The organism is Prevotella merdae (assembly GCF_900290275.1).
GTDB classification, from domain to species: domain Bacteria; phylum Bacteroidota; class Bacteroidia; order Bacteroidales; family Bacteroidaceae; genus Prevotella; species Prevotella merdae.
Genome location: NZ_LT985324.1, coordinates 1,175,070 through 1,232,740, shown reverse-complemented (window position 1 = coordinate 1,232,740; position 57,671 = coordinate 1,175,070). Strand labels below are relative to the sequence as shown.

At 46.4% G+C, this 57,671-nt stretch carries 47 protein-coding genes and 6 tRNA genes (2 of these 53 cut by a window edge); 36 read left to right on the top strand and 17 right to left on the bottom strand.

What is annotated here, in order from left to right; genetic code table 11:
• A protein-coding gene (locus tag C9991_RS11725) for a glycoside hydrolase family 10-like protein (RefSeq protein ID WP_106812671.1) crosses the window boundary here: on the bottom strand, positions 1-1,465 show its 5' portion. 197 nt of this gene lie to the left of the window's left edge; the window shows 1,465 of its 1,662 coding nt (coding positions 1-1,465); the start codon lies at positions 1,463-1,465; its stop codon lies off the left edge, out of view.
• Between the two features lie 106 nt (positions 1,466-1,571).
• Between C9991_RS11725 and C9991_RS11720 the strand changes: the two genes are divergently transcribed.
• The 9 genes from C9991_RS11720 (at position 1,572) to C9991_RS11680 (ending at position 5,350) form a co-directional block, all read left to right on the top strand.
• Positions 1,572-2,069, top strand: coding sequence for an outer membrane beta-barrel protein (locus C9991_RS11720; RefSeq protein ID WP_106812670.1), 498 nt, complete (start codon positions 1,572-1,574; stop codon positions 2,067-2,069).
• A gap of 23 nt (positions 2,070-2,092) precedes the next feature.
• Positions 2,093-2,710 (top strand): recombination mediator RecR, encoded by a 618-nt coding sequence (gene recR / locus C9991_RS11715; protein WP_106812669.1) that lies wholly within the window; start codon positions 2,093-2,095, stop codon positions 2,708-2,710.
• The gene (locus tag C9991_RS11710; protein WP_106812668.1) at positions 2,707-3,132 is read left to right on the top strand and encodes a hypothetical protein; all 426 of its coding nucleotides are present in this window, start codon (positions 2,707-2,709) and stop codon (positions 3,130-3,132) included. Before recR ends, C9991_RS11710 begins: the two co-directional genes overlap by 4 nt.
• A gap of 13 nt (positions 3,133-3,145) precedes the next feature.
• The gene (locus tag C9991_RS11705) at positions 3,146-4,336 is read left to right on the top strand and encodes a glycosyltransferase family 2 protein (protein ID WP_106812667.1); all 1,191 of its coding nucleotides are present in this window, start codon (positions 3,146-3,148) and stop codon (positions 4,334-4,336) included.
• Positions 4,333-4,854 carry a GNAT family N-acetyltransferase gene (locus tag C9991_RS11700; protein WP_232823319.1) on the top strand — a complete coding sequence of 174 codons (522 nt, stop codon included), beginning with the start codon at positions 4,333-4,335 and terminating at the stop codon, positions 4,852-4,854. Before C9991_RS11705 ends, C9991_RS11700 begins: the two co-directional genes overlap by 4 nt.
• A 94-nt stretch (positions 4,855-4,948) precedes the next feature.
• A tRNA-Asp gene (locus C9991_RS11695) sits at positions 4,949-5,025 on the top strand.
• 31 nt (positions 5,026-5,056) lie between these two features.
• Positions 5,057-5,130 (top strand) — tRNA-Asp (locus C9991_RS11690).
• Positions 5,131-5,167: 37 nt separating this feature from the next.
• Positions 5,168-5,244, top strand: a tRNA-Asp gene (locus tag C9991_RS11685).
• 32 nt (positions 5,245-5,276) lie between these two features.
• Positions 5,277-5,350 (top strand) — tRNA-Asp (locus C9991_RS11680).
• 181 nt (positions 5,351-5,531) lie between these two features.
• On the opposite strand, the gene C9991_RS11675 is transcribed toward C9991_RS11680, so the two are convergent.
• The 4 genes from C9991_RS11675 to C9991_RS11660 all read right to left on the bottom strand — a co-directional run bounded on the left by C9991_RS11675 (position 5,532) and on the right by C9991_RS11660 (position 8,540).
• Positions 5,532-5,604, bottom strand: a tRNA-Gly gene (locus C9991_RS11675).
• A gap of 31 nt (positions 5,605-5,635) precedes the next feature.
• Positions 5,636-5,711: transfer RNA gene (locus C9991_RS11670), tRNA-Thr, on the bottom strand.
• Positions 5,712-5,816: 105 nt separating this feature from the next.
• On the bottom strand, positions 5,817-7,469 hold the full coding sequence (locus C9991_RS11665; RefSeq protein ID WP_106812665.1) for a hemin receptor: 1,653 nt from the start codon (positions 7,467-7,469) through the stop codon (positions 5,817-5,819).
• Between the two features lie 90 nt (positions 7,470-7,559).
• Positions 7,560-8,540, bottom strand: coding sequence for a hypothetical protein (locus C9991_RS11660; RefSeq protein WP_106812664.1), 981 nt, complete (start codon positions 8,538-8,540; stop codon positions 7,560-7,562).
• Positions 8,541-8,739: 199 nt separating this feature from the next.
• Here C9991_RS11660 and prmA point away from each other — a divergent pair, with 199 nt between their 5' ends.
• Together prmA and C9991_RS11650 are read left to right on the top strand one after the other, a co-directional pair.
• Complete coding sequence (gene prmA, locus C9991_RS11655; protein WP_106812663.1) at positions 8,740-9,612, top strand: 50S ribosomal protein L11 methyltransferase; 873 nt, start codon at positions 8,740-8,742, stop codon at positions 9,610-9,612.
• Positions 9,613-9,623: 11 nt separating this feature from the next.
• Positions 9,624-10,238 carry a phosphatase PAP2 family protein gene (locus C9991_RS11650; protein WP_232823318.1) on the top strand — a complete coding sequence of 205 codons (615 nt, stop codon included), beginning with the start codon at positions 9,624-9,626 and terminating at the stop codon, positions 10,236-10,238.
• 7 nt (positions 10,239-10,245) lie between these two features.
• Here the strand turns inward: C9991_RS11650 and C9991_RS11645 are convergent, their stop codons facing one another.
• Entirely contained in the window at positions 10,246-11,088 is an 843-nt protein-coding gene (locus C9991_RS11645; protein ID WP_106812662.1) for a glycoside hydrolase family 25 protein, read from the bottom strand.
• 113 nt (positions 11,089-11,201) lie between these two features.
• Positions 11,202-12,851, bottom strand: a complete 1,650-nt coding sequence (locus tag C9991_RS11640) for a diphosphate--fructose-6-phosphate 1-phosphotransferase (protein ID WP_106812661.1) — start codon at positions 12,849-12,851, stop codon at positions 11,202-11,204.
• A gap of 224 nt (positions 12,852-13,075) precedes the next feature.
• Between C9991_RS11640 and C9991_RS11635 the strand changes: the two genes are divergently transcribed.
• The 5 genes from C9991_RS11635 (at position 13,076) to C9991_RS11615 (ending at position 19,413) form a co-directional block, all read left to right on the top strand.
• Positions 13,076-13,345, top strand: coding sequence for a hypothetical protein (locus C9991_RS11635; RefSeq protein ID WP_106812660.1), 270 nt, complete (start codon positions 13,076-13,078; stop codon positions 13,343-13,345).
• A gap of 50 nt (positions 13,346-13,395) precedes the next feature.
• Positions 13,396-13,956, top strand: a complete 561-nt coding sequence (locus C9991_RS11630; protein WP_106812659.1) for a 1-acyl-sn-glycerol-3-phosphate acyltransferase — start codon at positions 13,396-13,398, stop codon at positions 13,954-13,956.
• 12 nt (positions 13,957-13,968) lie between these two features.
• Positions 13,969-16,878, top strand: coding sequence for a golvesin C-terminal-like domain-containing protein (locus C9991_RS11625; protein ID WP_106812658.1), 2,910 nt, complete (start codon positions 13,969-13,971; stop codon positions 16,876-16,878).
• A 24-nt stretch (positions 16,879-16,902) separates the two neighbouring features.
• Positions 16,903-17,220, top strand: coding sequence for a DUF8442 family protein (locus C9991_RS11620; protein ID WP_106812833.1), 318 nt, complete (start codon positions 16,903-16,905; stop codon positions 17,218-17,220).
• Positions 17,221-17,343: 123 nt separating this feature from the next.
• Positions 17,344-19,413, top strand: coding sequence for a YgiQ family radical SAM protein (locus C9991_RS11615; RefSeq protein WP_106812657.1), 2,070 nt, complete (start codon positions 17,344-17,346; stop codon positions 19,411-19,413).
• A gap of 321 nt (positions 19,414-19,734) precedes the next feature.
• Here the strand turns inward: C9991_RS11615 and aroC are convergent, their stop codons facing one another.
• Both aroC and C9991_RS11605 read right to left on the bottom strand, forming a co-directional pair.
• Positions 19,735-20,817 (bottom strand): chorismate synthase, encoded by a 1,083-nt coding sequence (gene aroC, locus C9991_RS11610; protein WP_106812656.1) that lies wholly within the window; start codon positions 20,815-20,817, stop codon positions 19,735-19,737.
• Between the two features lie 48 nt (positions 20,818-20,865).
• A complete protein-coding gene (locus C9991_RS11605; protein ID WP_106812655.1) occupies positions 20,866-21,498 on the bottom strand; it encodes an FKBP-type peptidyl-prolyl cis-trans isomerase in 633 nt (210 codons plus the stop codon).
• A 351-nt stretch (positions 21,499-21,849) separates the two neighbouring features.
• On the opposite strand from C9991_RS11605, the gene C9991_RS11600 reads away from it, so the two are divergent.
• The 9 genes from C9991_RS11600 to C9991_RS11560 all read left to right on the top strand — a co-directional run bounded on the left by C9991_RS11600 (position 21,850) and on the right by C9991_RS11560 (position 29,030).
• Positions 21,850-22,356: a DMP19 family protein gene (locus C9991_RS11600; protein WP_106812654.1), complete on the top strand. Its 507-nt coding sequence runs from the start codon at positions 21,850-21,852 to the stop codon at positions 22,354-22,356.
• 13 nt (positions 22,357-22,369) lie between these two features.
• Positions 22,370-22,849, top strand: coding sequence for an SsrA-binding protein SmpB (gene smpB / locus C9991_RS11595; protein WP_094879555.1), 480 nt, complete (start codon positions 22,370-22,372; stop codon positions 22,847-22,849).
• A 53-nt stretch (positions 22,850-22,902) separates the two neighbouring features.
• Entirely contained in the window at positions 22,903-25,668 is a 2,766-nt protein-coding gene (gene metH / locus C9991_RS11590; RefSeq protein WP_106812653.1) for a methionine synthase, read from the top strand.
• 15 nt (positions 25,669-25,683) lie between these two features.
• Positions 25,684-26,547 carry a type I methionyl aminopeptidase gene (gene map, locus C9991_RS11585; RefSeq protein WP_106812652.1) on the top strand — a complete coding sequence of 288 codons (864 nt, stop codon included), beginning with the start codon at positions 25,684-25,686 and terminating at the stop codon, positions 26,545-26,547.
• A gap of 13 nt (positions 26,548-26,560) precedes the next feature.
• The gene (gene tsaD / locus C9991_RS11580; protein WP_106812651.1) at positions 26,561-27,574 is read left to right on the top strand and encodes a tRNA (adenosine(37)-N6)-threonylcarbamoyltransferase complex transferase subunit TsaD; all 1,014 of its coding nucleotides are present in this window, start codon (positions 26,561-26,563) and stop codon (positions 27,572-27,574) included.
• A gap of 79 nt (positions 27,575-27,653) precedes the next feature.
• Complete coding sequence (locus C9991_RS11575; RefSeq protein WP_106812650.1) at positions 27,654-28,193, top strand: CinA family protein; 540 nt, start codon at positions 27,654-27,656, stop codon at positions 28,191-28,193.
• Positions 28,194-28,398: 205 nt separating this feature from the next.
• Positions 28,399-28,662 carry a 50S ribosomal protein L28 gene (gene rpmB, locus C9991_RS11570; RefSeq protein ID WP_106812649.1) on the top strand — a complete coding sequence of 88 codons (264 nt, stop codon included), beginning with the start codon at positions 28,399-28,401 and terminating at the stop codon, positions 28,660-28,662.
• 4 nt (positions 28,663-28,666) lie between these two features.
• A complete protein-coding gene (gene rpmG, locus C9991_RS11565) occupies positions 28,667-28,858 on the top strand; it encodes a 50S ribosomal protein L33 (RefSeq protein ID WP_106812648.1) in 192 nt (63 codons plus the stop codon).
• A 13-nt stretch (positions 28,859-28,871) separates the two neighbouring features.
• Entirely contained in the window at positions 28,872-29,030 is a 159-nt protein-coding gene (locus C9991_RS11560; protein ID WP_106812647.1) for a DUF4295 domain-containing protein, read from the top strand.
• 172 nt (positions 29,031-29,202) lie between these two features.
• On the opposite strand, the gene C9991_RS11555 is transcribed toward C9991_RS11560, so the two are convergent.
• The 3 genes from C9991_RS11555 to rfbC are packed head-to-tail and all read right to left on the bottom strand — an operon-like array spanning position 29,203 to position 31,843.
• A complete protein-coding gene (locus C9991_RS11555; RefSeq protein WP_106812646.1) occupies positions 29,203-30,333 on the bottom strand; it encodes a dTDP-glucose 4,6-dehydratase in 1,131 nt (376 codons plus the stop codon).
• A gap of 26 nt (positions 30,334-30,359) precedes the next feature.
• Positions 30,360-31,238 carry a dTDP-4-dehydrorhamnose reductase gene (gene rfbD / locus C9991_RS11550; RefSeq protein ID WP_106812645.1) on the bottom strand — a complete coding sequence of 293 codons (879 nt, stop codon included), beginning with the start codon at positions 31,236-31,238 and terminating at the stop codon, positions 30,360-30,362.
• A 35-nt stretch (positions 31,239-31,273) separates the two neighbouring features.
• Complete coding sequence (rfbC, locus tag C9991_RS11545; protein WP_106812644.1) at positions 31,274-31,843, bottom strand: dTDP-4-dehydrorhamnose 3,5-epimerase; 570 nt, start codon at positions 31,841-31,843, stop codon at positions 31,274-31,276.
• 137 nt (positions 31,844-31,980) lie between these two features.
• Here rfbC and C9991_RS11540 point away from each other — a divergent pair, with 137 nt between their 5' ends.
• From C9991_RS11540 to C9991_RS11520, 5 genes are all read left to right on the top strand, one after another.
• Entirely contained in the window at positions 31,981-32,742 is a 762-nt protein-coding gene (locus tag C9991_RS11540) for an SDR family NAD(P)-dependent oxidoreductase (protein ID WP_106812643.1), read from the top strand.
• 19 nt (positions 32,743-32,761) lie between these two features.
• Positions 32,762-33,160, top strand: coding sequence for a BamJ family beta-barrel-assembly machinery protein (bamJ, locus tag C9991_RS11535; protein ID WP_106812642.1), 399 nt, complete (start codon positions 32,762-32,764; stop codon positions 33,158-33,160).
• A 139-nt stretch (positions 33,161-33,299) separates the two neighbouring features.
• Complete coding sequence (locus C9991_RS11530) at positions 33,300-34,664, top strand: ATP-binding protein (protein WP_198643799.1); 1,365 nt, start codon at positions 33,300-33,302, stop codon at positions 34,662-34,664.
• 652 nt (positions 34,665-35,316) lie between these two features.
• Positions 35,317-36,615 (top strand): M18 family aminopeptidase, encoded by a 1,299-nt coding sequence (locus C9991_RS11525; RefSeq protein ID WP_106812641.1) that lies wholly within the window; start codon positions 35,317-35,319, stop codon positions 36,613-36,615.
• A 431-nt stretch (positions 36,616-37,046) separates the two neighbouring features.
• The gene (locus C9991_RS11520) at positions 37,047-38,072 is read left to right on the top strand and encodes an IS110 family RNA-guided transposase (protein ID WP_106810849.1); all 1,026 of its coding nucleotides are present in this window, start codon (positions 37,047-37,049) and stop codon (positions 38,070-38,072) included.
• Positions 38,073-38,386: 314 nt separating this feature from the next.
• Here C9991_RS11520 and C9991_RS11515 read toward each other — a convergent pair whose 3' ends face one another.
• A complete protein-coding gene (locus C9991_RS11515) occupies positions 38,387-39,835 on the bottom strand; it encodes an IS1182 family transposase (RefSeq protein WP_106810833.1) in 1,449 nt (482 codons plus the stop codon).
• Positions 39,836-40,314: 479 nt separating this feature from the next.
• On the opposite strand from C9991_RS11515, the gene C9991_RS11510 reads away from it, so the two are divergent.
• The 6 genes from C9991_RS11510 to C9991_RS11485 all read left to right on the top strand — a co-directional run bounded on the left by C9991_RS11510 (position 40,315) and on the right by C9991_RS11485 (position 51,085).
• Positions 40,315-40,884, top strand: a complete 570-nt coding sequence (locus C9991_RS11510) for a DUF3575 domain-containing protein (RefSeq protein ID WP_106812640.1) — start codon at positions 40,315-40,317, stop codon at positions 40,882-40,884.
• A 103-nt stretch (positions 40,885-40,987) separates the two neighbouring features.
• Positions 40,988-42,433, top strand: coding sequence for a DUF3868 domain-containing protein (locus C9991_RS11505; RefSeq protein ID WP_106812639.1), 1,446 nt, complete (start codon positions 40,988-40,990; stop codon positions 42,431-42,433).
• A 123-nt stretch (positions 42,434-42,556) separates the two neighbouring features.
• On the top strand, positions 42,557-44,248 hold the full coding sequence (locus tag C9991_RS11500; RefSeq protein ID WP_106812638.1) for an Mfa1 family fimbria major subunit: 1,692 nt from the start codon (positions 42,557-42,559) through the stop codon (positions 44,246-44,248).
• A gap of 309 nt (positions 44,249-44,557) precedes the next feature.
• A complete protein-coding gene (locus C9991_RS11495; protein ID WP_106812637.1) occupies positions 44,558-45,625 on the top strand; it encodes a FimB/Mfa2 family fimbrial subunit in 1,068 nt (355 codons plus the stop codon).
• A gap of 45 nt (positions 45,626-45,670) precedes the next feature.
• Positions 45,671-48,664, top strand: a complete 2,994-nt coding sequence (locus C9991_RS11490; protein ID WP_106812636.1) for a fimbrial protein — start codon at positions 45,671-45,673, stop codon at positions 48,662-48,664.
• Positions 48,665-48,682: 18 nt separating this feature from the next.
• Positions 48,683-51,085 (top strand): BACON domain-containing protein, encoded by a 2,403-nt coding sequence (locus tag C9991_RS11485; protein WP_106812635.1) that lies wholly within the window; start codon positions 48,683-48,685, stop codon positions 51,083-51,085.
• 1,042 nt (positions 51,086-52,127) lie between these two features.
• Here the strand turns inward: C9991_RS11485 and C9991_RS11480 are convergent.
• From C9991_RS11480 to C9991_RS11465, 4 genes are all read right to left on the bottom strand, one after another.
• Positions 52,128-55,751, bottom strand: coding sequence for an Eco57I restriction-modification methylase domain-containing protein (locus C9991_RS11480; RefSeq protein WP_106812634.1), 3,624 nt, complete (start codon positions 55,749-55,751; stop codon positions 52,128-52,130).
• Positions 55,752-55,770: 19 nt separating this feature from the next.
• Complete coding sequence (locus C9991_RS11475) at positions 55,771-56,688, bottom strand: restriction endonuclease subunit M (RefSeq protein WP_106812633.1); 918 nt, start codon at positions 56,686-56,688, stop codon at positions 55,771-55,773.
• 13 nt (positions 56,689-56,701) lie between these two features.
• Entirely contained in the window at positions 56,702-57,274 is a 573-nt protein-coding gene (gene xpt / locus C9991_RS11470) for a xanthine phosphoribosyltransferase (protein WP_106812632.1), read from the bottom strand.
• Positions 57,275-57,346: 72 nt separating this feature from the next.
• Positions 57,347-57,671, bottom strand: the final stretch of a protein-coding gene (locus C9991_RS11465; RefSeq protein WP_106812631.1) for a GNAT family N-acetyltransferase. 659 nt of this gene lie beyond the right edge of the window; 325 of the gene's 984 nt are visible here — the last part of the coding sequence; its start codon lies off the right edge, out of view; its stop codon occupies positions 57,347-57,349.

The window sequence follows — 57,671 nt, the reverse complement described above, 5'->3', positions numbered from 1 at the left end:
GCACCTTTACTTTCTTGCCATCACAGTTTAGCAGACGGGTGTTGCTGCATTGAGTCTCGGCATAATCATATGGTGCATCCTCCTGAAGAGGCTTACTCTCGTTGCCGTATCGGTCGGTTGCTGTTACGGCATAATGGGTGCAACCATCGTTGGGAACAAGCAACTGTCTGCCTTGACGGCGTATGGCGATAAGATTGCGGGCGTCGTCGGTATCGACAGGATACTTTTTGGAAGCGTAGATGTTGAACATCATCATTGTAGTATCCTTTTCGGTATGGCTCCAGCTTAGCAGTGACACACCATTGGCTATACTACTGAGAGATAGTTGGGACGGCATATCAGGCTTGCGGCGACTTGCCCATGTCATTGGCGGAACCAATGAGGGATAGCGACAGTAGCTGTTCTTGGCATAGGTGTATATGCCCTTGGTGTCGTCGGTGAAGAATTTAGAGCGGAAGTAAGCATGCCCCAGTCCTATGTGACGCAATACCTCAAGTTCGCGTGTTATATCGGTTAAAGGCCAGTCGCGCTCGCGTGGCGACATGAAGTAGATGCCGAGACCTGGCACAATGATACGTCCGTGACTTTGTTCTTTCCAATCGAGAGCGAAAGGAAAGAAATTGTTGTCGCGGAAATACATCATTGGGAACAGCTCGTCCATAAGACCATCGCGCAGCCATGCAACAGCATCCTGACATACAGTGGTATTGGCATTCCATCCATGACTCCAGTATCGGGCGGTGTCATCATACTTGCCTATAGGCGAGCAGCTCATCTTGACCCACGGTTTAAGACTCTTGACACGTCGGGATATTGCGGACACGATGCGCGTGATATTGGAACGTCCATGCTGTCGGTCGAGCGACTTAAGCTTAGGAAGGTCTTCTGGGTAGCGTATATAGTCGAGGTGAATGCCATCGATGTCGTATTGCCTGGTAACCTCAGCGCAAAGCGAGGCAAGATAGTCGGCAGTCTGCTGCGACTCTGGATTGAGATAGCCGTCGGCCTTAATTTTTATCAGGTTGTGCGGCATCTTCTTGCGTAGTTGGCGGCATCCAAGAGCATCCCATTTGCCAACGGGAATGGTGACCATCCAAGCATGGAGTTCCATGCCACGCTTATGACACTCGTCGATAGCAAACGCCAAAGCATCGTAGCCCGGACTTTTGCCGGGGAATCCAGACAAGCATCCATCCCATGGCTCGTAGGTGGAAGGGTAAATCATAGTGCCACGAACACGTGTCTGAAGCAATACGGTGTTGATGCCAACCTGCTGCAATTGGTCGAGGATATGGCGAAGCTCATCCTTCTGTTTATCTATGGAGCGGGCAGACTGGGCATAAGAGTGAGGCCAGTCGATACCGCCTATTGTTGTGAGCCATACGGCACGTACTTCGTGTTTGGGCTGTGATACCGCGCAGAGCGATATGAGCAGCATAATAAATAAGGTGTAAATATATCTCATTTAATGTTCCTATTTCTGTATTTCAAAACACAAAGGTAGCTATATTTTTCCATTTCTCAAATTTAATGTGTAAATTTGCAACTAACAATCAATCAGAAATACACATATGAAAAAGAAATTAATGGCAATGGCTGTGGCCTTGCTTGCGACAACAGCAGCAAGCGCTCAGTTTGAACAGGGCAAGACATATATCGGCGGTTCGCTGACAGGACTTAACGCCAGCTATTCGGGTAGCGACAAGTTCTGCCTTGGCATTCAGGCTCAGGGAGGATACTTTGTGGCAGACGACATTATGTTGTACGGACAGGTGGGTTACGACCATAACGGAAACAAGGAGATAAAGGACCGCTACTCAGTGGGTGTGGGCGGACGCTACTATATAGAGCAGAATGGCATATACCTTGGTGCCAACTGCAAGCTTGTGCACAAGGGTAAGAAATTTAACGATGTTATGCCTGGTGTGGAAGTGGGATACGCCTTCTTCGTGAACAACACGGTTACGGTAGAGCCAGCGATATACTACGAACAGTCGTTTAAGAACCATAAGGACTATTCGACAATCGGTCTGCGTATAGGCGTTGGCGTATATCTTTTCAAGGAATAGAGTAGGGGAGGCACCACACTTTGATGGACAATACTTATCCCTCGCAATTGCTGGAAAGGGCGGTTGCGGAATTTTCTAAATTGCCAGGTATTGGTCGCAAGACAGCCTTGCGACTTGTACTTGATGTGTTAAGACGGTCGGAAGATGATGTGGACAACTTCACTTCGGCAGTATCGCGTGTGCGCAAGGAGGTGAAATATTGCCGAGTATGCCATAATATAAGCGATACAGACGTGTGCCCGATATGCTCGGACACCCATCGTGACGCTACGACCATATGCGTTGTGGAGAATATACGCGACGTTATGGCGGTGGAGAACACGCAACAGTATCGCGGTCTGTACCATGTGCTTGGAGGCATAATATCGCCGATGGACGGTATAGGACCTAACGATATAGAGATAGACTCGCTTGTGGAGCGTGTGGCACATGGTGGTGTGAAGGAGGTGATATTGGCACTGAGCTCGACAATGGAAGGCGACACAACCAACTTCTATATATCGCGAAAGCTTGCACCATATGATGTGGCAGTGAGTGTGATAGCACGTGGCATAAGCGTGGGCGACGAACTGGAGTATACTGACGAGGTGACTTTGGGACGTGCAATACTTAACCGTACAACAATGACAACAAAACAATGAAACATACACAGAAACTGTTGATGACAACTTTTGCAGTCTTTGTAGCTGTATCGCTTGTTATGGCGGCGCTGTTTGAGACTGACATACTGCCAACGGGCATATTGAAAGATGATAATGGCAGCGATGAGTTCTGGGCGGCAACCGTTATGGAACTGCTAACATTATGTGTGATACCAGTGGCTTTGCGACTGTTCAAGTTTGGCGCATTGAAGAAACGACTGATATCGGCTGAGGCTCTGCTGAAGTTTGGCATGATTAGAATGCTGATGTTGTGTGTGCCAATGGTGGCAAACATCCTGCTTTATTATCTATACATGAATGTGGCTTTCGGCTATATGGCCATAATCATCTTCCTGTGCCTTGCGTTTGTGTTGCCAACAAAGGCACGATGCGAGCAGGAGGTGGCTACCAATAACAATTAAAACATACAAAGACTTGAAACTGACAGTTATAATTGTAAGTTATAAGGTGCGCTTCTATTTGGAGCAGTGCCTTATGGCTGTGCAAAAGGCTATAAAGGATATAGACGCCGAGATATATGTAGTGGACAACCATTCTGACGATGGTACGGTGGAGTATATCGGCAATAAGTTTCCTAATATTCATCTTATTTGCAGCAACCACAACCTTGGTTTCTCGCGTGCAAACAACATTGCCATACGACAAAGCAAAGGCGAGTATGTGCTGCTGCTAAATCCAGACACTATTGTAGGCGAGCATACGATAGCCGATGTGCTGGCTTTTATGGACGAGCATCCTAAGGCAGGCGGTGCCGGCATAAAGATGCTGAATGCCGATGGAACAAAGGCAAGAGAGTCGAGACGCGGTGTGCCTACAGTGGCAACATCGTTCTATAAGATGAGTGGATTGTGTGCCATGTATCCGCAGAATCGCCGCTTTGGTCGTTACTATATGGGTTATCTGCCTTGGGACAAACCATCGCGTATAGATATAATAAGCGGTGCATTCTGTATGCTGCGCCGTTCGGCATTAGACAAAGTGGGATTGCTTGACCAGGAGTACTTTATGTATGGCGAGGACATCGACCTATCGTATCGCCTGCTAAAGGGAGGTTACGAGAACTGGTTTGTGCCTGCAACCATGCTGCATTATAAAGGCGAGAGCGCACATAAGTCGTCGTTCCGTTATGTACACGTGTTCTACAACGCCATGCTGATATTCTTCCGCAAGCATTATGGCAATAAGGCGGCATTTGTAACACTGCCTATAAAGGCGGCTATTATATTTAAGGCCACCATAACCTTATTTAAGATGCAGATGTCATCTGTAAAGAAGAATCTGGGTTTTTTCCTACCCAATGCGGGAAGTTATGCAAGATATATATTTATAGGTACGTGCGCGAGCATAGAGAGATGTAAGGCTATTTGCAACAAGCGAGGCATAGAGGCGGAGTTTGTTGAGGGAACAGAACAGACCATGCCAGATGGACATGGCAATATCACAATAACTGATACGGAGCGTGTGAATGTGGTGTACGACACAGATGCCTTTTCGTATGACAGTATATTCAAGATTTTCCAGGAACATAGCAAGCCAAACGTATCTATCGGCACATATAGTCCAAAGACCAATATCATAATAACCGACAAGGAGATTATAGCATGATGGAACAGAAGGCAAGGCTGAGAGCCATGGAACCGGAAGATCTCGATTTTCTGTATGCAATGGAGAACGACCATGAGGTGTGGAACATTGGCAATGCCAGTGTGCCTTACTCGCGGTATGTATTGCATGACTATATAGCCAATTCGTCTAACGATATATATAATGACGGACAGGTTAGGATGATTGTGGAAGATTGCGAGAGAAGGACAGTGGGCATGATTGACGTGTTTGACTTTAATGCGCAGCATCGAAGAGCGGAGATAAGTATAGTAGTACATAGAGATTTTCGTAGAAAAGGTCTGGCAATGTCTGCCTTGGAGCAAATAATGCATTATGCACTGCATACACTTCATTTGCGTCAGTTGTATGCCATTGTTTCCCAGAAGAATGCGGCTTCGTTAGTGCTTTTTGACAAGATGGGCTTTGAGCGGTCGGCGGTGCTTAAAGATTGGCTTTACGATGGTGATAACTATCAAAATGCGATAGTAATGCAAAAAATATTGCAAAAAAACTGCTGAAAAGTTTGGCGGTTATAGGAAATTTTCATATCTTTGCACTCGCTAAAAAAATGATAGGGTTAGCCTCTCAAGCTAATTGAGGAGTATGCCTTATGGTGCGTTAGTTCAGTTGGTTAGAATACATGCCTGTCACGCATGGGGTCACGAGTTCGAGTCTCGTACGCACCGCCAACATTTTTTGAGCAAAGTTTTTGATAGCCTTGGTGCGTTAGTTCAGTTGGTTAGAATACATGCCTGTCACGCATGGGGTCACGAGTTCGAGTCTCGTACGCACCGCTGGTTGCTATCAATAACGACAAAGTGAAAATGCTTTGGTGCGTTAGTTCAGTTGGTTAGAATACATGCCTGTCACGCATGGGGTCACGAGTTCGAGTCTCGTACGCACCGCCAACGTTTTTTCAGACAAAGTTTTTGATAACTTTGGTGCGTTAGTTCAGTTGGTTAGAATACATGCCTGTCACGCATGGGGTCACGAGTTCGAGTCTCGTACGCACCGCCTACAAAGAGATGATTTCTTAGGGAATCATCTCTTTGTTGTTTATAAGCTAACTTCTATTTTGCCATCTCCAGGATCAAATAATCATTTCTTATTAGTATTATATAAACAAAAACGGTCCTCGAAATGAGAACCGTTGTATATAGTATATATGTATATAAATTAAATTAGTGGAGTAGTGAGCGGTAAACGGGGTTCGAACCCGCGACCCCCAGCTTGGGAAGCTAGTGCTCTACCAACTGAGCTATTACCGCAAAGTAGAGCGAATTAAGGAGAAAGCAATTATGGAGCCGATACCCGGACTCGAACCGGGGACCCACGCATTACGAATGCGTTGCTCTACCAACTGAGCCATATCGGCAACCCTATTGTTTCTTAATGCGGTGCAAAGGTAAGGCTTTTTTCTTAATGAGCCAAACTTTTGCACCACTTTTTGTCTGTTGCTTATCGCTCTGTCAGATTCGTGTTAGAACTTGTAACCAATGGTCATGAGCACTTGGTTGCGCTTGTTGCTAACCTTTGTAGAGTTGCATACATTGTCGAATGCAGGCACTCTTTCGGCATTGGTAGGCTGGTCTACGTAGCTCATGAAAGGATAGAAGTCACCATTGGTCTGACTGTACTGATAGGCAATGTCGAAATTCCAGTTTTTAAAGGCATAACCAAAACCTGCGGTTATGCGGTGAGTATCCTTCCAGTTGGTGTAATCGGTTGTAGAGCTGTAGTATGTGCCGTACGAATCGAGTGAACCATCCTTGTAGCCATCCTTGCTATACATTGCCGAGAGATAGTTGTAGCCAAGACGAACGGCAAAGTTCTTTTCTGGTTTGAACTCGACACCAAGCTTAAGAGTGTGCACACCTTTGAGCGAGTTCTTGATACTCTGCTTCATAACCTCATCGCTGTGACTTTCGTCGTAATAGTAGCCCCATTCGTCAACTGTGCCACCATCGTTGATACGGATGTCGCAGGTAGAATAGTCGGCATACTCGTATGTGGCACCGATAGCAAGGTAATTGCCAACGGTATGGCCAAGGCTAACGCCGAAGCGCCAAGGAGTGTAGAACTTGAAGTCGTACGACTCGTATGACTTGTCCTTGTTGATAGAGCCATAGCCTTGGTTGAGGTTGCTTATGTCGAGAGTTGTATAGTTCTTTGTAGTGAGGTCGTACCATGTAGGTGTGTGAACATATAGACCAACACGGAAAGGAGATTCCTCAACCGGACGGAAGATGATACCACCCTTAATGTCGAAACCTGTACCAGTAATCTTGCGGTCGTCACTCATAAGTATATTGCCTATAGGGTTGCTGCCGTCAACAAGATTTTCTGCATAATCGGACGAGCCATTATAGTGGACGTCGTATAGTCCGAATGTCAAGCCCCAGTAGAAACGGTCGTTTGAGTTGCCGCTGATGTTGAAGTTGTACTCGCCTATATATCCGGATGTGGCACGACCGAATTGATAGTCGGTGGCATTGAAATAAACAGGAGTTGTAGGGCTTGATTCCTTGACGATAACACCATTATTAAGAACGGCGTTGTTAGGGTCGCTTGCGTTGTCGGCATCGTAATGGTTGAACAGAACATTGCTGTAAAGATGGTCTACCTGGCTATATGTGGCATATTTGGCGTTTAGACCATTGCTGCCATCAAACTTGTAGATACCATTGAGATTCTTCATTGCCGACAATTTATTCTGTGATGCACCATTGAGTTTGTCGGTAGCAGAGAGAATCTGAGCGAAGTTCTTGCTCTTTGTATAGCTGAATCCGAAGTTGATGAAAGAGCTACGGCTTGTGCGCATAGAGTATACAAAGCCGGCTTGATCAAAACTCATATTGGTCTTGTCGGCACCATTAAACGATTCGGCTTCCGACTGACTGTTGAATCCAAATGAACCATTGACAACACTGCGACGGAACATACCGATGCCCGCAGGGTTAGTTCCCATTGTCGAAACATCAGCTCCAAGTGCCTCCATTGCGCCACCCATACCTACGTAGCGTGCGGTTCCGTTAAGATCCTTCTGTGCTAAAGGAGCGTTGTCGTAGGTTTCCTGAGCAGACGCCACAGTGCCAAGCATTGCGGCTGTCATTATTGAAAATATCTTTTTCATAGCGTTTGCTGTACTTTATTTTTTTAGGATTGTTGTTTGTATACAGTATTCTGACTACGGTATAGACCATAGTCAGAAACAGATAGTGTGTTATCGGCGACTACCAAAGCCTCCTCCACCGCCACGGCTTCCGCCTCCTCCGAAGCCTCCACCGCCACCAAAGCTACCGCGGTTGCTGCCAAAACCAGATCCTCCACCAAATGATCCGCGACTTGAACCAAAGTTGCTGTTAGGATTGGTATAGGTAGGCTGTTGATATTGCTGCTGACGATAGGTATTGTTAGAGCGGTTGTTGCGGCTACCAAATGAGTTGCGGTCGTTGCGGCTGTCGTTTGACCAACGGTTGTTGGCGTTAGATGTGTTGCGGCTGCCAAAGGCGCTGCGGCTTGTAGACGAGCCACGACTGCCGAAGGAACCTTTACGGTTGGAGTGGTTTAATGTGCCAGTTGGTCCGTTATAGGCATAATGCCAAGATGGATACCAAGCACTGCCCCATCCCCAATATGGATGTCCCCATCCATAACCATAGTACCACGGATTGTACCATCCGCTATACCAACCAGTGTAATAAGGTCCGTACCATGGATCATACCATGGGTCGTACCAGCTATAATAGCCACGCCAGTAGGGAGAACCCCAATACGAACCGTAGAACATAGGGTCCCAATAGCCGTAAAAACCGTCGAATCGACCCATGCGACGAGAATAAGTATAGTCGTTATCTTCGTCGTAATAGCGCTCGGAGCCAGGATAGATGACTATGGTAGAGTCGAGATCGGCTTTGCCATAAGTGCCATCGCCCTCGCGAAACTCAAGAATGTCGTTGCCAAGAGAGTCGGTACCTATCTTTTGATAGTAACTCTTGAGCTTGCCACGACGGTTATACTCGTCAACGTTACGGTTGCTGCCACAGTAATAGGCAGGTCTGTCGTATATGTTTTTATCGAAATGTGTGGACATTTCAGTCTTCGATCTCTTCTTCGGCTTGAAGTAGAGGTCGTCGTCCTGGGCAGCCATTGACATTGGCAATGCCGTTATAAGGACTGAGAGAAATAATAACCGTGTCTTCATAATGGTTTACTATTGTTACATTATTTATGTATGCAAAATTAATGCTTATTTGGTTGCAAAATTAGGGAAAAACCCTAAAACGGCATAGGTTTTCCCCTAATTTTATGTTTTTTATATATTTGAGTTTGTCATGCTATTATGATGTTAGGTTTTTTATGCTTAATTTTGCGTAGTAAAAACAAAAAATCACAATATAAACATGAAATACTACGTAGCAAACTTTGATATAGAATGTGCTGAAGAGCTGCTTCAGCCAGCACGAGAGTTGTTATCGGCTGCCGCATGTGAGGCAGGATTCGAGGCTTTTGAGGATACTGATAATGGTATTGCAGGATATGTACAACGTCCGCTTTACGACAAAGAAGCCCTTGATGCAGCCATAGTCGACTATATGCCAGAGGGCACACAAGTTACATATAATATAGAAGAAGTGCCTGACCAAGACTGGAATCAAGGTTGGGAAGACCAGGGATTTGAGCCAATAGGTGTGTCTGACCATCTTGTAATATATGATGCCAAGCATACAGATATGTCGATGTTTGCTGGTGATGACGGTGTAATGCGCATCTTTATAGAGGCTCGCAACGCCTTTGGTACAGGCACACACCAGACTACAAGGATGATATTGCGTCGTTTGCTTGGAATGGATTTGACGGGCAAGTCGGTGCTTGATTGTGGTTGTGGAACTGGAATATTGGGTATAGTAGCATTGCGATTGGGAGCCAACCGTGTGTTGGGATATGACATAGACGAATGGAGCTCGGAGAATGCCAAGCACAATGCCGCTCTAAACGGTGTTGACAATTTAGATGTATTGCTTGGCGACGCTTCGGTTCTTGACGGTGTGAAGGAAGAGTTTGATGTTGTGATAGCCAATATCAACCGCAACATCCTACTAAACGATATGACAGCATTCAGGAGTCATCTTAAGACAGGAGGAAGATTGATACTCAGCGGATTCTACGAAACGGATGTGCCAATGTTGGAACAAGCAGCCCAGAGTAATGGTTTGACTATTATAGACGTGGTGACAGACGGAGAATGGGCCTGCGCTATGTTTGAATGTAAATAATAATTGGCAGGATGACTATAATATTAAGACAATGTGCAGTGGCAGTGGCTGTGATGTTGTCGGGTGCTGTTTATGGACAGACGGCAATAGATGCCACAGCGGTCAATAACTATAAGCGCTATCATGGCGACGGAATAGACAATGTATTGCAATATGTGCCAACAGTAGCTGTGTTCGGACTGAAGATGTGTGGCGTAAAGACAGAGACATCGTGGAAGAAAAGACTGACGGTGTCGGTGGCATCGTTTGCGGTAAACGCAGGCGTGACATATGTTCTGAAGCGTAGTATACACGAAAAACGTCCAGACGGAACAGACAATCGATCGTTCCCATCAGGACATACATCAATAGCCTTTTGCGGAGCCACATCGCTTATGCATGAATATTATAAGGTGTCACCTTGGATAGGTGTGGCTGGTTATGCGGTGGCAACAACTGTAGCAGTAGACCGTGTGCGCCGCAACAGACATCGTTGGGGCGATGTTGTAGCAGGTGCGGCTATAGGTTGCCTATCTGCCGAGGCTGGATATCTTATAGGCAACACGATTCTTGGTGAGGACAAGAAAAATGACGACTTAAGTTTGGCGGTGTCGCCAGTTGGTTTTGAGCTAACGCTAAAACTTTAGAGAAGATTTAGTTGCCTATTGTCAGCTTCTTCATGTCGTAGAACGACCCATTGTAGATGTTGAAGTCGACATAACCCTTAATGCCTGGCAGTCTGCCAACATCGGTATGCTGCCAGAACTTCCATGGGCCTTTATATTCCACCTTGTCAACATAGTAGTGGGCTATCCAGTAGGGATAGTCGTCAAATACTGGAGCATTGAGATACTTCTCCTTAAATTTATAATATGTGTATATAATAGGCTTGACATGGTAGCGATCCTCTACAATGTGAAGCCAAGTAAGGATATCGCGTTGAAAATCCTCGACAGAAGTGTCGGCAGGCTTGTGCTCAACATCCAAAACAGGCGGAAGGTCGCCCTCCTCAAGATGTACATTCTTAAGAAAGTGATAAGCCTGAGCACGTGCAGACGACTTGTTGCTCCAAAAATGATATGCGCCACGTATGTAGCCATATTCGCGAGCCTGTTGAAAGTTATCGGCAAATCGGTCGTCAAGACGTGTGGAACCTTCGGTCGACTTAATCATGATAAATCGTAGTGGACAGCCTTCAATCATGCCGCTGCGTAATAGGTCCCAGTCGATTTCGCCTTGATAGTGAGAGATGTCTATACCATGTATCTCGTATCCGGCAGGATAATTAGGGTCGCCAAACAATGCACGCCATCTGAAACCCGTGGGGCTGACAAAGAACGAATAGAACAGCCATACGTACAGACATATTACAGCAATGCCTCCCATCCACCATGCGGTGCGCGGGTTGCGGGCGAGTATGGCAGAAAAGCCAGAGCGCTTCTTCTGTGTCTTGCGTCTTGTTGTTGTGCGTCTTTTAGTTTGGTTGTTCACGTTCATTGGTTTGGTTTGTTTGTTTTTGATTAACGCAAAAGAGAGCAGAATGACGTAAGCCACTCTGCTCTCAGTGTTATCTGTAACTCTGTTCGAAAGCTATAGATTGCAAGTGTTGATTACTTGCCCTGCTCAAGCTGCAGAGTCTTTGTAGTCTGGTCGCATACCTCTGTTGGACCCCAATACTGGATAGGACCTGGGTAAACGTAGCATGTATTCTTAGCCCACTCCTCACGATGAGCAGCGAAGAACTTGAAAGGAGCGCCATCAAGCTCAACAAGAGCCTTGCGGATAACAGGCTTGTTGGCACCGTTACGACGCTCGATGTTCATCATCATAGTGATAGGCACACCACCTGCGATCCATTCGGCAGCAGGAGCAGTTGTGTTCTTGATTACTGACATATAGCCAGTCTTGCCGTTAGCGATGAGGCATGAAGCGTTGAAGCCGAGAGAGTAGCAGTAGTCAGCATCATAGTTAGAAGGAGCAGCGCAACGTCCCTCATAACCGAAGAAGTGGTGCTGTGCAGCGAACTTGCCATTGTACTTGCCCTCTTCCTTCCAAGCGTCGAGCTTCTTCTCAACCATACGAGAGAGTAGCTTCTCAGTCTCGATAAGAGAAACCTGAACGTTTCCGTGTGGGTCGCGGTCGAGGCAGAGCTGACGAGCAACATCCTCAGGAAGTGACTCAAGAACAGCAAGGTTCTCCTTAGCGATATTGTTCTTAACGAAAGCAATCTGCTCCTCAGCGTTAGCAAACTCACGAGACTCGCCTGTTGAAGGGTCGGTAAGAACCTCATTAAGTTCAGAGATAAGCTTCTTGATAGCAGGGATGAACTCGATAAGACCCTCAGGAATGAGTACAGTACCGAAGTTGTTGCCATCGGCAGCACGATCGGCTACTACCTTAGCGATATATGTTACAACATCGTCAAGTGACATCTCCTTAGTCTCAACCTCCTCTGAAACGAGGCAAACGTTAGGCTGGGTCTGAAGAGCGCACTCAAGAGCGATGTGCGAAGCCGAACGGCCCATGAGCTTGATGAAGTGCCAGTACTTGCGTGCTGAGTTGCAGTCGCGCTGGATGTTACCGATAAGCTCGGCGTATGTCTTACAAGCTGTATCAAAACCGAATGAAGTCTCAATCTGCTCATTCTTCAAGTCGCCATCGATAGTCTTAGGACAACCGATAACCTGAACACCATACTTCTTAGCAGCATAGTACTCTGCAAGAACGCAAGCGTTTGTGTTAGAGTCGTCACCACCGATGATTACGAGAGCCTTAATGCCAAGTTCGCGGAGAATCTCGATACCCTTCTCAAATTGCTCTTCCTTCTCGAGCTTGGTACGTCCAGAACCGATGATGTCGAAACCACCAGTGTTGCGGTACTGGTCCATAATCTCAGAAGTAATCTCAATATAGTTGTGGTCTACCAAACCGCCAGGGCCAAGGATAAAGCCGTAGAGTTTGTTCTCTGGGTTAAGAGCCTTAACACCATCGAAGAGACCAGAGATAACGTTGTGACCGCCAGGAGCCTGACCACCTGAAAGGATTACACCAACGTTGAATGAAGGTAGTTCTTTCTTCTCACCTGCTTCGAAGGTGATTACAGGCATGCCGTAAGTGTTTGGGAACAAAGCCTTAATTTCATCCTGGTTTCCAACCGACTGAGTAGCCTCGCCTTCAACTGCCTTTACTGGACCCTGAAGTGCCTTAGGCAATTTAGGCTGGTAAGCAGCTCTTGCAATCTGCAATGCACTAATTTCCATGTGTTTTAAAAAAATTAAAAAATGTATGATGTTAAAATAGAATCGCGATTGATGCTTCTTTTGCAAGTGCAAAAATACTGCTTTTCTATGAATTGATGAAAAAAAATACAGGAAATCGTAGCATTAAATTATTTTTTATTGATATTGCTTGCCACATATCAATTTTTTTTCTATCTTTGGCATGTAAAACACTATTGTTTAATCATATTAATACATATTATATTATGGCAAACAAACGAAGTTTGAAACGCAATATCAATTACGTGTGCAGTGAGCTATTCTCAGAGGTTGTGGCTATCTCTTACACAACAGACGCAAGCGATGAAGACATTAAGGCATTGCTTACATCCATACTTGTGATACACAACGATTATGTGCGCCGCGTGTCGCATGTGGAGCCAGGACTTGCTCCAAGATTGTTCTTTAAGAGCCTTATCACAAACTTCAATAAGCAGGCATCCGAGATTGTAGACCAGATATCAAACCTCGGATAACCCGATTGTAGGACTGATGACAGACAATAGATAAAAAATCAAAAAACGGAATGACATTTTTGCAACGCATTTGCAAGACAATACTTTACAAGCGCATGGGGTGGACCACTCGTATTGAAGTGGAACACCCCGCTAAGTATATACTGTGTCTTGCTCCACATACAAGTAACTGGGATTTTATTATAGGATTGCTTTATTCGAGAGCCGAGAACAAGAAGATAAATTTCCTTATGAAAAAGGAGTGGTTCTTCTGGCCTCTTGGTGTATGGTTCCGCCATCTTGGCGGTATACCGGTAAATCGTGGCAAGCATACAAGCATGACAGACGCAATGGCAGAAGCGGCACGCAAGGCACCCGACTTCAGATTGTGTGTGACACCAGAGGGAACACGCTCGCTTAATCCTAACTGGAAAAAGGGTTTTTACTTTATAGCCCTGAAAGCAGGAATTCCTATCTTGCTGTATGGACTCGATTTTGAGCGCAAGCTCATAGAGTGCAAACATATCATTACACCTACTGGTGACGTAGAGGCCGACATGAAGACTATAAAGACCTACTTCAAGGACTTTAAGGGCAAGAATCCAGAGAAATTCACTGTCGGAGAGATTTAAAAAACGAATAAAATGAGAAAAAGGGTTCTATCTTTCTTTTTGTGTACAACATCTTTGATGGTGCTCCAGGCTAATGCGGGCACTACGAAGACGCTACCTAAAGAGAAAATAGGTGTGCTGCTGAAGAATTATGTCTTGCAGAACAAGGCTAAGAACGTGTCTTATCCTACTCAACCGTATATGGAGTCGTTTGATGTAGACGACTCGAAAAAACAACTTCGACTTGTTGTTAGTCCAGCTTTTGCCACGCAGAACTTTACAGCAAAGTCGGTTAAGTTCTACTATAAGAAGCTTGCCAGTTCGCTGCCAAAGCCATACAGCCGTTACAATCTTACAATAGAGAGTGCCGGACTGCCTATCGAACAGCTTGTAGCTGGCGCAAAGACCGATGATAACGGGATTGCGGCAATATGGGGAAACATTGACTATAGTGGACAACCTTGGGTAATGAACGAGTCGAAACCCTTCTTTGTGTCGCACGGACTCTTTGACAGACATATTTCTGTATGGGCCTCGCACGGCATTTATTACGACCAAAAGAAGTCGAGATGGAAGTGGCAACGCCCTAATCTTTTTTGTACTACCGAAGACCTCTTCACGCAGACTATAGTTGTGCCATATCTTATACCGATGCTTGAGAACGCAGGTGCCGTTGTTTATACGCCACGCGAGCGCGACTGGCAGAAGAACGAGGTGATAGTGGACAACGACAACAAGCGTGGATATGTTGAGGATAATGGTAAGGAGAAGTGGCTTGACACAGAAGGCAAGGGATTCGCTTTTCATACCGGTACTTATCGTGACGGAGAAAATCCATTTGTAAGCGGTACAGCACGTAAGGTGAAGGCTGTGAAGAAAGGTGCCGAATCGTGGGCTTCTTATCAGCCAACAATACCACAGGCTGGCAGATATGCTGTATACGTGAGCTATCAGACCCTGGACAACAGCATTGACGATGCCACGTACATTGTTTTTCATAAAGGCGAGCGCACCATCTTCAAGGTGAACCAGAAGATGGGAGGTGGCACGTGGGTGTATCTCGGAACATTTGATTTTGACAAGGGTAATAGTGATGACAACCGTGTTGTCGTTACCAATTTGTCGGAGAAACGTGGAATAGTTACAACCGATGCTGTTCGTTTTGGTGGCGGTATGGGCAATATACAGCGTGGCGGTGCCATGAGTGGAATGCCACGCTGTATTGAGGGAGCACGTTATTCGGCACAATGGGCTGGCGCTCCATATAGTGTTTATGGAGGACGAGGAGGTTCTGACGATTATGCAGATGATATAAACACCCGCTCGAATATGACCAACTGGCTTGCAGGTGGTTCTGTTTATGTGCCGACACTTGACGGACTGAAGGTGCCTATTGAGTTATCGCTTGCTGTGCACAGCGATGCTGGCTATGCTAACCGTACTGATTCGATAATAGGTTCGTTGGCTATATGCACCACCAACTTTAATGACGGACGTCTTAACAGTGGAGTGTCGCGTATGGTATCACATGATTTTGCCGAGGCTTTGCTCTCAGGATTGCAGCATGACATTACGGCAAAGTATGGCAAGTGGTCGCGTCGATATCTATGGGATCGCAATTATAGTGAGACCCGAAAACCTGAGATGCCATCGGCTATTATAGAGACCATGTCGCACCAGAACTTTGGTGATATGCGTTATGGTCTTGATCCTAACTTCAGGTTTACCATGGCGAGGTCGTTGTACAAAACCATTCTGCGTTATGTAAGCAAAGGACACGAACGCCCGTTTGTTGTACAACCATTGCCGGTGAACAACCTACGTGTTGAGCGAACAGACAACCACATGTTGCGTTTGACGTGGCTCCCAGTTAAAGACGAACAAGAGCCTACAGCCGTACCGACAGCATACAATATATATATATCCGAGAATGGAGGCGGATTTGACAACGGTCGTATAGTACAAGGCACGTCGTTTGTTTTTGAGGCACGTCGAGGAGTTGTGTATAAGTTTCGTGTGACAGCCGTGAACCGTGGTGGCGAGAGTTTTCCTTCCGAGACACTTGCAGCATATCTTTCGCCTGATGCCGATGCTAAGGACATACTTGTAGTAGATGGATTCAAGCGTCTTTCGGGTCCGGCTATTGTTGATGATAATACACGTCTTGGTTTTGATCTTGACGCCGATATGGGTGTAACACTTGGATTGGCAGCTGGATGGAACGGACGTCAGCAGTGTTTTAACCGTTCGCGAGGAGGTAGCGAAGGTCCTAATGCATTAGGATATAGTGGCGATGAGCTCGCCGGAACATTTGTAATGGGCAATCAGCAGAACGCATCGGTGTGTCATGTTGAGAACATTGCACGTTCGGGTTCGTATAATGTGTTGAGCAGTTCGCTTGAGGCATTTGAGAACGACTTTGTCAAGCCTTCGCATTATAGTGTTATAGATATGGCATTTGGTATGCAGAAGGACGATGGACACTCGCTTGTGCACTACAAGACATTCTCCTCTACCTTGCAAAAGCAGGTAATGGCCTTTATACGAGGTGGCGGACGTATGTTTGTGAGCGGTGCCTATATCGGCAGCGATATGCAGAGAGGTGATGAACGTGACTTCCTTTCAGAAGTATTTAAGACATCGTATGGCGGTTCGGACTGCAATCAGACCAACAATACAGTAAACGGTCTCGGCATAAGTTTCGACCTGATACGTCATCCCAATGCCGTACATTATGCTGCGACAAATGTTAATGTTATGCGTCCGGCAAACGCTTCGTCGTTCTGTGCAATGCAATATGCCGACGGAACTGATGCTGCTGTGGCTTATGATGGAGCCGACTACAAATGCTTCGTAATGGGATTCCCGTTTGAGTGCATTAACAGTATTAAGGCACGTCAGCAGGTAATGAAGGCTGTGATGAATTTCCTAACAAAAAAATAATTGATAACTAAAACTTATATGGCTATGTACAAAATTCAAGCAAATGCCTCAGGCACAAGAAGTATAGAAGTAAGTGATGAGCACCTTAAGACACTGGCAAAGTATTCGCTACTCGATGCCCTTGTCGACAGTAATGGTATTGTAGACGAGCCGGTGCTTGACAAACTTAAACTAAATGTACGCTCGCTGCTCGAATCGTCGGGCATTAGCGACAAGAATTTGCTCGACCTCTGTCTTGACGTTATATACAATAATAATATGAAGGCTCTGGGTCTGTCTAATCTCGTGGCTCTGTACAAGGAGTGGGAAACTAAGCAACCGAGTGAGACAGAAGATCAATAAAAACTCATTAACTCTGGGGTAAAATAGGAGTTAAAGGAAGTTTAGGTTTCGTCCGTTGAATTCCGATAACTCCTTTTTGACACACCCTTGTAAATTAATTTGTAATAAAAAAACAAACAGATAATGAAAGAATTGAGGCTCACCGACTGGTTGCCTACTACCAAGAAAGAAATCGAACTTAGAGGATGGGATAATGTAGATGTTATTCTTTTCTCTGCTGACGCATATGTTGACCATCCGTCATTCGGAGCTGCCGTGATAGGTCGTACACTCGAATATGCCGGCTATCGTGTGGCTATAGTGCCACAGCCCGACTGGCATGGAGACTTCCGCGACTTCAAGAAACTCGGTCGTCCTAATCTCTTCTTTGGTGTTGCGCCCGGTTGTATGGACTCAATGGTTAACAAATATACGGCAGGCAAGCGTCTTCGCTCAGAAGATGCTTATAGTCCGGATGGACGTCACGACTGTCGTCCTGAGTATCCCACCATTGTTTATACTAAGATTCTGAAGCAGCTGTTCCCTGATGTTCCCGTTATACTTGGAGGCATTGAGGCTTCGCTGCGTCGACTTACCCATTACGACTATTGGAAGGACGGATTGCAGAAGTGTATACTTTGCGATTCGGGAGCCGACATGATAATATATGGTATGGGCGAGAAACCTATACTCGAACTTTGCCGACAGTTTTCTGAAGGCAAGCGTGTGGAGGATATACGCGACATTCCGCAGACTGTATATCTTAGTAAGGAGAGTGATATTCCTGGAGGAATAACGTCGGACGACATTGTGTTGTACAGTCATGAAGAGTGTCTGCGCAACAAAAAGGCAGAGGCAGACAACTTTCGTCATATAGAGGAAGAGTCGAATAAGATGCATGCGCAACGTTTGTTGCAAGCTGTTGACGGCAAGTATGCTGTTGTAAATCCGCCTTATCCACCGATGACAACCGAGGAGCTTGATCATTCGTTTGATCTTCCTTATACGCGATTGCCTCATCCTAAGTACAAGGGCAAGCGCATTCCGGCCTACGACATGATAAAGTTCTCGGTCAATCTGCATCGTGGTTGCTTTGGAGGATGTGCTTTCTGTACAATCAGCGCACACCAAGGCAAGTTCATTGCTTGCCGCTCAAAGGAGAGTGTATTAAAAGAGGTGAAGAAGGTGATAGAAATGCCCGACTTCAAGGGTTATCTGTCCGACCTTGGCGGACCATCGGCTAATATGTATGGTATGCATGGACGCAATCCTAAGGCATGTGCTGTGTGCAAGCGTCCATCGTGTATCAACCCACAGGTGTGCCCAAACCTTATTACCGACCATACTTCGTTGCTTGATATCTATCATGCCGTAGATGCGTTGCCTGGCATAAAGAAGAGTTTTATAGGCAGTGGTGTGCGCTACGACTTGCTTTTGCATAAGAGCAAGGACGAAAAGTCGAATGCGGCAGCGCGCCAGTATACACGCGAGTTGATTTGCAATCATGTAAGTGGTAGACTGAAGGTGGCACCTGAGCATACATCAGATGCTGTGCTTAAGCTAATGCGCAAGCCATCGTTTGCCTTGTTCGAGGAGTTTAAGCGTATCTTTGACAAGATAAATACCGAGCAGAATCTGCGTCAGCAGATTATACCTTATTTTATAAGTTCGCATCCTGGATGTCGCGAGGAGGACATGGCAGAGCTTGCCGTGATAACCAAGCGCCTTGACTTTCATCTTGAGCAGGTGCAAGACTTTACGCCAACACCTATGACTGTAAGTACCGAGACGTGGTATACGGGCTACGATCCATATACATTAGAGCCAGTGTTCTCTGCCAAGACACCACGTGAGAAACTTGCACAGCGCCAGTTCTTCTTTTGGTATAAGCCTGAGGAACGTCGTGGCATAGAGCAGGAGTTGCGCCGCATTGGCCGTTCGGATCTTATACAGAAACTATATGCTGGCGTTCCTATGCCTAACTATGGACGCAACTTTGGTAATAACCGTCGTCCTGAGTTTGAGCGAAACGAATATGAGGAGAAGCGTGGCAATGCTGGAACAAAATATGGTAAGGGCCGTAAAGATAATCACAAGGCTAATGGCCGTGGCAACAACAGCCGTAGTGAATATGGCAATGGTCGTGGCAATAATAGCCGTAATGAATATGGCAATGGTCGTAATGACAATAGCAGAAAAAGCAAGCGTAGATAAATTTGCATTTCTGTAATATTATGATAGAAAAACAGAGGGTGTGTTCAAACAGCTTACAGCGCGTTTGAGCACACCCTTTATCTTGTTTGATACTTTTTTTTACTTGGTTACTCGTATTGTTGTAGTGTATACAAAAAAAATTGTGGGCAGCCAATTGACTGCCCACAACCAACACAAAAACTAAACTAGACTTAACTAAGCTAATTCGAGGCTCTCACGAGTCCCTAATTATCACTTGCAAAGTTAATGATAATTGTTTAAACTACCCAATATATAGATATAAATTTTACCTAATGAAATGGATAATTGTCATAATGTTCGTTAAAACCGTAAAGATGTGCCATTATTTATCATAATATAGTCCAATATAGTCATAGCCGTCATGGCTTCCACTATAGGAACGGCACGTGGCAACACACATGGGTCGTGTCGTCCTTGTGCACAGAACGTAGTGGCATTACCTTCCTTGTCTATAGTTTGTTGTTCTTGCAAGATGGTTGCCACTGGCTTGAAGGCGGTACGAAAGTAGATGTCCTCACCATTGCTTATGCCGCCTTGAATGCCTCCGCTGTGATTGGTGCGAGTGCATACTTTGCCATTCTCCGAATAGAATACATCGTTCTGTTTGCTGCCGCGTGAATTGACACAATCAAAACCTTCGCCATACTCAAAACCCTTTGCAGCATTAATGCCGAGCATAGAAGCTCCGAGCATAGCATGCAGTTTGCCAAACTCTGGCTCGCCAACACCTACTGGACAACCCTTAACAACGCAAGTTATGATTCCGCCAATAGTGTCGCCATCCTTTTTTACATCAGAAATAAGCTCTTCCATTAGTCGAGCTTTCTCAGGGTCGGGGCAGCGTACCGGATTACGCTCAATCTCTGCAAAGTCGAGAGTAGAGTAGTCGCGGCTAACCTCGATGTTGCCTACTTGCGATGTGTATGCAGTAATGCTTACGCCCAGTTGTCTAAGGACAAGCTTGGCAAGAGCGCCACCCACGCAGCGGCTAATTGTAATGCGAGCCGATGAGCGTCCGCCACCACGATGGTCGCGTATGCCGTATTTGCTTGTGTAAGTAAAGTCGGCATGCGATGGACGAAACAAGTCGCGCATATTGTTGTAGTCTTTGGAATGCTGGTTGGTGTTGTGCACAACAAACCCAATAGGGCATCCTGTAGACTTGCCCTCAAACACACCGCTAAGCAATTCAACCTTGTCGGCCTCGTTGCGTGATGTAGTAATCTTGCTTTGTCCTGGACGTCGTCTGTTGAGCTCGTTTTGTATAAACTCCATATCGATGTCAATGCCAGCAGGCATTCCGTCTACAACGCCACCCACTGCAGGCCCATGGCTTTCGCCAAACGTTGTCAGGGTGAAAAGGTTTCCGAAGGTATTTCTCATTATTAATTAGTTGACGAGTTAGAGTGTGGGCATTAATTCAAGTATATATTAGTGGCAGTGTCCGCCACAGCAACCTTTGTCGTCGCCATGTCCATGGTGGCCGCATCCACCTTCGTGGCTATGGTTGTCGCAACCGCCTTCGCATCCGCCGCAATCACCACCACAGTGGCCGCCACATCCGCCACCATTGAGATGGTTTAGCATGGTCTGTATCTCTTCTTTTGTAGCTTCGCGGTTCTCGATAATGTAGCCTTTGAAGTTTAGACGGTTTCCTGCAAGAGGATGATTGAGGTCGACCTTAACTTTTGAGTCGCCAATCTCGAGTACAGTAGCGATAAAGAAGTTGCCGTCTTCGTTCTTCAAAGGAATTTGAGCTCCCTTGAATATATTTTTGCTGTCAAAGTGTCCGTCTATACAGAACATCTCCTTGTTGAGATCGATAACTCTCTTTGGCTCGTGTTCGCCGAAAGCCTGGTCCTTATCAAGTTCAAAGTCGAATTTGGCGCCACGTTCCAAATCTTGAAGCTTATCTTCAAGTGCGTCGAGAGCGGCACCAAAGCCAGTGATGAACACAAATGGTTGCTCCTGAGAAGTTTCTTCTACAAGTTTACGCTCTCCGTTGTCGTTGATGGTGAAGAGCTGATAGTGAGCTGCTATGAGCTTGTTAGTTTTATTTTCCATTTCTTTTTAATATGTTTCGTGCAAAGGTACAACAAATAAATGAGAAAGGACATAATAAAATAAAAAAGGTTTATTCTTCGTTTTTAGTGATGCTACAGCCACATCTCTACATTCAATTATGGTTTTTACAGCAAGCATAGATGCGTTTTACAGCAAGCATAGATGCGTTTGATAGCAAGCATAGATACATTTGATAGCAAGCATAGATACATTTAGTCTTAGGTCGAAACCGCACGCATATATTATCTGCACCATGTAAAGTTAATTTGCAAAGATAGGCTTAGTATCAACAATAAAAATAAAAAGCATTTTATTTTGTATTGTCTTCGATTTGCACTAACTTTGCAGATTATGATACAGGTAAAGGTTAAAGACGCTGCACTACGTGAGGCAGCGATGCAAGATATGGATTCTTTTCTTCGGGTGTTTATAGACGCTACGAAGGAGGCTATTGGCGGCGAGCTTAATGCTGACAACATGCAGCAGTTGAGCGTGTCGCAAATAACGCTGCTTGCCTATGACATTCTGCATGAGGAGGTTATGGACGGCGGATTTGTCCAATTGATATACAACGGTTATGGAGGTTTTATCTTCGATAACCCGTTTGCAAAGGTGTTGCGCGACTGGGGTTTGCGCGATCTTGCCAAGATGCTCTTTTCTGTGCGCAAGCTCTACAAGGAGTATGGAGGCAAAATACAGCGCAACTGCTCGGACGAGGAGTTTATGGCGATGTTCGAGCAATATCCCGAGTTTGACGACTATGACGACGAGTTTGTCGAGAACGAAGAGGCTTGGACTGCCGAAGTGGCACACTATGTGGACGAGCATATCGACGATTTTGTTGTTATAGAAGATTAGGGAGAACAATAAGATGAACAAGGAACAGGAACTTAAAAGAAAGAAAAGTCCGGTAAGCATAAAAAACAAGAAGGCTTCGTTCGAGTACTTCTTTGTCGAGACCTACACGGCTGGCATTGTGCTTACGGGCACAGAGATCAAGTCGATACGTTTGGGCAAGGCAAGTCTTGTCGATACATTCTGTTATATCAACAACCATGAGGTGTGGGTTAAGGGTATGAATATCTCGCCCTACTTCTATGGTTCGTTCAGCAACCACGAGGCACGCCGCGACCGTAAGTTGCTGCTTACTAAACGTGAGATTTACAAACTCGAGAATGCAACCAAGCAGCCTGGCTACACCATTGTGCCTACGCTTGTGTTTATTGACGAGCATGGACGTGCCAAGGTGGACATTGCTCTGTGCCGAGGCAAGAAAGAGTATGACAAGCGACAGACGCTAAAAGAGAAAGAAGACCGTCGCGAAATGGATAGGGCTATGAAGCACTATTAAATTGAGATAGGTGCATAGGGAGAATATAGTCATTATTTGGTAAAAAGAATTAAATGGGAAAGACTTTAAGAGAAGCCGCAAAAGACAGGATACTAATACTCGACGGTGCCATGGGCACTATGATTCAGCAGTACAAGCTTGAGGAGGAAGACTTCCGTGGTTATCGTTACCGCAAGACACCTGGCATGATGAAGGGCAACAACGACATGCTCAACATCACACGTCCTGACGTTATAACCGATATTCACCGCAAATACTTGCGTGCTGGTGCGGATATTATTTCAACCAACACCTTTAGTTCGCAACGTATAAGTCAGGCTGATTATCATCTTGAAGAGTCTGCCCGCGAGATGGCTCTTCTTGGTGTGCAACTTGCACGCAAGGCTGCCGATGAATTCTCTACAGAGGAAAAACCACGTTTTGTAGCTGCTTCTGTCGGTCCTACCAATAAGACGTGCTCGATGAGTCCGGATGTAAGCAATCCTGCAACTCGTGACATTACCTATGCACAATTGTATGATGCCTATCTTGAGCAGATTGCCGCATTTGAGGAGGGCGGAGCCGACGCAATACTTATAGAGACTGTATTCGACACTCTTAATGCAAAGGCTGCCATCGATGCCACTATGGAGGTGGAACGACGTTCGGGTAGACAGATGCCTATAATGCTAAGCATTACCGTGAGCGACCTTGCCGGACGCACACTCAGCGGACAGACTCTCGATGCTGTGCTGGCAAGCGTAAGCAGTTATCCGTTGTTCTCTATAGGACTCAACTGCTCGTTTGGTGCCGACCAGATGAAACCTTTCCTTGAAGAGCTTGCCCGACGTGCACCTTATTATATTAGTGCCTATCCCAATGCCGGACTTCCAAACAGTCTTGGACAATACGACCAGACTGCCGAGACAATGGCTCCGCTGATTAAGGATTTTGTGGACGAGGGTCTTGTCAATATCATTGGCGGATGTTGCGGAACTACCGACGAGTTTATTGCCAAGTATGTGCCTATTGTCGAAAACGCCAAACCGCATGTGCCTCAGCCTAAGCCACAGACTATGTGGCTTAGCGGACTCGAATTGCTTGACGTTACGCCCGATGTGCGATTCGTTAATGTTGGCGAGCGATGCAATGTTGCGGGCTCGCGCAAGTTCTTGCGACTTATAAAGGAGAAGAGTTATGACGAGGCTGTAAGCATAGCACGCAAGCAGGTTGCCGATGGTGCATTGGTGATAGACGTAAACATGGACGACGGTCTGTTAGATGCACGCCAGGAGATGGTTACATTTCTTAATATCATTGCCTCTGAGCCTGATATTGCAAAGGTGCCGGTGATGATCGACTCTTCTAAATGGGATGTCATTACAGCTGGTCTGCAATGTGTTCAGGGCAAGTGCATTGTCAATTCAATATCTCTTAAAGAGGGCGAAGAGGTTTTCCTCAGTCATGCGCGCGATGTTATGCGTTACGGAGCTGCTGTAGTGGTGATGTGCTTTGACGAGCAAGGCCAGGCCACAACATACGAACGCCGTATCGAGATAGCCAGCCGTGCCTATAAATTGCTTACAGAGAAGGTGGGCATGAACCCGCTCGACATTATATTCGACCCTAATGTTCTTGCCATTGCCACGGGTATGGAGGAACACGACAATTATGCTGTCGACTTTATACGTGCCGTAGATTGGATAAAGACCAATCTGCCTGGAGCTCATGTCAGCGGAGGTGTAAGCAATCTCTCGTTCTCGTTCCGTGGCAACAATTACATACGCGAGGCAATGCACTCGGTTTTCCTGTATCATGCCATTGCCAAGGGTATGGATTTTGGTATTGTCAATCCTGCCGCTAAGGTTACTTACAGCGACATTCCTGACGACCAACTCGAGATTATCGAGGATGTTGTGTTAAATCGCAAGAAGGATGCTGCCGAGCGACTTATCCAGCTTGCCGACGATATAAAACAAAAGCAAGAGGCTCTGAAGAATGGAACTGCAACCAATGGAGCCGCCAATCCTGTAGCTGCCGAACCCGAATGGCGTAGCGCTGATGTTGCGTCGCGTCTTGCCACAGCTTTGCAGAAGGGCATAGGCGACTATATGGAGGAAGACCTTAAGGAGGCTCTCGATATTTATCCCAAGGCTGTCGATATTATCGAAGGTCCGCTGATGGCTGGCATGAATAGGGTGGGCGAGTTGTTTGGTTGTGGCAAGATGTTCCTTCCGCAAGTGGTAAAGACCGCACGCACTATGAAGAAGGCTGTTGCCATACTTCAGCCTTATATCGAGGCAGACAAGAAGGAAGGCTCTACAGCTGCAGGAAAGGTGCTGATGGCTACTGTTAAAGGCGATGTACACGACATAGGCAAGAATATTGTTGATGTTGTGATGTCGTGCAACAACTACGATGTTATTGACCTTGGTGTTATGGTGCCTGCCGAACAGATAGTAAAGAAGGCTATTGAGGAAGATGTGGACATGATAGGACTTAGTGGACTTATAACGCCGAGTCTTGAGGAAATGGTGCATGTGGCTACCGAATTTGAAAAGGTTGGATTGCGTCTGCCTATAATGGTGGGCGGCGCTACAACTTCCGAGATGCACGTTGCCTTGAAGATTGCACCTATATATAGTGGTATTGTGGTATGGGTTAAGGATGCTGCGCAGAACCCTATGATTGCACAGCGATTGATGAACCCAGCCGACCGCCAAGCCTTTGAGGCTGAACTGAAGGAACGCTACGCACGATTGCGCGAAGAATATGCGGTGCATCAGCGTAAACTCTCGTCGCTCGACGAGGCAAGAAAGAATAAATTGGAACTGTTTTAATATAATATCTTTATTATGGTATTCAAAAAGAAGAGAGTGTGGCACTGCCTTCCAGGTCAGGAGCCTACCGAACTTGACAAGAAAGTAATGTACTGGGAAAACAAGGGTAAGGAGGTGCCATCGCGCGACCTTATCAAGACTCCCGAACAGATAGAAGGTATTCGCCGCAGCGGTGTTGTGAATACTGGTGTGCTTGACGAGGTGGCCAAGAATATTCGTGCCGGTATGAGCACTCTTGAAATCGACCAGATTTGTTATGATTATTGCACATCGCATGGTGCAATTCCGGCTTGCCTTAATTATGAGGGCTTTCCTAAGAGCGTGTGCACAAGTATCAACGAGGTTGTGTGCCACGGCATTCCTAAGGAAGAGGATATTCTTGAGGAGGGCGACATCGTGAATGTCGACTTCACAACCATCCTTGACGGCTATTACGCCGATGCCTCGCGCATGTTTATCATTGGTAAGACCACTCCCGAGAAGGAGCAGCTTGTGCGTGTTGCCAAGGAATGTTTGGAGATAGGTATGGAGGCAGCCAAGCCTTATTCGTTTGTTGGCGATATTGGTCATGCTATCCAGAAGCACGCCGACAAGTATCATTATGGTATTGTGCGCGACCTTTGCGGACATGGTGTTGGCCTTAAGTTCCACGAGAAGCCAGACGTAATGCACTATGGTCATAAGGGTACAGGCATGTTGCTTGTTCCTGGTATGGTGTTCACTATTGAGCCTATGGTAAACATGGGCACATGGAAGGTGTTTATCGATGCTGACGACGAGTATGGATGGGAGGTTATTACTGGCGACGAGAAACCAAGCGCTCAGTGGGAACACACATTTGTAATGACCGAACATGGTGTTGAGATATTGACTTATTAATATTATATATAATATGTACATATTAGGTATTGAGAGCAGCTGCGACGATACAAGCGCAGCGGTGCTCAACGACAACATATTGCTTAGCAATGTTACAGCTTCGCAGGATGTCCACTTCGAATATGGTGGCGTAGTGCCCGAACTTGCATCGCGTGCTCATCAGCAAAACATCGTACCTGTTGTAAGCGCTGCCTTGAAGCGTGCCGGTATTACCAAAGAGCAGCTTTCGGCTGTGGCCTTTACACGTGGTCCGGGTCTTATGGGTTCGTTGCTTGTAGGTGTAAGCTTTACCAAGGGATTTGCCCGTAGCTTGGGCATTCCTATGATAGATGTAAACCACTTGCAAGGCCATGTCATGGCTCATTTCATTAAGGAGAAGCCCGAGGATACTACGCCTCCGTTCCCGTTCATATGTCTGCTTGTGTCGGGTGGCAATTCGCAGATAGTTAAGGTTAATGCCTACAACGATATGGAGGTGCTTGGACAGACTATCGACGATGCTGCAGGCGAGGCAATTGACAAGTGCTCTAAGGTTATGGGACTTGGCTATCCTGGTGGTCCTATCATTGACCGCTTGGCACGTCAGGGCAATCCGCTTGCCTATAAATTTGCCGAGCCACACATCCCAGGCTTGGATTATAGCTTCAGTGGACTTAAGACCTCATTCCTTTACAGCTTACGCAAGTGGATTCAGGACGATCCCGACTTTATCGAGCATCACAAGAACGACCTTGCCGCAAGTCTTGAGCACACTATTGTTGATATTCTAATGAAGAAGTTGCGTCTTGCTGTAAAGCAGACTGGCATTAAGCATGTGGCTGTGGCTGGTGGCGTTTCGGCCAATAATGGTCTGCGCAATGCTTTCCGCGATCATGCCAAGCGTTATGGCTGGACTATCTATATTCCTAAGTTCAGCTATACTACCGACAATGCGGCAATGATTGGTATTACAGGATACTATAAGTTCCTCGACAAAGACTTCTGCTCAATCGACAAACCTGCATTCAGCAAGGTTACGTTCAAGTAGAATCAACAAGCCCGTTTCTTTTTGTGGAGATGGGCTTGGCCGAGACTTTTATGCAATAAAAAATAAATACAGATAATATATGGAATTTGAAAAGAAAATACTTAGCCGTGAGATTCAGCAGTATCTCTACGAGTCAGGACTTACAGTTGGTTCTGCCGAGAGCTGCACAGGCGGTCGTATAGCCGAGTCGATAATTGCCGTTCCTGGTGCTTCTACCTATTTCAAGGGTGGCGTAATCTCTTACACAAACGAGATTAAGGAGCATCTTCTTGGTGTTGACCATCAGTTGCTTGAGGAGCAGACAGCCGTGTGCGAGGATGTTGCCAAGGCAATGGTTAAGGGAGCGATAAAGACTCTTGGTGTCGACTTTGCAATAGCTTCTACTGGTACAGCAGGTCCTGGCGGTGGAACACCAAGCATTCCGGTTGGTACTATATGGCTGGCTTGCGGCAATGCCGACAACATCATTACAATGAAGCTTACTGAGGATTATGGCCGCGACATCAATCTTGCCATTGCCACCAGCAAGGCTCTGCAGATGTTTATCGATTTTCTTAAAGACAATATGCCTAAGCACGAGGACAATCGCAAGGCTCCGGTGATCCCTGTTACAGAATAGCAAATCAAGCCCCGTGTCTGCCCCCAAAATATGTATTTAAATAGGTAAAAGTCAATGCAATAGCACTTTATACTGTCTGAAAACAAAAAAAACATTAAATAAACAATATTAGTTAAGAGAATGTTTTGTCATTTCAGAAAAAGTCGCTAATTTTGCATCCTGTTTGGAATAGGTATCAAAAACGAATACAAAAAAGAAGATAGAAATGTCGAAAATTTGTCAGATTACGGGAAAGAAAGCCCAGATAGGTAACAACGTATCACACTCAAAGCATCGCACAAAGCGTTCTTTCGATGTGAACTTGTTCAGCAAGAAGTTCTACTATGTAGAGGAGAGCTGCTGGATTAGCCTCAAGATTAGCGCAGCGGGTCTGCGTCTTATTAACAAAGTGGGCTTGGACGCTGCCCTTAAGCAGGCTGTGTCTAAAGGCTATTGTGACTGGAGTGACATTAAAGTTATAGGAGAATAAGTAAATGGCATCTAAGAAAGCAAAAGGCAACAGAGTACAGGTTATTCTGGAGTGCACTGAAATGAAGAACAGCGGTATGCCTGGAACAAGCCGTTACGTGACTACCAAGAATCGTAAGAATACTCCGGACCGTATGGAATTAATGAAGTATAACCCTATCCTTAAGAAGATGACTCTTCACAAGGAGATTAAGTAATAACGTTTAAGATATGGCAAAGAAAGCGGTCGCTACCCTCCATGAAGGTTCATCGGACGGTCGCGCATATACAAAGGTTATCAAGATGGTAAAGAGCCCTAAGACCGGCGCTTATGTTTTCGACGAGCGTATGGTTCCTAACGAGGCTGCTAAGGACTTCTTCAAGAAGTAATTCTTTTAGAAATCTTACAACTACAGATATTTAAGGCGGTGTCATTAATTTGACACCGCCTTTTTTGTGCTTGTATGCTAACAATACAATAAGAGGCTACAACAAAATCTTGTCATAGCCTCTTATTGTATAATGTATAGTAATGTATTTTATTTAGTTCCGATAAACGGTTTTAACGGTTCTGATACATGTCGTCGTAGTATTTCTGATAGTCGCCCGACGTTACGTTGTCCATCCATGCCTGGTTGTCAAGATACCAGCGTACGGTCTTCTCTATGCCTTCCTCAAATTGCAACGAAGGCTCCCATCCAAGTTCGCGTTGTAGTTTGCGCGAATCAATAGCGTAGCGCATGTCGTGTCCCATACGGTCGGTTACGTGGGTTATAAGGTTGAGGTCCTCGCCCTCCTTGCGTCCCAGCAGTCGGTCTACGGTCTTTATAAGTACATGTATGATGTCGATGTTCTTCCACTCGTTAAATCCGCCTATGTTGTAAGTGTCGGCCACCTTGCCATTGTGGAATATCAAGTCGATGGCTCGTGCATGATCCTCAACATACAGCCAGTCGCGCACGTTCAGTCCCTCGCCATATACTGGCAATGGCTTGCGGTGGCGTATGTTGTTGATGAATAGTGGAATCAGTTTCTCAGGGAACTGGTACGGGCCATAATTGTTTGAGCAGTTGGTCACGATGGTAGGCATTCCGTAAGTGTCGTGGAAAGCTCGTACAAAGTGGTCTGACGAAGCCTTTGAGGCAGAGTAGGGCGAGTGTGGATTGTATTTTGTTTCCTCCGTAAAGAAGTCCTTGCCGTAAGCGTGATGGTGGTCCGACGAAGCCTTTGTAGTGAACGGACTCTCTATGCCTTCTGGATTTGTCAGCTCAAGAGCTCCGTACACCTCATCGGTAGAAATATGGTAGAACATCTTGCCGTCGTATTTCTCAGGCAGACTTTCCCAGTACAGTTTTGCAGCTTGCAGCAGGGTTAGTGTTCCCATAACGTTTGTGCGTGCAAATGTGAACGGGTCTTTTATCGAGCGGTCTACATGACTCTCGGCTGCAAGGTGAATAATGCCATTCACCTCATACTTCTTCATAAGGTCCATCACCAGCTCAAAGTCGCATATGTCGCCTTTCACAAATGTATAGTTATCGCGGTCCTCGATGTCCTTTAGGTTGGCAAGATTGCCAGCGTAAGTCAGCTTGTCGAGGTTTATTATGCGGTAGTCGGGATACTTGTTCACAAAGAGTCTAACTACGTGCGAACCAATAAATCCGGCGCCACCTGTGATAATGATACTTCTCATAAAATTTAATTATTAATGTGTAACGATTAGTTGTTTGTAGAGTCGTTTAGTTGCTTGATGCACACCTTTAGCGAGTCGGTCCAGTATGGCACCTTAAAGCCGAATGTTTTCTTCAGCTTCGACTTGTCCAGCACAGAGAAGTGCGGACGTTCTACCGGACTGGGGAATTCCTCGCTGTAGCAAGGTTGTATATCGCATGTGTTGCCCGACATTTCGCAAATCAGTTTTGCAAAGTCGAACCATGAGCACACTCCCTCGTTGGAGAAATGGTAAATGCCCGTCTTCTCCAGTTGGTTTGTGTTGATGATGTGTGCAATCACGTCGGCCAGGTCGCCTGCAAATGTTGGTGTTCCCACTTGGTCGAACACCACCTTCAGCGAGTCCTTTGTTGCCGTCAGATTCTGCATTGTCTTCACAAAGTTCTTGCCCCATTGCGAGTAGAGCCACGCCGTGCGTATTATGATATGTTTGCATCCGGTAGCTTCTATAGCCTTCTCGCCAGCCAGTTTTGTCTTGCCATAAACACCCAGAGGGTTTGTGGCCCAATCCTCGCGGCAAGGCGTGTTGCGGTCGCCTTTGAACACATAGTCGGTACTGATGTGAATCAGCGTTCCGTCCACTTCTTTCATTGCTGCTGCAAGGTTGCCAGCAGCTGTATTGTTCAGCATATTGGCCGTGTCGTAGTCCGATTCAGCCTTGTCCACATTAGTGTAGGCGGCGCAGTTTACAATCAGCTTTATGCCAAGCTCCTTCACCATCTCGCGTATGGCGTCGATATTGGTAATGTCGAGTTTCTTGTAGCCCTCGGCAACGTCAGTAAACGTAAAAGTATGTTGGCTGTTTTTAGCCACACGTTGCATCTCGTGTCCGAGTTGTCCGTTGGCTCCAGTAACAAGAATGTTCATCGTATTGTTTTTTTTGTCGTTTCAAACATCATTATTTAGTACAATGGCGTGTCTATACTGAATGGCGAGTCAAAATCCTTCAGCAGTTCGTGCTTGGTGTCCTTCTCGCTCAGTATAGCCTTGTCGGTAGGTATGCGCCAGTCTATTCCCAATGAGTCGTCAAGTATTGAAATTCCTCCATCTGCTTCAGGATGATAGAAGTTGTCGCATTTGTATTGAAACACAGCCACATCGCTTAGCACGGCAAATCCGTGTGCAAATCCGCGTGGAACGAAGAATTGTCTGTGGTTGTCTTCGGTCAGCTCCACAGCCACATGCTTGCCGTAAGTTGGCGATCCCTTGCGTATATCCACAGCCACATCCAACACGCGTCCTTTTACGCAGCGCACAAGCTTGCTCTGTGTGAAGGGCGGACGTTGGAAATGCAGACCGCGCATCACGCCGTACGACGACATGCTTTCGTTGTCCTGACAAAAGTCTATCTTGCCTATTTTCTCCTCAAACTCGCGTTGCGAATAGCTTTCAAAGAAATAGCCTCTTGCATCCTTAAAGATACGTGGCTCTATTATCACCACGCCATCTATTCCTGTTTTTATTACTTCCATAGAAGGATTATTGTATGTATGTTTTTATTTGTAAACAATGCAAAGTTACGTATTTATTCTTTAACTTTGCAATCAAATAGCGAATAAACTAACATTCGATAGCAAATAATATAAAACTCTAATAAATATCAATAATCATGGAAAGAAAAACAGCTCTTATCACTGGTGCCACAAGCGGAATAGGCGAGGCTTGTGCACGTCGTTTTGCCAATGGTGGCTACAATATTATAATTACGGGTCGTACAGCCGACAAGCTTCAGGCGCTTAAGGCCGAGCTTGTGACCGAGGGCGTTTCTGTTCTTGCTCTTGCGTTTGATGTTTGCGACCGCAATGCCACTCGCGAGGCTGTCAACAGCATCCCCGAGAGTTTCAAGCCTATTGATGTGCTCATCAATAATGCTGGTCTTGCGCGCGGTCTTGAGCCCGAGTACGAAGGTAGTTTTCAGGACTGGGACGAGATGATTGACACCAACATAAAGGGTCTGCTCAACATGACGCGTCTTGTTGTTCCACAGATGGTCAGCCTCAACCATGGTCATGTTATTAACATAGGTAGTGTGGCTGGCGACGCTGCTTATGCAGGTGGTGGTGTTTATTGTGCCACAAAGGCTGCCGTCAAGGCCTTGACCGATGGCTTGCGTATTGATGTGGCTCACACACGTGTGCGTGTTACCAATCTTAAGCCGGGACTTGTAGAAACCAATTTCTCTAATGTTCGTTTCCATGGCGACAACCAGCGTGCCGACAATGTTTACAAGGGCATCGAGCCTCTGCGTGGTGCCGACATCGCCGATGTTGCCTTCTATGCTGCAAGCGCTCCCGAGCATGTCCAGATAGCCGAAGTGTTGGTTCTTGCCACACATCAGGCCAACGGAACTGTGGTGCACAGAGAGAAGTAAAAACTAATCAACTGTCAATATGAACAAACGTGAATACGCTAAGGCAAACCTCGAATGGCTTGCTGCCAAAGCTCAGGAGGAGGGCGTAATGGCTCTTCCTCGTGGCATTTATTATAAGGTGTTGTCACAGGGCAATGCCGACGGCAAGCATCCTACACCTCGCAGTATAGTAACCGCTCATTATACGGGCCGCACCATCAATGGCAAGAAGTTCGACTCCAGTCGTGGCGGAGCTCCTTTGGCTGTACGCCTGTGCGATCTTATAGAAGGATGGATTGTCGCTATGCAGCAGATGTGCGTTGGCGACAAGTGGGAGGTTTACATCCCTGCCGACATGGGCTACGGCAAGTTCTCGCAGCCTGGAATCCCCGGCGGCTCAACGCTTATTTTCGAGATAGAATTACTGGGTATTGCTTAGATACTGTCTTAGATTATTAGTCGTATTTGAGTATTTTGGCCACAATTATTAGTCGTATTTGAGTATTTTACGCTCGATTATTAGTCGTATTTGAGTATTTTTATATATCTTTGTGTCTGAAAATCAAACGTTTATAACTATGCGAGAATACATACAAAGAAACATAGACGCTCAGCTCCTATCTTGGAAAGAGGATGTAATGCGTAAGCCTCTCTTGATTCGAGGTGCCCGACAGGTAGGCAAGTCGTCTGCCATCAGGCATTTCGGCAAGGAGTTTAAGTATTTTGCCGAGGTTAATTTTGAGCGTCATAAGGCTGTCAAGAGTTTCTTTCAGGGCGATGTTGATGTGCATCTCATAGTCCAAAAAATTGCCAGTTATATTAATGTCCCGATTGAGGAAGGCAAGACTCTTCTTTTTCTGGACGAGATACAAGAGTGTCCTGAGGCCATTATGGCCTTAAGGTTTTTCAAGGAGGATTATCCCGAACTGCATGTTGTTGCTGCAGGGTCGCTCCTCGAGTTTACGCTTCAAGAACTTCCAACTTTTGGGGTCGGCCGAATCCATTCCTTGTTTATGTATCCTATGACTTTCGACGAGTTTTTAGGGGCCAATCAAGAGCAACGGCTAATGGAAATGCGCAATCAGGCTGATAGCGACAATCCGCTTGATACGGCTTTTCACGACAAGCTGATAGAATACTTCAGAATCTACATGCTTGTGGGGGGAATGCCCGAGGCTGTTATGGCATGGATTAAGACTCACGACTTTAATGCTTGTCGCAGCATTCAGGAAGATATTGTTCTTACCTATGAGGACGATTTCGCAAAATACAAGCGACGCGCCAATCCCGATTTGTTGCGAACTACCATGAGGGGTGTTTGTCACCAAGTGGGCGAGAAAATCACATACCGACAGATTTCCACCGATTTCCAAAGCTCCCAAATCAGAGAGGCGTTAAGGTTGCTTACGCTTGCGGGAATAGTCACTCCCGTTGTCTCTACTTCGGCTAATGGCATTCCGCTTGATGCCGAGGCCGACGAGAAGAGTCTTAAGATGCTGTTCCTCGACACCGGTCTGCTGCTTGCTGTTTTGCAGCTTGAGGGCAATTTGGCGCAAACTCTCGTCCAGCTTATTATGGCCGGAACACCACAAGAGTTGGTTAATAAGGGTGGGCTGACAGAAATGCTTGCTGGACTTGAGATTATGCGTAATAAACCTTGTGTTCAGCGTCAGAAAATGTTTTATTGGGAAAAGAAAGGCAATAGTGTTGCCGAGATCGACTATCTGGAAATCCTCAATCTCAAAATCATGCCGATAGAGATAAAATCGGGTACGCAGGGTGGAATGAAGAGTCTGTGGCTCTTTATGCGCGAGAAACATCTCACCGAAGCTTTGCGATGTTCTTTAGAGAATTTTGGACATTTCGAATATGTTGATCATGCCGACAACGACGTTGTCAGACATGTTACAATTCTCCCTCTTTACGCTTTGTCTCAATTATAAATCAACTCTGCTTGCGCAAGTTGTGAATGTAATGAAATTCAAAGTCATAGAAGTAAAAAAAATAAACTAACAACAAAATAATGCTATTATGAACATCAACCGAACTATCTTTACCCTCGGCTTGGCCTCTGCACTTTTGCAGATGCCTGCCCCCATGTTTGCCCAAGGCTCGTTAAGTGAAGAGTGAAGAACGAAGAGTGAAGAATCCAATAGTTAAGTGAAGAGTGAAGAACGAAGAGTGAAGAATCCATATGTTAAGGGAAAAGTGAAGAACGAAGAGTGAAGAATCCAATGGTTTAAGTCAAGAACGAAAAGAGAAAAGTGAAGAATCCAATGGTTTAAGTGAGGAAACCGCAAGAAAGGAGTGTTGGGCAAAGCCCAACCAAACCTCTTGTTCTCGTTTTGCTCAATCAATCCTTTGCCATTCTTCTCATGTTCTCTTGTTCTCCTGTCTTTCCAAAAAATCATGTTCTCTTGTTCTCATGTCTTTCCCCAAAAACATGTTCTTCTGTTCTCATGTCTTTCCAAAAACCATGTTCTCATGTCTTCCCCCAAAACCATGTTCTTCTGTTCTCCTGTCTTAATAAAACTTGTTCTCATGTCTTAATAAAAACTTAAAAACATGTAAGTGAAAAATTAAATAGTGAAAAATATGATAAATCGACTGTTATCTTTCCTCGATGCTTCGCCAGTTAATTTTCTGGCTGTTAAGAACATCGCTGATATGCTTGAGGCTGGCGGATTCCGCCGCCTCAACCCAGCCTTGCCTATTGGCACGGTTAACGTGGGTGACCGCTTCTTTGTTACCAAGAACGACTCGTCTATATTTGCCTTCCGCATTGGCGCCAAAACGCTTGCCGATGCTGGTTTCCACATGATTTGCGCACATGCCGACTCGCCCACGTTCCGCATCAAGCCTAATGCTGAGATGCTATGCGAGGGCGGACTCGTAAAGCTTAATACCGAGGTGTATGGCGGACCTATTATGTCTACTTGGTTCGACCGTCCGCTCACCCTTGCCGGACGTGTCATTGTGCGCTCTCAAGACGTTATGCAACCGCAGACCATGCTACTGCATATCAAGCGCCCCTTGCTGCAGATAAGCAATCTTGCCATCCACTTCAACCGCCAGGTAAACGATGGCGTAAAGCTCAGCAAGCAGAAGGATGTGCTGCCGTTGCTCGGACAAATCAACAGTCAGCTTGAAGCAGGCAACTTGCTTATGAATGTTATTGTTGAAGAGCTAAATAAGCAGCGCCCTATCCAACAAGAGGACATTCTCGACTTCGACCTCTATCTTGCCGACACCACACCTGCTTGCACCTTCGGCGCGCACAACGAGTTTATCTCTGCCGGACGTCTCGACGACCTCTCTATGTGTTTTGCCGGTCTTGAGGCCATGCTTGCTGCCCACGACACCGACACCACACAAGTGCTTGCCATCTTCGACAACGAGGAGACGGGCTCGCAAACTAAGCAGGGAGCAGGTAGCCCCTTCCTATCGTATATGCTCAAGCGCATTGCTTTGGCGCAGAGCCAAACAGAGGAGGCTTACTATCAGGCTGTAGAGCGTGCCTTCATGATTTCTGCCGACAATGCCCACGCATGGCACCCAAATTATGCCGAGAAGTACGACCCCACCAATCATCCTATGCTTGGCGGCGGACCGGTCATCAAGTTTAATGCGGCTCAGAAGTACGCTTCCGATGCTGCCTCTGCAGCCGTGTTTGCAAGTTTGTGTGCCAAGGCAGGTGTTCCATGCCAGCGCTTTGTCAACCATAGTGATGTGGCAGGTGGTAGCACCCTCGGCAATATTCTTGCCTCGTCTATCCCATTGCGTGGCGTAGATATGGGCAACGCCATCCTGGCCATGCACAGCTGTAGAGAGACTGGTAGCGTGCGCGACCATGAATATTGCGTTAAGGTATTTACTGAATTTTTTGAATTATGAGTTTAGTTCCCACAGAACGCACTCTAAGTTTGCAGAAGAAAGCAATTAGGCTAAATAATCAAGGTAAAACTATGATTGCTAAAGACAGTTTCGTACCTTTGTTGTAAAAAGGTAGAATCGGTCTGTCGAAGAGGTAAACCAAAGATCGCACAAGTNGCACTCTAAGTTTGCAGAAGAAAGCAATTAGGCTAAATAATCAAGGTAAAACTATGATTGCTAAAGACAGTTTCGTACCTTTGTTGTAAAAAGGTAGAATCGGTCTGTCGAAGAGGTAAACCAAAGATCGCACAAGTCTGAAGACTATGTTCTGTTTCGGACCTCATCGACATAGTTGCAAAGACCAGATAGAAAGTTATCGGCTCTGAGCCTTGTTAGAGTGTTAGTCCATACAACTATTGACCAATTCTACATAACTAAAATCGTACAAAGATATGAAGAATTTATTTATTGGAGTTGATTTTTCGAAAGAAAAAGTTGATGTGGCTATCATTTTTGCAGATGGACTGACAGAAACAGCTGCACGAATGTTTAACGAGTTCAAGACAACTGTGTCTGGCTACAAGCAACTGGTCAAGTGGGTGGAGCAGAATTCCTACGGCATCGACTCTTCCCTGTGGCTCTTCTGTGGAGAGAATACGGGCGACTACAGCAAGGGACTGTGCAACTTTCTCTATGGTAAAGGCTACGACATGTGGCTTGAGAATGCCAAGAGCATCAAGGATGCATCAGGTCTCAGACGATTGAAGTCGGACCGCGCCGACGCCTCGATGATTGCCGAATACGCAATGAGGAATTACGACAGAGCCATTATGTACGAGCCACTTAGCGAGTCACTTGCACAACTGCGCGAACTGTTTCTGTATCGTCAGATGGTTATAAGACACAGATGCAGCTTTCAAGTGCGCAGAGGCGAGAAGAAACTCACAATGGAGAAGTCTCCTGTCAAGACAATGATCTCGCAGAGCGGAAGGCATATCGTGTCTGAACTCAACAAGGAAGTAGAGAAAATAGACAAGCGAATCGCCGAGCTCATCAAGTCAGACGAGGAACTCACCGAGGTGTTCACCATCGTGACCTCGGTGCCTGGTATAGGAACGCAGAATGCTGTCTGTCTGATGGTATACACCGACAACTTCCGTCGTTTCAACTACGATTCAAGGAAGATTGCCTGCTACTACGGCATAGCCCCATTCGGCAAGGATTCGGGCACCAGCGTGCATTCAGATCCTCGTGTGCACTATATGGCGAACCGTCAGATAAAGTCCATGCTGACGCAGGCTGCACTGGCTGCCGTGAACTTCAATCCTGTTATTGCAAGGTACTATATGCGTCTCGTGGAACGTGGAAAGAAGAAGCAGGTTGCACTGAACAATGTGAAGAACAAACTCGTGCATTTGGTCACTGCCATGGCCAGAAACCGCCAGCTTTATACCCCAGAATATAAAATCTCAGCTTAAAATGAAAATAATGGTCAAAACATTTGGATTTTAACATAGAAAGCAGATATGATTGCTTGCAATATATAACTATGTATTGCTGCATATAGAGATTAAAGATTACATATGGTAGGAGGTACGGTCTCCGAAGAGGGCACTGAAAAAGTTAGCCCTTTAAGACTTTATTCCACTCTTTTAAATAAAAAAGCAGATTGCATTAAACATTATGTCGGTTTTGCAATCTGCTTTTAATTTGCTTTGATATGGTCTAATATACAGCCTTATAGAGGATGTAGGGCACTTATGTCACAAGTGTATAATTCTTCTAATTATTCTTAGCTTAGTCTCAATATTCTTTTGATATTTACGGCAAATATTGTCATTGCACCTTGCATTTGCATACAATCTAGCCCATACGACAATGCCTTATCATAGCCGTATACCTGTTTTAACTCCGAATTTTTTGCCTCTATCTTGTATCTCTGGCGGGCTATTTCTTTAAATTCTTGTGTCTTCTGAAACTCCAGTTGTCTTTTATGTTCTCCTTTCTTGATAGGTACACTATAGGTCTTGCTTTTAGCTCCATCCTTGTAGCATCCGTTTCTTCGTGAGCAAGTCTTGCATTTATCCACATCAAAGAAATAAGTCATGGATTGATTCCAGTTCCTATTCTTTCCCATTATTACTTTTCTGATTGCCATATGGCCAGCAGGACAAACAAACATGCCTGCATCCTTGTTGTAATCAAAATTGTCTTCACTCTTTCTAAATCCACTACTAATAGACGGATGTAATTTGGACACCAAACGAAATCCCCTCTCTTCATCTTCTGCCAGTTTGAGGTTCTTGCAGCCAGAATATGCGGTATCACCAACAACCGTGTCAACCTCCATTCCGTTCTTTCTGCTTTGCTCAACAAGCTCTTCCAACTGAGGCCCGTCACCCTTCTCGCCAGATGTGACTGTGGCAGCAGTTATGATACGCTCATCACTCATTGCGATGTGAGTCTTGTAACCGAAGAACGACGTGTCTTCTGTCTTATGCCCAACACGTGCGTCTGTATCCTTTGAGGTTGTATAGTGGTCTTCTATGTCCGCAAGCGTCTCCTTTAGCATATTTAGTCGCTGTTTTACTGCGGGCACTTCCGAAAGGCAGGAATCCGAGGTGATATGATTTAGAAGGTCCTTGGTATAATCCAACTCATGAACAAGGTCATCGTCTTCATTCTTAGCCGGAAGTGTTTCCTTTATATTATCATCCATGGCATAAAGCGCCTTGCGGAGTTGCTTCGAACGGAGTTTCAGTATCTCAACTGGTGAATACGGATTTGACCTGGCTTTTGTATGAGTCGAATCTACAATAATAGTCTTTGATGTGATGATTCCTTTCTCTATTGCTATCTCTACAGTTTTTTTGATAAGCAGGTTCATAAGATCCGTGTCTTTCAGGCGTAATCTGCGAAACTTACAAAGACTGCTTGGATTGATAACGCCTTCCTCAGGAGTCATATCAAGAAAATACTTAAACGACATGTCATAACGGGAACGCTCTACAACATCCACGTCAGATATATCGTATATTGTCTTCAATAGAAGATATTTGAACATACGAATGGGCGATTCAGCTGTACGGCCGTTATCAGGACAATATTTATTGACCAGTTCCTGATAGACAAAGCTGAAGTCTATCAGGTTATTAATACGGCGGAGAAGGTTGTCCTGGGGGACGACTATATCATAAAGTGAGCTATATTCACTGAGTGGAAGTTGTTGTTGTGACAGCATAAGTACCTTGGATTTTATTCCTTAAAGGTACAAAAAAATCTGCACATAGCCAAATTATGTGCAGATTATAATTGATAAATATATCGCAAGGGACTTTTTCAGTGCCCTCTTCGGAGACCGTACCTCCTACTCTTAGTGTAAATAAAACCCATTAATAGCCTTTACACATGTTCAATCGTCATAAATACCTATCGGGGGGGGGTAATTATGGGTTGTTTAGTGTCAAATGTACCCTTTTTTTGCTGCTGCAAACGTTTTCATGCAAAATGTAACGGTTTTCACGTATTTTTTTATACGACCTATTAAATTTCCTAATATCTTTGCAAACGCACAAGACAAAATAAGATTTGATTCTCACAAAACTACAACAAATGTGACTCATACAACAACAATGTGACATGGACATTTTAAATATGGAATTCATATCTTACTTAAACCGATAGTAATATTTAATTAGATAAAATAAAAAGCCTAAAACGATGAAGCATTCATACATATTAGGAATGGCAATGGGGCTACTTGCAACGACTGGCACAGTTAAGGCACAGGACGTGGCATTGAAGACCAATCTCTTGGGCTGGGCTACAACATCGCTCAACGCTGGTGTGGAGATAGGTACAGCCGAGAAGCAGACGGCACAGGTGTTTGCTACGCTCAACCCGTGGACTTTCTCAGGAGAGAAGAGGGTGCGCATTTGGAACATCGAGCCCGAATATCGCTGGTGGACTTGCCAACGCTTTGGAGGCAGCTTCTTTGGTGTGCACGCTCTGGTAGGCGAGTACAACGTCAAGAATGTTGACCTGCCCTTCGGCACCCTGGCCAAGACCAAACGCGGACGCCACTACGAGGGATGGTACGTGGGAGCTGGTGTAACTTACGGCTACCAATGGTTGCTGTCGCGACATTGGAACCTCGAGGCTTCGCTTGGTGTGGGCTACGCCTACAGTCCGTACAAGCTCTACGGACGTTGCGCCAAGTGTCTTAAGGACTCGCACCGCAACTATGTGGGACCTACCAAGGCGGCAATAAGCTTTGCCTACATATTCTAATATATAGAGAATTAAGAGAAAAAGATTTAAACCAGAGGCTTTTTACACAGAAAAAACTCTAAGTATAGAATCTTCAATAGACAATATAACAAACCCAGGAGTTATGAAGACCAATTCATTGACACGCATTTTTCTGACATGTCTCATGGGAGCAGCCACTTGCAGCTCTGCCATGGCGCAGACCGTTGCTTCGGGTGCCGTGACTATTGACAACGTGCAGACTAATGTAGAGAACAAACGGGTGGATGTTGCGTTCAGACTGAACCTCAACAACCTTAAGCTCAAGGCCGAGCAGCAACTTATACTTACTCCGTTGCTTGCCGCCGACGGCGACACTACTGCTTTGCAGCCTATCATCATCAACGGTCGTTCGCAGCAGATTCGCATGCAGCGTGCCGGCAAACTCAACGCCAAGAACACGAATGGCGAGCAGCCTATCGTTGTGTTGCGCAAGAATGGTACCGAGCAGAGCATTATCTACAGCCAGTCGGTAGAGCGTATGCGCCCCGTTGAGGCTGATCAGCTGCAGGTGCTTGCCGCACAAGACCTTTGCGGATGTGGCGACCTTAAGAATCAAGACCGCACGCTTATCACCACCATCGACAACCTTGGCGCTTGGATGCCAGCCCTTGCATTTGTTAAGCCAGCTGCCGAGGCACGCAAGCAACGCGCCGAGAAAGGCGAGGCTTACCTAAGCTTCCGCGTTAACAAGACCGACATCGTGGTTGACCTGTTCGACAACTCACGCGAATTGGCAAAGATTACAAAGACCATCGACCTTGTGCGCGAGGACAAGAACGTGCAGATTACGGGCATAAACATTCATGGTTTTGCCTCGCCCGATGGTCCTTACGCCAACAACGAGCGATTGGCTCGCGAGCGTGCCGCTTCGCTAAAGAATTATGTGGCAAATCTTTATCCTATCAACGCCAAGCTGTTCAGCTCAAACTCTACACCTGAGGACTGGGACGGATTCCGCCGCAAGGTGCAGCAGTCTAACTTGGCTAACAAGGAGGAGATAATAAAAATTTCGAACTCGAGCCTTGCGCCCGACGACAAGGACAAGCGCATACGCCAGCTCTATCCGCACGACTATGCCGTGATAATGAGCGACATCTATCCGCGCTTGCGCCATAGCGACTACACCGTGAGCTATACGGTAAGGCCTTTCTCGGTTGAGGAAGCCAAACAGATACTTAAGACTCGTCCGCAGCAGTTGTCGCTTCAGGAGATGTTTCTGGTGGCACAGACAATGGAGCCGGGTTCGGCAGAATTCAACGAGGTGTTCGACATTGCCGTGCGCATGTTCCCCGACGACCCAACTGCCAACCTTAATGCTGCATGTGCCGATCTTCAACGCCGCGACATCGCGTCGGCTGAGAAGCATCTGCAGAAGGCCGACAACTCGGCTGCAGCCCTTAACGCGCGTGGCGCTCTGGCTGTAATGAAAAAAGACTATCAGTTGGCTCGTCAGCTGTTTGCCGATGCAGCTGCCGCTGGTTCGGAGGACGCAAAGGCTAACGCACAGCGCATAGCCAACGCCAAATAATACATTCAAAATATTTATCTATAGAAAAAACAGGGTAGGGTGCCGCCAAAAAGCATCCTTCCCAACCACGTTACGATCAAAATTTTTAAGTTAAACAATTATATTCACTAAATTCTTTTTATTATGAAGAATGTTAAAAATCTATTCGGAATGGCTGTAATGGCTACAGCCTTGGTAGGTTGCTCAAGCAACGACAACCTTAATCCTAATCCTAACGAGGGTGCAGGTAAGGCTGGTACTGCGTATGCTTCGTTCAAGATCAATCTGCCGACAACAAGCGGTACACGTACTGATGGTGATCCTTCATTTGTTGAAGGCGATGCTAAGGAGTATGAGGTAAAGAATGGTACAATTCTTATCTTCGACGCTTCTACTGATAAGTTTGTTACAAGTGCCGAGCTTGGAAACATGAACCCTTGGACTGCAGATACAGATAATAATGGTGTAACAACTGCGGCTATTGCTACTGTAAAGCTCAAGGATGTTTCAACAACTGACAGCTATAAGGCATTGGTGCTCCTTAATAATTATAATGAGGATAGCTCTAATAGAAAAGTAACATTGCCTACTATTGCAGACACATACGCTGATTGGAGTAAGGATTATACAAAGGTAATAGTTAATAACTATAAGAAGTCGACAGATGGTATCTTTATGGCAAATGCTCCAGAGCATAAATCAGCAACAGATTTGCCAACTCTTGTAGACGTTAAGTATATTTGCGCATCACCTGAGGAAGCTCAGGCTAAGGCAGCAACTACAGTTCACGTAGAGCGTGGTTTGGCTAAGGTTACAATGGAGACGTTTACACCAGGTGGTTACGATATCAGTGGTGGCACATACGATGGTGGTAAGGTTGAAATCGAGAACTGGAAGCTCGACGTAACCAATACTAAAACATTCCCTGTTCATCAGATTGGTGGTTTGACTACAGATTATGATGGTATATGGAGTAAAGATCGTTTCTATGACACCAAGCCATCCTCTACTTTCAAACGTGTATATTGGGGTGTAGACCCGAATTATTCTAATGCTGATTTCCAGGTTTTGGCAAACTGCAAGAATGAGTTCAATATGATTGCTAATGGTGATGTTGATGGTGTTGCAGGTACGCCTCAGTATTGTCTTGAGAACACCTTCAATCTTGCTAATATGAAGCAGGGCCAGACTACACGTGTTGTGTTTAAGGCAAAGTTCACTCCTAAGGACTTTACAGCACCTGTGACATTCTATAAGATTGGTAACAATACCGCTATCTGGAGCAAAGTTAAGCTTGAACAGCAGATTAAGACCGTTGCTCTAACACTTATGGGTATTACTGATGCTGCTGAGCAGGATAAATATGGTGTAGATCTTTCTAAGGGCACAGATATTAGTGGTAAGGCTGGTCAGCACCTTATAGCTAAAGAAAATATTACATTCGATAATGGAACTGCCACCCCTGTTACTACGTCACAGGTTACAGATGAAATTGTTGATAAAATCAACAAGAAACTTGGTTTGACCGCTACTACAGGTATCTCAACATACCTCAATGGTGAGGCTTACTATATCGCCCGCATCAAGCACTTCAACGAGTTGACTCCTTGGAATGCTGGCGAAGCTTATGGTACAGAAAACGCCAAGTACCTCGGTCGCTATGGTGTTCTCCGCAACAACTGGTATTCACTTTCTGTACATAGCGTTAGCGGTCTTGGTTATCCTGAGGTTCCTGAGGTTAAGCCTGATCTTCCAGACGACGAGAACAATCAGTACATCAACGTTGAGGTTAAGATCCTTGACTGGGCTTTGCGCAAGCAGGTAATCGACCTCTAATCAATATTGCGCGTCCTCTTATCAGGGCCGCAAGAACCCTAATAAGTAACAGTTCAGAATTATCTTTACATATAGTAGGAGGGTATGGCATCCTTGCCATACCCACTAAATCGGCAGGACACTCATTACAGAGTAGGTATGGCAGGGATGCCATACCCTCCTACAGATTGCCACTCATATATAAAGCTAAAAATGAACACGTACTTATCTTAGGAGGTACGGCTCATGCAGCCGTACTTCCTTTGATACCTTCATTTTGAATATTTATATTATTTACCAACAACTCTAATTAAATTAACGGCAAACATTATGTTTCACGGACTGGTTAAATCTATATGCTCACTCCTCGCCTTTGCACCATTGCTGGCTTCGTGCTCGCTGATGCACGACGACCTTGAGCCATGCGACAATGGCGCTTACCTGCACTTCCGCTACGACTACAACACGCAGCGCGCCGACCTCTTCAACGACCATGTTGGAGGCGTTGTTGTCATGGTGTACGATAAGGACGGCAAGTTCCTCTTCCGTCAGGACGCTTTTAATACCAATAGCGACGCTCCTATCCGCCGTCACGACTTTGCCGTACATCTTAATCTGCAGCCTGGCGAATACCAATTCCTCGCCATTGCAAAGCAGAAACGTTACGAGGACGCTCTGGCCACACCTGGAGCCAAGTTCCGCATCCACAACCATGTGGAAGGCGAGGACATGACTGCCTTCAACACCATGCTCGACCGCAACGAGGCGGGCGAAATAGACGAGGTGGATTGCTCGGCTCCGCTCGACACGCTGTGGATTGGCCGCTCTCAACACCTTACAACCGTGTACGACCTTAAGGGAACACACGACACCATCTCCCTGGTGCGCGACACCAAGCAGCTCACTATCTCGCTGCACCAAATAGACGCACCCGAGAAAATCTCTGCCGACGACTTCGGCTACGAGGTAATAGCCGACAACGGCTTGATTAACTACGACAACTCTTTGGCAAGCGACTCTAAGCTTCGCTACACGCCTTTCCATACATGGACCACCGAGTTCAAGGACGAGACCGGAAACGTTAAGGAGCGCACGGCTCATGCCGGACTGATGCTCTCGCGCCTGGTCTACTTCCCACCCGAGGAGAACAACCGCAACGCCATGCTGCATATATATAATAAGGTGTCGGGCAAGACTATCGCCCTGATCAACCTGCCAGACATTCTGCAGCAGGGACGCGACGCTTATGCCTCGCAAAACTACGGCATTCAGGAATATCTGGACCGCGAGTACGACTACCGCCTCGACTTCTTCCTCATCGGAACCGAGTGGCAATACGTAAACCTTTCGGTAGGTGTGCTCGACTGGGCTAAGCGCATTCAGCGCGTAAGCTTGTAGAATTAAATAAAACTTCTGAATTTGAACCTAATAATAATTAGAACGATGAAACGACTTGCAGACATACTCCTTTCTCTTGCTGCCCTGTTGTTGTTGGCAGCATGCACAGATGATGCCGATGTGTACAACACCCCGGCTTCATCCGAGGGCAATCTGTGTGTCTATGTGCCAGTTACTCGCGAGGGCGATGAGGTTAAGAGCAGTCTCGACCCAAGCAACCCTACATACAATGCCTCTGTAGACGAGTGCCAGATAAACGACCTTCATCTTTATGCCTTCCCCGTTGAGGGCAAAGGCACATTTCTGTCGCAGGACCTTCCATCGCCCGAAGCAAGCAATATGCTCGACGAGAATGTTGCTTTTTATCAGCTACAGATTAAGCCTGGCGAATATCGTGTGTATGTGGTGGCCAACATGAACGATGTGCTCAAAGACACGCCCATCAATACCGAGGAGGATTTGAAGAAAGTGGTGTTGAGCTATAATCCGATGTCAAAGTCAGGCATGCTGCCCGTAGCCAAGAATATCCCTATGATATACGATCCTACAAAGGCAGCCGACGGCTCAACTACCGTCGTTACCATTAAGAATTCTGCCACAAATCCTCAGAAAGTGGCGGCTAATCTGCAATTTTCGTGTGTCAAGGTGTGTCTTAATCTTGTTTACGACCCTGATGCCGAAGGCGTTAGTTCGGCGCTTAAGAAAGGATTGCAGATTACTGATGTTAAAGCCGAGCGTCTATCGCCTGAGACAAAGCTGGTGTGGGATGGAAAATTCAGCAATCCAAACTTGGATGCTGGTAGCATTTATGCCAAGGGACTTGATCCTACTACATTATACCCTAACTCTACAGCTTCTACCGCTAATGGTGCTTACTATTCTAAGTGGACAGAGAACACAAACAATGCTAATGTCAATGACCAGAATATTGTCACGGTAGATCCTAAGGATGTTGTTAACCCCGTAAAACCTAAGGAGCCGTGGCTCTTCCGTGCCACATATTACCTGCCCGAGCGTTACGTGGCAGATTCTTTGCAGCAGTCGGCATTGAAGATAGGCGGAAAAGTAGCAGGCCACAACAACAGCTACAACATCAAACTTGGACATCGTCAGGACGAAAAATCTACAACCGAAGTTCCAACTTTCCCACGCGGCACATACTACGAGATTGTAGGACGCATAAAGAGTCTGGGCAACATCGACCTCGATTGTGTGGTAGGTGTAAAGGATTGGGAACCGGCAGAGGTGGATGCTGACTTTACACATACTACGCTTTGGGTTTCGAAGACAAAAGCCGAGGTAAAGTCGCTGCAAGACGACTACATCGATTACGTAACAAATGCCGATCCAAGTACCTTGAAATTTGAATGTATATCTAAGGTTAATAAGACAACGTTAGGCGATTTGGAGATAATTAAAGTAGAAAACTATCCAGCAACCAAGCGTCTAAAATTCAGTATAAATCCTGAACTTTCGATTGCCGACTTTGGTACTAAAACTGAAGGCGACGCCAAGGTGTCGATAAAGGTAAACAACCTAAAGAAGTATCTTAATGTTCATTACAACGTTACGCCATATTTCAAGGTAGATCCAGTGGATATTGTTATCTTCTACGATAAAGGTAATACAGCTGAGTTGACTAAATCGGTGAAGTTTACTACCAACCTTGGTGGTATTAAGTTCCCTGATGGCTGGACGGTTTCTGGCGGCGGACATGATGTTACGTATGCTAATTCGACAATAAACATCAAGTGCAAAAATACTCAATCGGCAGAAGGCACATTTACTATTACGGCTACATCCGACCCTCAGACAACAACCACACATACGTTTACGGTAAAGTCGATTGAAAAGTATAAAGACGCAGACGGTAATGAAAAATATATGGAGCAACCGGTACGTGTAACGGTGCGTCCGCCAAAGGGTAACTACTTTATATATATGCGAGCCATAAACGACTTGGTATGGTGTAAGGGTGACAGTAATGATGACTATCAGCATAATTTAATGCTTGATGAGGATTCTCGTTTGGGTACTGTAAGCAACAACTGGCGTGACGGTTGGTGGGAAGCGCAAAAGGAAGTGTCAAATGATAATTGGCAGAATGTTACGTGGGATGAAGACTTTTCTCCGCATAACGACTACCATTATGTTTACGTCTATACACAGATAGGTGAGACAAAACCTGGTACAGGTTCTCAGGATAGAACAACAAAGGAATGGTATTTCGTAAAACCCGACCGCGGAGATTTTACTCGCCACACTGTTTCGAATGGTGATGATAGTGGCTTTGGCACCGAGGAATGGTGGCCAGGACACTCGATGAAAGCCGACGGAAACAACCCAGGTTGGTACTATTTAAGTATTCCAACAAATCAAATGTCGGTAGGAAAAAAGGTAGCTAAGGAGGATAAGATGATAAATCCAGGACAAACTCTGTTGATTTTCAGCAATGGTACATACCTTAGCAAGGGCTTCCAGTCGCATCGTTTCACTCATCACAACGACCCTGGCATCACACTCTTCAACTATGAGGACAATGAAGGCTGGTATCTGTATGACCCAACATCAGATCCATACTACAAAGTATTCGACGAGAAACCCACTATAGTAGACGTGGAATATACCATATACACCAAGTACGACAAAATATCGGGATGGTTCGTTAATTATGGTGTCAAAAACGGAGGTGGAACCGAGCAATTCGAAATGAAGAGTGACAACCCTAATGTTGTTAACGAGTTTACGTGCGTATACTACGGAGACGACCCAAGTGATAATAAAGCTTGGTACAAGACCATACTCCACCTCAAAGCTCCTTTGGGGGAGTATGATAAAAACTTGCATGTGAATATAAAAAATTCATCCGGTTTAGTATATGATAAACCGTTGCTGTTTGACGGCGATAGCTATCCTGTAACAGGAACGGTAAAAAGAACGATTAACGGTCGCGAATGTGTGCGCTATGTGATAGAAGGCTCATACGATCCGGGCTCAGGCGCAAAGTTCTGGAAGAAGGGACGCCCTACTATAAAGTAACAATTAAAAGACAACAATATGTATATCAAGAAATTGACAATTTGGCTCTTCATGCTCTTGGCTATGGTGTCGACTGCTTGCAGCGACATCAGAGACATTGTAGGAGGCGGCACGCAAGACTTGCCGTCCGATGGAGTTGTGCTGACTCTTAAGTTGCCTAATTTCACCAAGAATACTGTGGCGACAAGAGCAGCAACCGAGCGGCAAATCAACAGCCTCTGCGTATTGTGCTACGATGCAGAAGACAAGTATCTCGGCATGAGCAATATTTCAAGCGCGGACATCAAGCCTAAGGGCAGCGACTCTTATGATGTTAAGGTGAAGGCTGTGCCCGGAACAGCCACGCTACATATTGTAGCCAATACCAACATATCAAAGAGCGACGCCAAGGATGCTGATGGCAAGAACAACCTGTACAACGCAACACGCGGCGGCAACCCCAACCTCGACGCTCCCGTTTGTTGGGGAAGCGTAAAGGTGGACGACCTGCTTAATAGCAAAACCAAAGTGTGGTTGTTCCGACAGTTTGCCAAGGCGTCTGTTACAAAGGATGATACTAAGGTGAAAAACTTCGAGATTACTGGTTTCAAGCTCTTCAACACGGCAACAAAGGGCACAATAGCCACCACTGCGTTGGATAAAGATGTGTCTCTGCCTTCGTCGGTAGCTTACACGAAAGAGGGAAACTATAGTATGGGCGAGCATCCTTTCTACGAGACACCTGCTGGCAAAGCATACATGATAATTAAGGCAAAGTATAATGGCGGACCAGATACCTTTTATAAAGTGGAGTTCTTTAACAACGGCACTTCAACGCAGATGGATCTTCTTCGCAACCATCATTATCAGGTTAAGGTTACGGCTGTAAACCATGAAGGATGGGCTACAGATACAGAGGCAATAAATAATCCCCCAGAGAACAGACTGTCTGTAGAAGTGAAGGACGACAATCCGCGTATTGTGGACATGATAGCATGTAAGGACTACGAACTTGGTGTGTGTGGCAAGCAGACTGTATTGGGTAAGGAAAAGACGGCTACAATTACGTTTGTAACAACCAAGCAGCACCCTGAAGATTTTAGTGTAGTTTCGAACAGCCCTGATTGGATTTCAGTTCCCACTGATTATAAAACAAAAGCATCGTATATTGATTTGCCAACAACTGCTGGACCCTACTCGTCAAGAGGCAGACTGTACACTATCGAACTTACTCTGACCGAGAACTGCGAATCGACTGCGCATACTGGTACTGTGACAATAACATCAGGCGACTTGTCGCGCGGTGTAGAGATTACACAGTTGGGCTACGACTTCCGTACTGATCCAAATAGAATTGTGCAGATACGAGGACTAGCCGGGCTTACTCAGGATGAACAGAAAAACTACTTCCTCTGGATGAACTCGCTTCAGGGCATAACACCGGCGGAAAACCAAGGCAGAGTGCGCAACGACGGATTGCACTTCTTTGTGGGCAACAATCCTGTTTACTATCTTATACCACATCTTACCGGTGACCACATGGAGTACGACGCCTCGCGAGTGAATGTTGAGGAGATTACCGATGGCGACAACAACTTCTACAAGGTGACGCTGGCCGCGGCTAATAATTATGAAAGGTGGATTAGTAGTGAGGGTGTCACCATTATATCCATCACCAACGCGAGAACCAATATTAAGGTATCCTATCCGGTTTATCATGTAGGATTGTTCGCAAAGTTGACAACTGCTTATCAGCTTGGCAATAGCAAGGCTTCGGGATGGTACTATTATGAGATGGTTGACGTAAAGGCTAAGGTTACCAAAACAGACGGAACTACCGAGGACAGAACCTACCACATGCTCGACCGCAACCTTGGTGCCACAAACAACGGCTACTACTCTCCTGCCACAACCGCGCTTGAAGGCAACAAGGGAGCAATAGGTGGTTACTTCAAAATTTCGGTAGCCGAAAATTCTAATGATGCTAAGAACCAAAACACTGTGGTAGATGCTTTGGCAATAGGCGACTTCAAGGTGTGCGACAACATGTGTCTGCGAGGTCTTATCGACAACAACAATAACTTGGCGATAGTAGAGGAGAAGACTCATTATGGCGAGGTGTACAACTGTCTGAGAATTAATACGGAAGAAAGGGATATTCCCCAGATATTTATCCCGATGAGCGGATATTATGAGGGCAAGACCGACGAGGATGCGATTTACAAGGACAGTAATCATGCCAACCTATGGACAAGCTCACGTCTGGCTGGTTATCAGGGATTCTCGGAAAGCAGTCCTGAGTACGGCTTCTGGTACTTGTATCTCGATGCTTTCGGCAAGAGCCTAAACTTGTCAAACTACCGATTTGTGTCGGGTTCGTCGGGAAATAATACGAAACGATATAGAGCCATGCCAGTAAGACTCGTTGCCGAAGATAAGTAAATATAGTAGCGGAGACTAAGTGAAAAGGGAAAAGGGAGTTTAAGTGAAAAGTGAAGAGGGAAAAATCCAATAGTTCCCCTCGGGTTCCTCAAGTGGTACGCCCCGAAGTGGGCTAGGAGCAATTCTCGGGTTCCCTCTGGTCACCCGAGGTTAAGCATAATTCGCCGCCTTCGGCGACAATATGAACCTATAAGTAGCGGAGGTCTCCGGCCTCCGCAGCACCAAGTCGAATACAAATCATCATTAATAATAATAGAGTTNTAAAGAGAACATGAGGCTTGGTTGGGCTTTGCCCAACACTCCTTTCTTGCGGTATCCTCACTTAAACCATTGGATTTTTCACTCTTCACTTTTCACTCTTCACTTAACATCTCCTTTGCTTGTAGTTCCCCACAGAATGCACAGATTACACAGAAGCCTACGGGATTAAGGTTTTGGAATACACAGAGCGTATAGACGCTGCGCGTCATACGACAGAAGGCACAGAATTGATAGCTTGTGTAGCGTCGCCGAGGTTAAGCATGGCGAAAGGCTCTTGTACTTGTATCTCCTTGCTTGTAGTTCACCACAGCGCGCAGACCAGCAAGCATTCATTTCTGTGGATTCTTGCCTCGCGAAGCGTAGGCTATTCTGTGGATTCGAAAAGTTTTATGCCCGTAGGCTTCTGTGTAGTCTGTGCATTCTGTGGGAACTACATACAAAAGAACTACAAGTAAAAATTATGCCCATCGTTTGACGCCACCGCAGAATACAAGGATTTGTTAGCGTGTCATTAAGGTCATTTGTCATTAAGGTTATTTTCGATTTCTGATTAAAACCAAACAAAGCGCCCTGTAAGGGCAAAAGCATTGATAATCGACGCTTCTGCCCTTACAGGGCGCTTTGCTTTTGAATGCAATACAGAGGGTGTGTCAAAATAGGAGTTATCGGAAGTTAAGAAGAAGTTAATCCATCTACGATGGATGGGAGGTCCGCTAACTTCCGTTAACTTCGGGCGAAGCCCAAACTTCCGTTAACTCCTATTTTGACACCCCCACTACTTTTACATCTCCTTTATGGTATTATCGGCAACAGCCCTTTCGGTGTCCGTAATGCCATATTTCTCGAACAGTTGTCGGTCGATGTTAGGAATGTCGTTGGTTGTCCAGCAGATGTCGCTGTTGCTTGTGAAGTCTTCTGTAGGAACAAACATAAACTTCTCAGGCGAGAGGTCTTGCGACGTGATGGTTTGTAGCATGAGGTAGCGTGCAAACTTGGTGCTGAGGTAAGCCATAAAGTTGTCGGCCTCTTCCTTGGTGTTGTAGGCTCCGCCCACCAGATAGCTCTGTGTGCACACTACAGCAGGTGGCAGCACGGTCATAGCCGAGAGGACGCGGAACTTGCCGTTGCGGTCGGGTGTGCCTGCATGCTCGCATGTGGCCTTTGAGAACACCACTTTGTACATGTCGGTCCAAGCGGCATTCTTCTTGATGTCGGCACGAGCCACGTATGTGGTAGCGCCCGACGACTTAAGCTCTACAGCTGTTGTGTCCTGCTCGGGGTTGGCTGTACCGCGATAGGTGCTGACGAATCCGAATGGGGTCTGTCCGCTGACCTGTGTGTTGAGCGTGCCCTTGCACTTGTCGAGAACCTTGTTGATGAACGACAGCGCCCCGTTGTTGCGCACGAAGATAGGGAACTGGTTGAGGTCGCGCTCGCAGGTGTTGGATGTTCCGTGCAGCGTGTTAGTAAAGCGGCATCCCTTCTTGTGGCGTGCGTCCCAAAGGAAGTAGTTGACGCCGCCCGAGATGTCAACGGTAGGGAAGAGGTCCTTAGAGTCGACATAGTCGAAGATAGACCTCATGCGATGGTCGGAGAGCATGGTGCGGCGGAAGTTCTCCAGTCCGCGTCCTCCGGTAAACCAGCGCGAAGGCATAATCATGGAGATGTAGTTGGGTTTCATCTCGCGTGCTACCTCTACAAACTGGTTGTAGAGCGGAATGCCGTAGTTGTCCTTCTGCTCACCAATATTCACTTGATATGGCGGGTTGCCGATGATGGCATCGAATTTCATATCCTTCTGCTTGTTAATGTTCCAAAAATTCTCGCCGTCGGCCAGCGTGCGCATCAGCTTGCGCTTGTACACCATAACGAGCGATGTCTGATCCTCAAGAATCTTTATGTTGGCCTTGATGTCCTGACGATAGCCAAGAAGAGTGCGTCGTGTGATGCGCTCGGCTATGCGTGTGCGGCAAATGGCAAAGATATTGTTTTCGACGATTTCCTTCCATAGTGCCTCTGAGTCCTCGTCGGATATCATGTCGAACAAACCTTGCGACTGTCCGCTGCGCAGCTTGTACATAGAGAAGGCTGCGTAGAGCGAGTAGAGTCCGGTTTTTGACGTAAGGTCGAGGATGCGTGCCTTCTGGTTCATGAGCACACGCTCGGTAACGTCGCCGTTGTAGACGAATCGTGGGTCGGATATAGGCTTATTGAACTTTTCGTTGAAGAAGCAATAGCCTCCTATGGTGTCGGCAAGCTGGCGGTTTACGGTACGCCATGGTGTGAGCACAGTTTCGCGGTCGGGATAGCAGAAGTCGGCAAGAATGTCGGCTACCTCGGCTACGCGCTCGTTTACGGGCAGGGTGTCGGCACGTTGCAAGCGGTTGAATATTGCCTTGGCTGTAGCCACGAAGATGTCCTCGCGATAGAAGTACTTAAGGCGCTGGAATAGCTTAAGGGTGATGCCCTTAGGCATGAACTCGCGCCACGACTCGGCATCGATGCTGCGTATGAACGAGTCGAGTGTTAGGCCCTCTATGCGGTCGACCGTACCGTAAATAAGTATAGGGAATCGACTTGAAATCTGGTTGAGTATAGCTATTGCGCGCTGACGTGGCGTAAGTCGGCGTGTGGCCTCGCGCATGGCAGCAACAGCAGTTTCCTCGGCCTTTGCCTGCTTCTCGCGTGCAGCCTTCTCCTTGGCGTTGTTTGTGGTCTTGCGCTTGTTGCGTCCTAACGACTCGGCTATCATCTCGCGGTTGCTTTGTCGTTCAGAAGCGATGCCACGCACAATGGCCTCGGCCACTTGGTCGAGCAGGCGTATGTCTTGCTGTCGTAGGTTGTCGAGGTTGCCGTATAGGCAGTCGTCTCTAAATCCGTTGCGTATGAGCGAGTCGGAGTAGGCCGATGTTACGTTGCGTATGAACGCCTCGGTGTCGAAGCGTGTTTGTTTTGAAGCCGAGATCTCTGTAATGGGGCACAAGTCAAGGAATTCGGTGAGCTTAGCCACACGTTCCTCTTGGTTTGAGGTGTAGGTGTTGTTGTTGACGTATTGGTCTACCACGGTGAGTGTGCGGCAAGGCGAGAAGTCGATGGCGTAGCATTCTGTCTTGACGCGCGCATCGGTATATGGGCTTTGACATCTGAAGATAGTCTGGAAGTAGCGCATGCCACCCGTTTCGGCTGCGCCTGCAAGCATAAGCACGGCTGTCCATTCGGGTACCGACACGCCCATGGTTAGGCGTCCGCACGAGAGAGTTATGGTGAGCTTGTTGTTGGCAATTGCCGTTTTAACACGTTCGAGAGCGTCGCGCTCGTGCTTGGTCTGCTCGTATATGTCTGAACGTTCCTCGGCAGAGTTGCCCTCGCCAGCAACGTCTACAATGGCGTACTGGCCAAAGGGGTTGTCGGGTGTCTGCTCAGACAGGATGCGTGCAAGGCAATGAGCAGCCTGAACGCCCGGCACGTACCAAAGGGTGTGGTCGAGCGAGCCAGCCAGCTGCTTGTTGGCGTAGGGATATAGTTTGTTGGTGCTGTTCTTGCTTATTAGTTTGACAAACTTGCGCACGTCGGCCTCGTGTACAAAACGAGTTGTGGCGCCGTTTGTAGCTTCGTCCGCCGGAACATTCTCGGTACGGAAGAGCTCGGCAAAGTTGAATGCGCCAGTTTCGCTTATGCGGTAGCTGCGCATTTCGCGTGCCAGGTTGTAGGTAATGATGTTCATGCGCGCCAGACCCTCGTAAGGATTGGGCTCGTTGGCATGGGCTTGAGTCCATGCTGCCTTGGCCGACTGTTCCATGCAGTAGTCCCAATGATACACCTCGGTATTGTCGAACATCTGCTGAATGTTGTAAGGCGTGCCCGATAGGTACAATGTGCGCAGGGTGCGACGCTTCTGCAGTTCGCCAATAACGTCGCGTCCGAGACGTGACATAATGCCCTCGTGAGCCTCGTCGACAATAAGGAAGTCCCAATGGGTGTTGAAGATATGGTCGTTCTTCTCGATGCCCTTCTGCTGGTTTACGCGCTTGGAGCCTCTGAGGTCTTGCATAGAGGCAAAATAAATGTAATGGGTGTTTTTGTCTTGTTTAGCCTTAGCTTCTATAGCCTCGAAGGTCTGGGCGTCGAACGCCACGGCGTTTGGGTCTTTGCAGCCAAATAGCCAGCCGTCGAGCTTAAGCTTAAGCAACGACTCAAACCACTCGCCACGCACGTTGGGTCGATGGGTAAGGATGAGTGTTCGGCGATAGCCACACAGTCTTGCCACCTCAAGTGCGCAAAGAGTCTTTCCGAAACGCATCTTTGCATTCCAAAGCATCTTTCGGTTGCGTTTCAGACTGTTCACGGTGAGGTCGATAGCCTGTTGCTGTTCAGAGCGAAAAACTATGTTGTTGGTGGATGTCATTTATATCAAATTCTGATTTTTATTTCTTTATAAGTTGCTTGAAGATTATCTGTTTGCCCTTAAGTGGTTCGGTTCCGTGCCATTCCATTATGGTGCACAAATTATCCGTGTCGGGTATGGTGAATCGTGTGCCGTCCATCTGCCAAATGTTCCATGCTATTATCTCGGCCGCCTTAACAATGGCCGAAAGGTGAGGCATGCGCCCCCAGCGTGCCATGTAATACTCGCAGAAACTGATGAGCAACGTCTCTCTTGACAGAAACACGTTGTCGCCCTGCCAGTCGAAGCCATAGACAGACTGCAAGGCTTGGTAGGCCTTGCGCAGCCAATGTCGCTTGTTGAACTTGGTGGACTGTGTGGGCGTGTTCTCGTTCACCACGCGCATCTTGCGGTCGAATATGCCGATGCGGTTGTCGATGCTGATGTGCTCGCCAGTAGTGGTGTCGTAGCGGCTTGCAAGGTAGGGAGCCTCGCCGCAAGCCATCTCCATGCGTCGGCATCGCACATACTTCATCCACGACTTGTCTTCGGGAAACTCAACCCTCTCTTGGCGTGTCTGCCATGTGTGGGTACCATTGTCGAGTGTGATCTCGGTATTGAACACGTTGCTGTAGCCAAACCAATGCTGGTCAACCAGATTGTTTTGTGCGTTGCAAATCCATGCCGGCGTAAACACCTCGCCACGGTCCTTGGCACGCGCTGTTTGCAGCGACTCGTGCTTGTAGACTCGTGGCTGTATAATATCACGATTTACCCCCGACACTTGCTCTATAAGTATAGGCGAAGAGTGGGGGTATCCATAATCGTCGGTTGCCCAAGAAATGTTGGCAGACAGGCCTTGACCACTTAACGACTGGTCCCTAAGCAGGATGGCAAGTAGGCGAGGATTGTTGCGTACGACGCCGTCTATGTGGTTGTTGTGTCTTTTAGTGGCCATGCCTTAAAAGGGTTTACTGTTCCTTAATCTTAATCTCGCAGTTGTCGAGCGACTCGATGATGGCAAGCGACTCTACGCGCACGCCACGTTCGCGCAGATATTGTCCGCCGTCCTGGAAAGCCTTCTCTATGATGAAGCCCATGCCCTCGAGTGTAGCTCCAGCCTGCTGGCATAGGTCGATGATGCCCTTTGCGGCATTGCCGTTGGCAAGGAAGTCGTCGATAAAGAGCACGTGGTCGTTGGCAGTTAGATAGTCGCTGCTGATGATAACGTCGTAGTCGCGTTGCTTTGTGAACGATGTAACCTTAGTTGTCAACATATTGTCAAGCGTGCTCGGCTTCTTTTTCTTGGCAAAGACAACGGGGAGGTTCATTAGAAATCCCATCATGATAGCCGGGGCGATGCCAGAGGCCTCTATCGTTAGAATCTTGTTCACCTTGGTGCTTGCAAAGCGGCGTATAAACTCAACGGCGATGTCCTTCATCAGATTAGGATCCATCTGGTGGTTGATGAATTTGTCTACTTTAAGAATGCCGCCTGGGTAGCATTTTCCGTCTTTAAGAATTCTGTCTCTAAGAGCTTTCATCGTTTCTATTATTTTTTTTTAAAGTTAAATATCGTGTTGATAAAATCGAAATGTAGCGTATGTTCTGCCTGTCTATTCGCTGTAAATCCAGCTGAAGAGCCTATTGAGCCATGCAAAGGGTGTGCGGAACCAACGGTATTTGGTAACAGGCTTTCCGCCGAAGCTTAAGATGAACTCGCGCATGGAAGAGTGCTCGAAAGGCAGTCCGGCGTCAAGGAAGTAGAGGTGCCGATAGCCTGTCTTGTGAGCGTCGTTGAGTACGGTCCATACTGTGTGCGACATAGGCGATAGCGCCATGCGCCTCTTGTTGTTGTAGGCAAGATACCATATGTAGGCATTGCCTTCGGAGTAGATGCACACGCATGTGGCAACCACCTTCGTGCCTTGCTTGGTTACA

Bases quoted from the DNA above. Each gene is read 5' to 3' on its own strand.
- C9991_RS11720 (WP_106812670.1), top strand. From the start codon at position 1,572: ATGAAAAAGAAATTAATGGCAATGGCTGTGGCCTTGCTTGCGACAACA.
- recR (WP_106812669.1), top strand. From the start codon at position 2,093: ATGGACAATACTTATCCCTCGCAATTGCTGGAAAGGGCGGTTGCGGAA.
- C9991_RS11710 (WP_106812668.1), top strand. From the start codon at position 2,707: ATGAAACATACACAGAAACTGTTGATGACAACTTTTGCAGTCTTTGTA.
- C9991_RS11700 (WP_232823319.1), top strand. From the start codon at position 4,333: ATGATGGAACAGAAGGCAAGGCTGAGAGCCATGGAACCGGAAGATCTC.
- C9991_RS11665 (WP_106812665.1), bottom strand. From the start codon at position 7,469: ATGAAAAAGATATTTTCAATAATGACAGCCGCAATGCTTGGCACTGTG.
- C9991_RS11660 (WP_106812664.1), bottom strand. From the start codon at position 8,540: ATGAAGACACGGTTATTATTTCTCTCAGTCCTTATAACGGCATTGCCA.
- prmA (WP_106812663.1), top strand. From the start codon at position 8,740: ATGAAATACTACGTAGCAAACTTTGATATAGAATGTGCTGAAGAGCTG.
- C9991_RS11650 (WP_232823318.1), top strand. From the start codon at position 9,624: ATGACTATAATATTAAGACAATGTGCAGTGGCAGTGGCTGTGATGTTG.
- C9991_RS11645 (WP_106812662.1), bottom strand. From the start codon at position 11,088: ATGAACGTGAACAACCAAACTAAAAGACGCACAACAACAAGACGCAAG.
- C9991_RS11640 (WP_106812661.1), bottom strand. From the start codon at position 12,851: ATGGAAATTAGTGCATTGCAGATTGCAAGAGCTGCTTACCAGCCTAAA.
- C9991_RS11635 (WP_106812660.1), top strand. From the start codon at position 13,076: ATGGCAAACAAACGAAGTTTGAAACGCAATATCAATTACGTGTGCAGT.
- C9991_RS11630 (WP_106812659.1), top strand. From the start codon at position 13,396: ATGACATTTTTGCAACGCATTTGCAAGACAATACTTTACAAGCGCATG.
- C9991_RS11625 (WP_106812658.1), top strand. From the start codon at position 13,969: ATGAGAAAAAGGGTTCTATCTTTCTTTTTGTGTACAACATCTTTGATG.
- C9991_RS11620 (WP_106812833.1), top strand. From the start codon at position 16,903: ATGTACAAAATTCAAGCAAATGCCTCAGGCACAAGAAGTATAGAAGTA.
- C9991_RS11615 (WP_106812657.1), top strand. From the start codon at position 17,344: ATGAAAGAATTGAGGCTCACCGACTGGTTGCCTACTACCAAGAAAGAA.
- aroC (WP_106812656.1), bottom strand. From the start codon at position 20,817: ATGAGAAATACCTTCGGAAACCTTTTCACCCTGACAACGTTTGGCGAA.
- C9991_RS11605 (WP_106812655.1), bottom strand. From the start codon at position 21,498: ATGGAAAATAAAACTAACAAGCTCATAGCAGCTCACTATCAGCTCTTC.
- C9991_RS11600 (WP_106812654.1), top strand. From the start codon at position 21,850: ATGATACAGGTAAAGGTTAAAGACGCTGCACTACGTGAGGCAGCGATG.
- smpB (WP_094879555.1), top strand. From the start codon at position 22,370: ATGAACAAGGAACAGGAACTTAAAAGAAAGAAAAGTCCGGTAAGCATA.
- metH (WP_106812653.1), top strand. From the start codon at position 22,903: ATGGGAAAGACTTTAAGAGAAGCCGCAAAAGACAGGATACTAATACTC.
- map (WP_106812652.1), top strand. From the start codon at position 25,684: ATGGTATTCAAAAAGAAGAGAGTGTGGCACTGCCTTCCAGGTCAGGAG.
- tsaD (WP_106812651.1), top strand. From the start codon at position 26,561: ATGTACATATTAGGTATTGAGAGCAGCTGCGACGATACAAGCGCAGCG.
- C9991_RS11575 (WP_106812650.1), top strand. From the start codon at position 27,654: ATGGAATTTGAAAAGAAAATACTTAGCCGTGAGATTCAGCAGTATCTC.
- rpmB (WP_106812649.1), top strand. From the start codon at position 28,399: ATGTCGAAAATTTGTCAGATTACGGGAAAGAAAGCCCAGATAGGTAAC.
- rpmG (WP_106812648.1), top strand. From the start codon at position 28,667: ATGGCATCTAAGAAAGCAAAAGGCAACAGAGTACAGGTTATTCTGGAG.
- C9991_RS11560 (WP_106812647.1), top strand. From the start codon at position 28,872: ATGGCAAAGAAAGCGGTCGCTACCCTCCATGAAGGTTCATCGGACGGT.
- C9991_RS11555 (WP_106812646.1), bottom strand. From the start codon at position 30,333: ATGAGAAGTATCATTATCACAGGTGGCGCCGGATTTATTGGTTCGCAC.
- rfbD (WP_106812645.1), bottom strand. From the start codon at position 31,238: ATGAACATTCTTGTTACTGGAGCCAACGGACAACTCGGACACGAGATG.
- rfbC (WP_106812644.1), bottom strand. From the start codon at position 31,843: ATGGAAGTAATAAAAACAGGAATAGATGGCGTGGTGATAATAGAGCCA.
- C9991_RS11540 (WP_106812643.1), top strand. From the start codon at position 31,981: ATGGAAAGAAAAACAGCTCTTATCACTGGTGCCACAAGCGGAATAGGC.
- bamJ (WP_106812642.1), top strand. From the start codon at position 32,762: ATGAACAAACGTGAATACGCTAAGGCAAACCTCGAATGGCTTGCTGCC.
- C9991_RS11530 (WP_198643799.1), top strand. From the start codon at position 33,300: ATGCGAGAATACATACAAAGAAACATAGACGCTCAGCTCCTATCTTGG.
- C9991_RS11525 (WP_106812641.1), top strand. From the start codon at position 35,317: ATGATAAATCGACTGTTATCTTTCCTCGATGCTTCGCCAGTTAATTTT.
- C9991_RS11520 (WP_106810849.1), top strand. From the start codon at position 37,047: ATGAAGAATTTATTTATTGGAGTTGATTTTTCGAAAGAAAAAGTTGAT.
- C9991_RS11515 (WP_106810833.1), bottom strand. From the start codon at position 39,835: ATGCTGTCACAACAACAACTTCCACTCAGTGAATATAGCTCACTTTAT.
- C9991_RS11510 (WP_106812640.1), top strand. From the start codon at position 40,315: ATGAAGCATTCATACATATTAGGAATGGCAATGGGGCTACTTGCAACG.
- C9991_RS11505 (WP_106812639.1), top strand. From the start codon at position 40,988: ATGAAGACCAATTCATTGACACGCATTTTTCTGACATGTCTCATGGGA.
- C9991_RS11500 (WP_106812638.1), top strand. From the start codon at position 42,557: ATGAAGAATGTTAAAAATCTATTCGGAATGGCTGTAATGGCTACAGCC.
- C9991_RS11495 (WP_106812637.1), top strand. From the start codon at position 44,558: ATGTTTCACGGACTGGTTAAATCTATATGCTCACTCCTCGCCTTTGCA.
- C9991_RS11490 (WP_106812636.1), top strand. From the start codon at position 45,671: ATGAAACGACTTGCAGACATACTCCTTTCTCTTGCTGCCCTGTTGTTG.
- C9991_RS11485 (WP_106812635.1), top strand. From the start codon at position 48,683: ATGTATATCAAGAAATTGACAATTTGGCTCTTCATGCTCTTGGCTATG.
- C9991_RS11480 (WP_106812634.1), bottom strand. From the start codon at position 55,751: ATGACATCCACCAACAACATAGTTTTTCGCTCTGAACAGCAACAGGCT.
- C9991_RS11475 (WP_106812633.1), bottom strand. From the start codon at position 56,688: ATGGCCACTAAAAGACACAACAACCACATAGACGGCGTCGTACGCAAC.
- xpt (WP_106812632.1), bottom strand. From the start codon at position 57,274: ATGAAAGCTCTTAGAGACAGAATTCTTAAAGACGGAAAATGCTACCCA.